Source organism: Streptomyces pimonensis (assembly GCF_041380215.1).
Taxonomy (GTDB): Bacteria; Actinomycetota; Actinomycetes; order Streptomycetales; family Streptomycetaceae; genus Streptomyces; species Streptomyces pimonensis.
Genome location: NZ_JAHWZY010000016.1, coordinates 111,446 through 166,115, shown reverse-complemented (window position 1 = coordinate 166,115; position 54,670 = coordinate 111,446). Strand labels below are relative to the sequence as shown.

At 74.2% G+C, this 54,670-nt stretch carries 53 protein-coding genes, 4 pseudogenes and 1 riboswitch (2 of these 58 cut by a window edge); of the genes and pseudogenes, 23 read left to right on the top strand and 34 right to left on the bottom strand.

Translation table 11 applies throughout. From position 1 onward, the window contains the following. The 3 genes and pseudogenes from KYY02_RS18255 to KYY02_RS18245 all read left to right on the top strand — a co-directional run. Positions 1-357, top strand: a pseudogene (locus tag KYY02_RS18255) (DNA alkylation repair protein); its annotated part reaches 247 nt to the left of the window's first position; the annotation flags it as partial. Continuing rightward, a pseudogene (locus tag KYY02_RS18250) lies at positions 345-650 on the top strand (EF-Tu C-terminal domain-related protein); the annotation flags it as partial. The pseudogenes KYY02_RS18255 and KYY02_RS18250, both read left to right, overlap by 13 nt. A gap of 73 nt (positions 651-723) precedes the next feature. Continuing rightward, positions 724-1,569, top strand: a complete 846-nt coding sequence (locus KYY02_RS18245) for a spermidine synthase (RefSeq protein WP_371239075.1) — start codon at positions 724-726, stop codon at positions 1,567-1,569. A 37-nt stretch (positions 1,570-1,606) separates the two neighbouring features. Here KYY02_RS18245 and KYY02_RS18240 read toward each other — a convergent pair whose 3' ends face one another. The 3 genes from KYY02_RS18240 to KYY02_RS18230 all read right to left on the bottom strand — a co-directional run bounded on the left by KYY02_RS18240 (position 1,607) and on the right by KYY02_RS18230 (position 4,858). Further along, positions 1,607-2,941, bottom strand: coding sequence for an MFS transporter (locus KYY02_RS18240; protein ID WP_371239073.1), 1,335 nt, complete (start codon positions 2,939-2,941; stop codon positions 1,607-1,609). Between the two features lie 24 nt (positions 2,942-2,965). Further along, the gene (locus KYY02_RS18235) at positions 2,966-3,976 is read right to left on the bottom strand and encodes a DUF8017 domain-containing protein (RefSeq protein WP_371239071.1); all 1,011 of its coding nucleotides are present in this window, start codon (positions 3,974-3,976) and stop codon (positions 2,966-2,968) included. 351 nt (positions 3,977-4,327) lie between these two features. After that, positions 4,328-4,858 (bottom strand): gamma carbonic anhydrase family protein, encoded by a 531-nt coding sequence (locus KYY02_RS18230; RefSeq protein ID WP_371239069.1) that lies wholly within the window; start codon positions 4,856-4,858, stop codon positions 4,328-4,330. Positions 4,859-4,972: 114 nt separating this feature from the next. On the opposite strand from KYY02_RS18230, the gene KYY02_RS18225 reads away from it, so the two are divergent. The 3 genes from KYY02_RS18225 (at position 4,973) to KYY02_RS18215 (ending at position 7,030) form a co-directional block, all read left to right on the top strand. Next, the gene (locus KYY02_RS18225) at positions 4,973-5,770 is read left to right on the top strand and encodes an acyltransferase (protein ID WP_371239067.1); all 798 of its coding nucleotides are present in this window, start codon (positions 4,973-4,975) and stop codon (positions 5,768-5,770) included. Between the two features lie 106 nt (positions 5,771-5,876). Beyond that, positions 5,877-6,449, top strand: a complete 573-nt coding sequence (locus KYY02_RS18220) for a helix-turn-helix domain-containing protein (RefSeq protein ID WP_371239065.1) — start codon at positions 5,877-5,879, stop codon at positions 6,447-6,449. Positions 6,450-6,472: 23 nt separating this feature from the next. Beyond that, the gene (locus KYY02_RS18215) at positions 6,473-7,030 is read left to right on the top strand and encodes a YbaK/EbsC family protein (protein WP_371239063.1); all 558 of its coding nucleotides are present in this window, start codon (positions 6,473-6,475) and stop codon (positions 7,028-7,030) included. A 2-nt stretch (positions 7,031-7,032) separates the two neighbouring features. On the opposite strand, the gene KYY02_RS18210 is transcribed toward KYY02_RS18215, so the two are convergent. Beyond that, positions 7,033-8,079: a cation diffusion facilitator family transporter gene (locus KYY02_RS18210; protein ID WP_371239061.1), complete on the bottom strand. Its 1,047-nt coding sequence runs from the start codon at positions 8,077-8,079 to the stop codon at positions 7,033-7,035. Positions 8,080-8,140: 61 nt separating this feature from the next. Between KYY02_RS18210 and KYY02_RS18205 the strand changes: the two genes are divergently transcribed. Then, positions 8,141-8,500 carry an ArsR/SmtB family transcription factor gene (locus tag KYY02_RS18205; protein ID WP_371239059.1) on the top strand — a complete coding sequence of 120 codons (360 nt, stop codon included), beginning with the start codon at positions 8,141-8,143 and terminating at the stop codon, positions 8,498-8,500. An 84-nt stretch (positions 8,501-8,584) separates the two neighbouring features. Here KYY02_RS18205 and KYY02_RS18200 read toward each other — a convergent pair whose 3' ends face one another. Further along, entirely contained in the window at positions 8,585-8,992 is a 408-nt protein-coding gene (locus tag KYY02_RS18200) for a CoA-binding protein (protein WP_371239057.1), read from the bottom strand. Between the two features lie 202 nt (positions 8,993-9,194). On the opposite strand from KYY02_RS18200, the gene KYY02_RS18195 reads away from it, so the two are divergent. From KYY02_RS18195 to KYY02_RS18175, 5 genes and pseudogenes are all read left to right on the top strand, one after another. Then, positions 9,195-9,920 (top strand): cysteine--tRNA ligase, encoded by a 726-nt coding sequence (locus tag KYY02_RS18195; RefSeq protein ID WP_371239055.1) that lies wholly within the window; start codon positions 9,195-9,197, stop codon positions 9,918-9,920. Next, positions 9,917-10,452: pseudogene (locus KYY02_RS18190) on the top strand (SixA phosphatase family protein); the annotation flags it as partial. The gene KYY02_RS18195 and the pseudogene KYY02_RS18190, both read left to right, overlap by 4 nt. Positions 10,453-10,486: 34 nt before the next feature. Beyond that, complete coding sequence (locus KYY02_RS18185; protein WP_371239053.1) at positions 10,487-11,113, top strand: YigZ family protein; 627 nt, start codon at positions 10,487-10,489, stop codon at positions 11,111-11,113. 107 nt (positions 11,114-11,220) lie between these two features. Beyond that, positions 11,221-12,384: an exonuclease SbcCD subunit D gene (locus KYY02_RS18180; RefSeq protein ID WP_371239087.1), complete on the top strand. Its 1,164-nt coding sequence runs from the start codon at positions 11,221-11,223 to the stop codon at positions 12,382-12,384. Further along, on the top strand, positions 12,381-15,374 hold the full coding sequence (locus KYY02_RS18175; protein WP_371239051.1) for an AAA family ATPase: 2,994 nt from the start codon (positions 12,381-12,383) through the stop codon (positions 15,372-15,374). Before KYY02_RS18180 ends, KYY02_RS18175 begins: the two co-directional genes overlap by 4 nt. A 7-nt stretch (positions 15,375-15,381) precedes the next feature. Here KYY02_RS18175 and KYY02_RS18170 read toward each other — a convergent pair whose 3' ends face one another. Next, on the bottom strand, positions 15,382-15,828 hold the full coding sequence (locus KYY02_RS18170) for an Lrp/AsnC family transcriptional regulator (RefSeq protein WP_371239049.1): 447 nt from the start codon (positions 15,826-15,828) through the stop codon (positions 15,382-15,384). A 93-nt stretch (positions 15,829-15,921) separates the two neighbouring features. On the opposite strand from KYY02_RS18170, the gene KYY02_RS18165 reads away from it, so the two are divergent. Beyond that, positions 15,922-16,395, top strand: a complete 474-nt coding sequence (locus KYY02_RS18165; RefSeq protein WP_371239047.1) for a rhodanese-like domain-containing protein — start codon at positions 15,922-15,924, stop codon at positions 16,393-16,395. A gap of 4 nt (positions 16,396-16,399) precedes the next feature. Further along, positions 16,400-16,742 (top strand): annotated as a pseudogene (locus KYY02_RS18160) (SDR family oxidoreductase); the annotation flags it as partial. A gap of 16 nt (positions 16,743-16,758) precedes the next feature. On the opposite strand, the gene KYY02_RS18155 reads toward KYY02_RS18160, so the two are convergent. After that, positions 16,759-18,447 (bottom strand): DUF885 domain-containing protein, encoded by a 1,689-nt coding sequence (locus tag KYY02_RS18155; RefSeq protein ID WP_371239045.1) that lies wholly within the window; start codon positions 18,445-18,447, stop codon positions 16,759-16,761. Positions 18,448-18,479: 32 nt separating this feature from the next. Next, the gene (locus tag KYY02_RS18150; protein ID WP_371239043.1) at positions 18,480-18,971 is read right to left on the bottom strand and encodes an Lrp/AsnC family transcriptional regulator; all 492 of its coding nucleotides are present in this window, start codon (positions 18,969-18,971) and stop codon (positions 18,480-18,482) included. 42 nt (positions 18,972-19,013) lie between these two features. Between KYY02_RS18150 and KYY02_RS18145 the strand changes: the two genes are divergently transcribed. Further along, positions 19,014-20,219, top strand: coding sequence for a trans-sulfuration enzyme family protein (locus KYY02_RS18145; protein ID WP_371239041.1), 1,206 nt, complete (start codon positions 19,014-19,016; stop codon positions 20,217-20,219). A gap of 158 nt (positions 20,220-20,377) precedes the next feature. On the opposite strand, the gene KYY02_RS18140 is transcribed toward KYY02_RS18145, so the two are convergent. The 4 genes from KYY02_RS18140 to KYY02_RS18125 form a co-directional block, all read right to left on the bottom strand. Beyond that, positions 20,378-21,637, bottom strand: a complete 1,260-nt coding sequence (locus KYY02_RS18140) for a GNAT family N-acetyltransferase (RefSeq protein ID WP_371239039.1) — start codon at positions 21,635-21,637, stop codon at positions 20,378-20,380. 97 nt (positions 21,638-21,734) lie between these two features. Beyond that, positions 21,735-23,321 carry an alkaline phosphatase D family protein gene (locus tag KYY02_RS18135; protein ID WP_371239037.1) on the bottom strand — a complete coding sequence of 529 codons (1,587 nt, stop codon included), beginning with the start codon at positions 23,319-23,321 and terminating at the stop codon, positions 21,735-21,737. 102 nt (positions 23,322-23,423) lie between these two features. Beyond that, on the bottom strand, positions 23,424-24,854 hold the full coding sequence (gene pdxR / locus KYY02_RS18130; RefSeq protein WP_371239035.1) for a MocR-like pyridoxine biosynthesis transcription factor PdxR: 1,431 nt from the start codon (positions 24,852-24,854) through the stop codon (positions 23,424-23,426). 56 nt (positions 24,855-24,910) lie between these two features. Then, on the bottom strand, positions 24,911-25,741 hold the full coding sequence (locus tag KYY02_RS18125; protein WP_371239033.1) for an alpha/beta fold hydrolase: 831 nt from the start codon (positions 25,739-25,741) through the stop codon (positions 24,911-24,913). Between the two features lie 345 nt (positions 25,742-26,086). On the opposite strand from KYY02_RS18125, the gene KYY02_RS18120 reads away from it, so the two are divergent. Beyond that, a complete protein-coding gene (locus KYY02_RS18120; protein WP_371239031.1) occupies positions 26,087-26,848 on the top strand; it encodes a GntR family transcriptional regulator in 762 nt (253 codons plus the stop codon). Positions 26,849-27,076: 228 nt separating this feature from the next. Here the strand turns inward: KYY02_RS18120 and KYY02_RS18115 are convergent, their stop codons facing one another. The 3 genes from KYY02_RS18115 to KYY02_RS18105 form a co-directional block, all read right to left on the bottom strand. Continuing rightward, complete coding sequence (locus KYY02_RS18115) at positions 27,077-28,234, bottom strand: ROK family transcriptional regulator (protein ID WP_371239029.1); 1,158 nt, start codon at positions 28,232-28,234, stop codon at positions 27,077-27,079. A 95-nt stretch (positions 28,235-28,329) separates the two neighbouring features. Further along, entirely contained in the window at positions 28,330-28,992 is a 663-nt protein-coding gene (locus tag KYY02_RS18110; RefSeq protein ID WP_371239027.1) for a response regulator transcription factor, read from the bottom strand. Positions 28,993-29,006: 14 nt separating this feature from the next. After that, on the bottom strand, positions 29,007-30,164 hold the full coding sequence (locus KYY02_RS18105; protein ID WP_371239025.1) for a sensor histidine kinase: 1,158 nt from the start codon (positions 30,162-30,164) through the stop codon (positions 29,007-29,009). 108 nt (positions 30,165-30,272) lie between these two features. Here KYY02_RS18105 and KYY02_RS18100 point away from each other — a divergent pair, with 108 nt between their 5' ends. Together KYY02_RS18100 and KYY02_RS18095 are read left to right on the top strand one after the other, a co-directional pair. Next, on the top strand, positions 30,273-31,193 hold the full coding sequence (locus KYY02_RS18100; RefSeq protein ID WP_371239023.1) for an ABC transporter ATP-binding protein: 921 nt from the start codon (positions 30,273-30,275) through the stop codon (positions 31,191-31,193). Positions 31,194-31,195: 2 nt separating this feature from the next. Further along, positions 31,196-31,921: an ABC transporter permease gene (locus KYY02_RS18095; protein ID WP_371239021.1), complete on the top strand. Its 726-nt coding sequence runs from the start codon at positions 31,196-31,198 to the stop codon at positions 31,919-31,921. Positions 31,922-32,420: 499 nt separating this feature from the next. Here the strand turns inward: KYY02_RS18095 and mug are convergent, their stop codons facing one another. The 6 genes from mug to KYY02_RS18065 form a co-directional block, all read right to left on the bottom strand. After that, on the bottom strand, positions 32,421-32,969 hold the full coding sequence (gene mug, locus KYY02_RS18090; RefSeq protein WP_371239085.1) for a G/U mismatch-specific DNA glycosylase: 549 nt from the start codon (positions 32,967-32,969) through the stop codon (positions 32,421-32,423). Continuing rightward, on the bottom strand, positions 32,966-34,408 hold the full coding sequence (purB, locus tag KYY02_RS18085) for an adenylosuccinate lyase (RefSeq protein WP_371239019.1): 1,443 nt from the start codon (positions 34,406-34,408) through the stop codon (positions 32,966-32,968). The genes mug and purB overlap by 4 nt, the downstream gene beginning before the upstream one ends. Positions 34,409-34,480: 72 nt before the next feature. Continuing rightward, positions 34,481-35,257, bottom strand: coding sequence for an SGNH/GDSL hydrolase family protein (locus KYY02_RS18080; protein ID WP_371239017.1), 777 nt, complete (start codon positions 35,255-35,257; stop codon positions 34,481-34,483). A gap of 57 nt (positions 35,258-35,314) precedes the next feature. Further along, entirely contained in the window at positions 35,315-36,328 is a 1,014-nt protein-coding gene (locus KYY02_RS18075) for a hemolysin family protein (RefSeq protein WP_371239015.1), read from the bottom strand. Then, positions 36,325-37,692: a hemolysin family protein gene (locus KYY02_RS18070; RefSeq protein WP_371239013.1), complete on the bottom strand. Its 1,368-nt coding sequence runs from the start codon at positions 37,690-37,692 to the stop codon at positions 36,325-36,327. The genes KYY02_RS18075 and KYY02_RS18070 overlap by 4 nt, the downstream gene beginning before the upstream one ends. A 157-nt stretch (positions 37,693-37,849) precedes the next feature. Then, a complete protein-coding gene (locus KYY02_RS18065; RefSeq protein WP_371239011.1) occupies positions 37,850-38,275 on the bottom strand; it encodes a GNAT family N-acetyltransferase in 426 nt (141 codons plus the stop codon). A gap of 186 nt (positions 38,276-38,461) precedes the next feature. Here KYY02_RS18065 and KYY02_RS18060 point away from each other — a divergent pair, with 186 nt between their 5' ends. Continuing rightward, complete coding sequence (locus KYY02_RS18060; RefSeq protein WP_371239009.1) at positions 38,462-38,800, top strand: fic family toxin-antitoxin system, toxin component; 339 nt, start codon at positions 38,462-38,464, stop codon at positions 38,798-38,800. On the opposite strand, the gene KYY02_RS18055 is transcribed toward KYY02_RS18060, so the two are convergent. From KYY02_RS18055 to bioB, 4 genes are all read right to left on the bottom strand, one after another. Then, a complete protein-coding gene (locus KYY02_RS18055) occupies positions 38,801-39,502 on the bottom strand; it encodes a class I SAM-dependent methyltransferase (protein WP_371239007.1) in 702 nt (233 codons plus the stop codon). It lies immediately after the preceding gene. Positions 39,503-39,571: 69 nt separating this feature from the next. After that, the gene (gene bioD / locus KYY02_RS18050; protein ID WP_371239005.1) at positions 39,572-40,288 is read right to left on the bottom strand and encodes a dethiobiotin synthase; all 717 of its coding nucleotides are present in this window, start codon (positions 40,286-40,288) and stop codon (positions 39,572-39,574) included. Position 40,289: 1 nt separating this feature from the next. Then, a complete protein-coding gene (locus KYY02_RS18045) occupies positions 40,290-41,570 on the bottom strand; it encodes an adenosylmethionine--8-amino-7-oxononanoate transaminase (RefSeq protein WP_371239003.1) in 1,281 nt (426 codons plus the stop codon). Continuing rightward, the gene (bioB, locus tag KYY02_RS18040; protein WP_371239001.1) at positions 41,563-42,714 is read right to left on the bottom strand and encodes a biotin synthase BioB; all 1,152 of its coding nucleotides are present in this window, start codon (positions 42,712-42,714) and stop codon (positions 41,563-41,565) included. Before bioB ends, KYY02_RS18045 begins: the two co-directional genes overlap by 8 nt. Positions 42,715-42,861: 147 nt before the next feature. Between bioB and KYY02_RS18035 the strand changes: the two genes are divergently transcribed. Next, positions 42,862-43,989: an 8-amino-7-oxononanoate synthase gene (locus tag KYY02_RS18035; RefSeq protein WP_371238999.1), complete on the top strand. Its 1,128-nt coding sequence runs from the start codon at positions 42,862-42,864 to the stop codon at positions 43,987-43,989. Positions 43,990-44,042: 53 nt separating this feature from the next. Here KYY02_RS18035 and KYY02_RS18030 read toward each other — a convergent pair whose 3' ends face one another. Together KYY02_RS18030 and KYY02_RS18025 are read right to left on the bottom strand one after the other, a co-directional pair. Further along, positions 44,043-44,267 carry a DUF397 domain-containing protein gene (locus tag KYY02_RS18030; RefSeq protein ID WP_371238997.1) on the bottom strand — a complete coding sequence of 75 codons (225 nt, stop codon included), beginning with the start codon at positions 44,265-44,267 and terminating at the stop codon, positions 44,043-44,045. Positions 44,268-44,276: 9 nt separating this feature from the next. Continuing rightward, the gene (locus tag KYY02_RS18025; protein WP_371238995.1) at positions 44,277-45,143 is read right to left on the bottom strand and encodes a helix-turn-helix domain-containing protein; all 867 of its coding nucleotides are present in this window, start codon (positions 45,141-45,143) and stop codon (positions 44,277-44,279) included. A gap of 211 nt (positions 45,144-45,354) precedes the next feature. Here KYY02_RS18025 and KYY02_RS18020 point away from each other — a divergent pair, with 211 nt between their 5' ends. Further along, positions 45,355-45,816, top strand: a complete 462-nt coding sequence (locus tag KYY02_RS18020; protein ID WP_371238993.1) for an ATP-binding protein — start codon at positions 45,355-45,357, stop codon at positions 45,814-45,816. Positions 45,817-45,853: 37 nt separating this feature from the next. Here KYY02_RS18020 and KYY02_RS18015 read toward each other — a convergent pair whose 3' ends face one another. The 3 genes from KYY02_RS18015 to KYY02_RS18005 all read right to left on the bottom strand — a co-directional run bounded on the left by KYY02_RS18015 (position 45,854) and on the right by KYY02_RS18005 (position 47,818). Next, complete coding sequence (locus tag KYY02_RS18015; protein WP_371238992.1) at positions 45,854-46,327, bottom strand: C40 family peptidase; 474 nt, start codon at positions 46,325-46,327, stop codon at positions 45,854-45,856. A gap of 3 nt (positions 46,328-46,330) precedes the next feature. Then, a riboswitch (cyclic di-AMP (ydaO/yuaA leader) is annotated at positions 46,331-46,520 on the bottom strand. Between the two features lie 346 nt (positions 46,521-46,866). After that, positions 46,867-47,175 (bottom strand): hypothetical protein, encoded by a 309-nt coding sequence (locus KYY02_RS18010; protein ID WP_371238991.1) that lies wholly within the window; start codon positions 47,173-47,175, stop codon positions 46,867-46,869. Between the two features lie 7 nt (positions 47,176-47,182). Continuing rightward, positions 47,183-47,818 (bottom strand): ATP-dependent Clp protease proteolytic subunit, encoded by a 636-nt coding sequence (locus KYY02_RS18005; RefSeq protein ID WP_371238990.1) that lies wholly within the window; start codon positions 47,816-47,818, stop codon positions 47,183-47,185. A 68-nt stretch (positions 47,819-47,886) separates the two neighbouring features. Between KYY02_RS18005 and KYY02_RS18000 the strand changes: the two genes are divergently transcribed. Further along, entirely contained in the window at positions 47,887-48,174 is a 288-nt protein-coding gene (locus KYY02_RS18000; protein WP_371238989.1) for a type II toxin-antitoxin system Phd/YefM family antitoxin, read from the top strand. 247 nt (positions 48,175-48,421) lie between these two features. Here KYY02_RS18000 and KYY02_RS17995 read toward each other — a convergent pair whose 3' ends face one another. Then, positions 48,422-49,147, bottom strand: coding sequence for a lysophospholipid acyltransferase family protein (locus tag KYY02_RS17995; RefSeq protein WP_371238988.1), 726 nt, complete (start codon positions 49,145-49,147; stop codon positions 48,422-48,424). A 187-nt stretch (positions 49,148-49,334) separates the two neighbouring features. On the opposite strand from KYY02_RS17995, the gene KYY02_RS17990 reads away from it, so the two are divergent. Further along, positions 49,335-49,790 carry an RpiB/LacA/LacB family sugar-phosphate isomerase gene (locus KYY02_RS17990; RefSeq protein ID WP_371238987.1) on the top strand — a complete coding sequence of 152 codons (456 nt, stop codon included), beginning with the start codon at positions 49,335-49,337 and terminating at the stop codon, positions 49,788-49,790. Positions 49,791-49,808: 18 nt separating this feature from the next. On the opposite strand, the gene KYY02_RS17985 is transcribed toward KYY02_RS17990, so the two are convergent. From KYY02_RS17985 to rocD, 3 genes are all read right to left on the bottom strand, one after another. Continuing rightward, positions 49,809-51,026, bottom strand: coding sequence for a PP2C family protein-serine/threonine phosphatase (locus tag KYY02_RS17985; protein ID WP_371238986.1), 1,218 nt, complete (start codon positions 51,024-51,026; stop codon positions 49,809-49,811). An 11-nt stretch (positions 51,027-51,037) separates the two neighbouring features. Continuing rightward, the gene (locus KYY02_RS17980) at positions 51,038-53,485 is read right to left on the bottom strand and encodes a SpoIIE family protein phosphatase (protein WP_371238985.1); all 2,448 of its coding nucleotides are present in this window, start codon (positions 53,483-53,485) and stop codon (positions 51,038-51,040) included. A 123-nt stretch (positions 53,486-53,608) separates the two neighbouring features. Further along, a protein-coding gene (rocD, locus tag KYY02_RS17975; RefSeq protein WP_371238984.1) for an ornithine--oxo-acid transaminase crosses the window boundary here: on the bottom strand, positions 53,609-54,670 show its 3' portion. Its footprint extends 165 nt past the window's final position; the window shows 1,062 of its 1,227 coding nt (coding positions 166-1,227); its start codon lies off the right edge, out of view; its stop codon occupies positions 53,609-53,611.

Sequence of the window (54,670 nt, the reverse complement as noted above, 5' to 3'; positions counted from 1 at the left end):
CCCTGCGCTGCTGGGAGCTGTCCGAGCGCGGGTACCAGTACTTCGCCGTGGACCACCTGCGCCGCCACGTGCGCCACTGCTCCCGCGGCTTCCTGCCCGTGGCCCGGCACCTCGTCACCACGGTCCCCCGGTGGGACACCGTCGGTCTCCTCGCCCCGCACGTCGTCGGGGCGCTGGTCGCGGCCGACCGGGGCCTCACCGCCGAGGTGGACGAGTGGATCGGCGCCGACGACCGGTGGCTCGCCCGCGCCGCCCTGCTCCACCGGCTGCGCTTCAGGGAACGCACCGACACCGCGCGCCTCTTCGACTACTGCCTGTGCCGGTCCGGCCATCCGGACTTCTCCGTGGTGGCCGCGCCGGGCAGCGTGGTGCCGGGCCGGCGCTTCGCCGCGCGGGTGTACGTGCTGTCGGTCCGCGAGGGCGGCCGTACGACACCGGTGTCGACCGGGTACCGGCCGCAGTTCCACCTCCGCACGGCGGACGTCGTGGGCGACGTCGACCTCGGTGAGGCGGTGGTGGCACGGCCCGGGGACACGGTCACCATGACCGTGGAGCTGGGGCGCGAGGCGCCGCTGGAGGCCGGGCTCGGGTTCGCCGTCCGTGAGGGCGGGCGCACGGTCGGCGCCGGCACGGTGACGGCGGTCGGCTGAACGGCGGCCGGCCGCCCGTTCCCGCACAGGGGGCGGGCGGGCGGCCGTACGGGCGACGGCACACAATGGGGCGGTGAGCGAGCCCCTTCCCGTCACCCGCGTCGTCGACCACGGCACCGCCAAGCTGATGCCCGACGTGGACCGGGAGCGGGCCTGGCTGCTGACCGTCGACGGGGCGCCGCAGTCGTACGTGGACCTGGACGACCCGGCGCACCTGGAGTTCGAGTACGCGCGGCGGCTCGGGCACGTCCTCGACACGGCGGCGGAACCGGGGCGTCCCCTGGACGTCCTGCACCTCGGCGGCGGGGCGCTCACCCTGCCCCGCTACCTGGCCGCCACCCGCCCCGGCTCCCGGCAGCACGTCGTGGAGTTCGACCGGGGGCTGCTGGAGCTGGTCGCCGAACACCTGCCCCTCCCCGCCGACGCCGACGTCACCCTGCACGCGGCGGACGCCCGCGCCTGGCTGGAGGCGGCTCCTGACGACAGCGCGGACGTCCTGGTCGCCGATGTCTTCGGCGGCTCGCGGGTCCCGGCGCACCTGACCTCCGTCGCCTACGCGCAGGAGGCCGCACGCGTCCTGCGGCCCGGCGGGGTCTACCTCGCCAACCTCGCGGACGCGGCCCCGTTCGCCTTCCTCCGTTCCCAGATCGCCACCCTGGGGACGCGGTTCGAGGAGCTGGCACTCATCGCCGAGCCGGGAGTGCTGCGCGGCCGCCGTTTCGGCAACGCGGTCGTGGCCGCCGCCCGGCAGCCCCTGGACGTCGCCGCCCTGGCCCGCGTCACCGCCGCCGACGCCTTCCCCGCGAGGGTGGAGCACGGCGCGGCCCTGCGGGACTTCATGCGCGGTGCGCGTCCGGTGCGCGACGAGGACGCCGTGCCGTCGCCCGAGCCCCCCGCGGGGGCGTTCGGCATCGGCTGAGGCACCGTCCGGGCCGGCAGGCGGCGCGGACCGCGGTTCAGTCCTGCGGCGATCTCCCGGGTTCTCCGGCGGGGCTCCCGGCATCGGCCGGTGCGGCGGACGCGCCGGCGACCCGGCGGGTCCGCCGGCGCAGGTTCCGTACGTCCGGGACGCACAGCACCGCCGCCGTGACGACCACGACCAGCGCCGCGCACCCCCACAGTGCCTCCGGGCGGCCGAACGCCGTCTCCGCCGGGCCCGCCAGGGCCATCGCCGCCGGCACCAGCGCGACCGAGCCGAACCAGTCGTACGCCGAGACCCGGGACAGCTTCTCCTCCGGTATCTCCTGGTGCAGCGCGGTCATCCAGGAGACGCCGAACACCTCCAGCGACACTCCGGTCACGAACATCACCGCGCACAGCACGGTGACCGGCGCCGGCACGGCGAGCGCGGCGGAGGGCAGCGCCAGCGGGAACACGCACAGGGTGCCGACGAACAGCAGACGGCGCGGCTGCCAGCGGGTCATCAGCAGCGCACCCACCACCGTGCCCCCGCCGAAGAACGCCAGCGCCACGCCCCACGGGCCGGCGCCGCCCAGATGGTCCCGGGCGACCAGCGGCCCGTAGACCGCGTCGGCCGCGCCGACGACCGCGTTGGCGACGGAGAACTGGACGACGACACCCCAGAGCCAGGGCCGGCCGATGAACTCCCGCCAGCCCTCCTTCAGATCGGCGAGCATGCCGCCGCCCGGGGTGCGCGGCGGTACGTGCCGCACATCGAGGAACGCCCGCAGCGCCGCCGCGACCGCGAAGGCCGCCGCGTCCGCCGCCAGCACCCAGCCGGGCCCGATCGCGGCGACCATGGCACCGCCCAGCGCGGCCCCGCCGAGGGTCGCTCCGTGCATCGCCATCCGGAACACCGCGAACGCCCGGCCGGCCTGCTCACCCTCGACCGAGGACAGCAGCATGCCCTCGGCGGCCGGGTTGAAGAACGCCTGACCGGTGCCGCCGAGCGCGCTGAGCAGCATCATCTGCCACAGGTGTGCCTCGCCGGCCAGGACCAGCGCCGCGAACGCGGCCTGCGAGAGACAGTTCAGCGCGTTGGCCGCGACCATCACCCGGTGCCGCGGCAGCCGGTCCGCGACAGCGCCGCCGATCAGCAGGAACAGCACCAGCGGCAGAGTGCGGGCGGCGGCCACCAGGCCCACGTCGCCGCCGTCGCCGCCCGTGCCCAGCACGGCGAACGCGGCGGCGATCAGCGCGCCGTGACTGCCCAGGTTGGTCACCACGGCGGCGGTGGTCAGCAGGGAGTAGTTGCGGCCGGCCCAGGCGGGGCGGCGGGAGACGGCGGTCGGCACCCCGTGACTATCGCCGGGCCGGGGCCGACTTGCCAAATGGGCCGTCTCCCTGCCGATCCGCTACGACCCCGTCGGGGCGTCCTCCGTGAGGCGCACCGTGCTGAGGATCTTCTGCACGGTCGCCTCCGGGATCTCGTCCCTGACGCCCCTGGCGCCGTACAGGTTCCAGGTGACGAAGTCCCCGGCACCGTTCCTGAAGGCGAACGTGATCGCCTTGCCGTCGCTGTCGCACTTGCCGTTCTGCGGGGTGTTCTCCGAGTACGCCGTGGCCACGCTGCCCCTGAGGCCGGACGCGGTGGTGTACGCCTTCGGCTTCCCGTACTTGAGGCTCTTCTTGTCGGGCTGGGTGTACCCGCCGTAGATCCACCACGGCACCCGGGTCTCGGCCGCCATGTCCGTGTCCTTGGCACCGTTCTCACCGCGGGTACCGGCGGTGGCGAGGGCGGTGTCCTCCTCGCGGCCGTCCTTGTTCTCGTCGCTCGTGCACCACTTGGACTTCAGATACGCGGGGGCGGTGACGGTGGTGCGGTCCAGCTCACCGTCCTCCTTCTCCCATTCGAAGCCCACGCTGGTGTCGGGCGTCTCGATCTCCCAGTCGGCCGGGACGTCGAACTTGGTGCCGAAGCGGGTGTTGACGACGACCTGCCAGCCCGGGACGGTGGCCTTCTCCGCCTCGCCGCCGCGCGGGTCGTCGTCCGTGGCGGAGGCGCTCGGTGGCGCGGAGGTGTCCTGGGACACGGTCGCGGTCGGCCTGGCGTCCTTCTTGCCGTCGGCCTCGTCGTCCTTGTCGCCGCCGAGCACCAGGAACCCGGTGACACCGGCGGTCACGACGACGGCCGTCGCCGCCACGATCGCCACCAGCTTCGTCCTGTTCCCGCCGCCTCCGCCCTGCGGCGGCTGAAGCCCGCCCGCCACGGTCGGCGCCCCCCACCCCGGCTGCTGCTGGTACGGGTTCGGCTGCTGGTAGCCGGGCTGCTGGTACGGGTTCGGCTGTTGGTACCCCGGCTGCTGGTACGGGTTGTCCGACTGCGGGTTCTGCTCGCCCCCGGGCGGCTGCTGTCCTGGCCACATGGGCAGCAACCCTAGCCGCGTCAGGGACACGATGAGGTCACCGCTCCTTGACAGGGGCGTAGCGAACCGGATGCCGCGCGGCATGACGACTCGATGCCGCCGACGAGTAACCCGTCCTTCGTGAGCGCGGACCGGACGACCATCGGCGAGATCCTCGCCGCCACGGCGCCCATGGTCCCGGACCCTCGGCCTCCGGTTCCTGGAGGCCGCGCCCGAGCGGGCCGTGGTGGCCCTGTCGGACCGGGCCGACCACCGCTGAAGCGCCCCTGAAGGACGCGGCGCCGTGCCGAGATGCGGTTCCGCCGCGTGGGCGCGAGGGGCCGCGGCCGACCCGCAGGCCGCCCGGGGCCGTCACGCCCCGTGCTGCTCCCGGTGGGCCTTCGCCAGCTCCGCGTACATCGTGCCGTTGAGAGTGAGCCCCTCGCGCTCCTCGGAGGTCAGCTCCCGCCTCACCTTCGCGGGAACCCCCGCGACGAGCGAGCCCGGGGGCACCTCCATCCCCTGTGGCACCAACGCCTGAGCGGCGACCAGCGACCCCGCGCCGATCACGGCGCCGTTCAGCACCGTCGCCCCCATGCCGATCAGACAGTCGTCCTCGACGGTCGCCCCGTGCACCACGGCGTTGTGCCCGATCGACACCCGTTCGCCCACGCTGACCGGAAACCCCGGATCGGCGTGCAGCGTGCAGTTGTCCTGCACGTTGCTGCTCGCCCCGACAAAGATCCGCTCCACGTCACCGCGCAGCACCGCCCCGTACCAGACGCTCGCGCCCGCGTGCAGCGTCACGTCCCCGATCACCGAGGCCGTGGGCGCCACGAAGGCGCTCTTGTCGACCTTCGGCTCCCTGCCTCCGACACCCGTGATCAGCGCGCGGTGCGTCATCGCCCTCTCCTCCGCCGACGTCGTGGACACCACGCACCGTACGCCGACCCGGTGGGGTGAAGATCACAGGGGCGCCGGCCGGTCGGCGAGCCGACCGCCGACTACGGTGAGCGGGTGCCGAAGCGCAAGAACACGTTCTCGTCCTGGCCGCGCCGCCTCGCTCAGCGCGCGGTCCACGCGGGCTGGTCCTGGGTGCAGCGCACGGGTTCGGTGACCGCCGAGCACCCCGGCCGCTTCCGCTTCGGGGCGATGGGAGCAGGCACCAGGCTCGCCTTCCCGCTCGGCACGGTCTTCGGCGAGCCCTGGATCCGGATCGGCGCACACTGCATCGTCGGCGAGCAGGTCACCCTCACCGCCGGCCTGATGCCCGGCCTCGACCTCGGCCCCGAGCCGATCCTGCGCATCGGCGACGGGGTCGTGCTGGGCCGCGGCAGCCACGTCATCGCCGACACGACGGTCACCATCGGCAGCGACTGCTACGTCGGGCCGTACGTCTACGTCACCTCCACCAACCACTCCTACGACGATCCGCACGAGCCCATCGGCAAGCAGTGGCCGCGGATGGAGCCGGTGGAGATCGGCCCCGGCTGCTGGATCGGCACCGGCGCGGTGATCCTGCCGGGGGCGCGCGTCGGACGGAACGTGGTGGTGGCCGCGGGCGCGGTGGTCCGGGGCACGGTGCCCGACCACGCCGTGGTCGCGGGCGCCCCGGCCCGTGTCGTACGCCGCTGGACCCCCGCTGACGGCTGGCAGCCGCCGCTGCGCACCCCGGCGCCCGTGCCGATCCCGGAGGGCGTCACCCCGGAGCAGCTGCGGGCGCTGTCGGAACTGGACGAGGAGAGCGCCGCGCGGCTCGTGGAACCGGGCGAGGCGGACGGGGCGCGGATCGTCGAGCTGGAACCCGGGGGCTGAGCGGCCGATCCCCGCCGCAGTACAGTGCGGTGGACGACCGGGTTCACCCCACGGGAGCCGGACGCGGAACCCCGTCGCCCATGCTGCCGGACGAATTGGACGGAACGTGTCGGACCTCGACCTGCTGACCCAGTCCCTGGCGCGCAACGTCAAGCGCTGGCGCACCGAGCGCGGCTTCACCCTGGACACGCTCGCGGCGCGGGCGGGCGTCAGCCGCGGCATGCTCATCCAGATCGAACAGGCCCGCACCAACCCGAGCATCGGCACGGTCGTCAAGGTCGGTGACGCGCTCGGCGTCAGCGTCCCCACCCTGCTCGACTACGAGCGGGGCCCGAAGGTCCGGATCGTCCCCGCCGGCCGGGCCGTACGGCTCTGGCACACCGAGGGCGGCAGCTACAGCCGGCTGCTCGCCGGCACCGAGGCGCCCGGTCCGCTGGAGATGTGGGACTGGCGGCTCATGCCGGGCGAGAGCAGCGACTCCGACCCGCACCCCGCCGGCACGGTCGAACTCGTCCACGTCACGTCCGGGGAACTGACCCTCACCGTCGAGGGGGCGGAGCACCGGGTGCCGACCGGCGCCAGCGCCTCCTTCGAGGCCGACGCGCCGCACACGTACGGCAACCGGGGCGACGCCCCGATGGAGATGATCATGACCGTCTCGGTGCCGCCCGTCCGCTGAGGCGCCCCTGTTACGGTGCGGCCATGCGCGCACCCATCGGAGACTTCGACCACGCCACGCCCGCCCCCGAATGCCTCGACGAGCTGATCGCCCCGGTCGCCGCCGCCGTCCGCGCCTGGAGCGGCAGCGTCCCCGCCGACCAGGTGCTCTACGTCGACACCGACCCGCGCTGGGCGGACACCGCCGTCTTCGTCGAACACTACGGCCGGGGCCTGCTGGAGCGGTCGGCGAACTGCGTGGTGGTGGCGGGCAAGCGGGGCGGCGGGACCACACTGGCCGCGTGCGTCGTCCTGTCCACCACCAGGCTCGACGTCAACGGGCTCGTACGGCGTCGTCTCGGCGCCCGCAAGGCGTCCTTCGCCCCGATGGACACGGCCACGGGGGAGACCGGCATGGAGCACGGCGGCATCACGCCGGTCGGGCTGCCCGGTGACTGGCCGGTACTGGTGGACGCGGCCGTCGTGGACCTGCCGTACGTGCTCGTCGGCAGCGGTCGGCGGCGCGGCAAGCTGCTGGTCCCGGGCAAGGCGTTCGTGGAGCTGCCCGGAGCGGTCGTACTGGAGGGGCTGGGCGCGGCCTGAACTCACCTCGCCGCGTGGTGGGCCAGGAGAAGGTGCGGGTCCGCCGCGCCGGGCACCGGCTCCGGGTCGGCGTGGACCAGGGCCGCGGCCAGCCGGGGGACGGCGTGCAGCAGCGCGTGCTCGGCCTCCACGGCGACGCGATGGGCCTCGCGCACCGTCGCCTCGCCGTCCACCACGACCGCCACCTCGGCGCGCAGCCGGTGGCCGATCCAGCGCAGCCGCAGCTCACCCACCCCGCGCACACCCGGTACGCGGGTCAGCGCCCGCTCGGCCCGGTCCACCAGGGCCGGGTCGACGGCGTCCATCACCCGCCGGAACACCTCCCGCGCGGCGTCCCGCAGCACCAGGGCGATCGCCGCCGTGATCGCCAGTCCCACCACCGGGTCCGCGTACCGCCGTCCCAGGGCCGCGCCGCCGGCGCCCAGCAGCACCGCCAGCGACGTGAACCCGTCCGCACGGGCGTGCAGCCCGTCCGCGACCAGCGCGGCCGAGCCGATGGACCGTCCGACCCGGATGCGGTACCGGGCCACCCACTCGTTGCCGGCGAACCCGACCAGCGCCGCGACGGCGACCACCGGGACGTGCCGGACCGGGCGCGGGTCCAGCAGCCGGTCCAGCGCCGTCCAGCCGGCGAAGACCGCGGACGCGGCGATCGTCAGCACGATCACGATGCCCGCCAGATCCTCCGCGCGCCCGTAGCCGTAGGTGAAACGGCGGGTGGCGGCGCGCCGCCCCAGGACGAAGGCGATGCCCAGCGGTACGGCGGTGAGCGCGTCCGCGGCGTTGTGGACCGTGTCGCCGAGCAGCGCCACCGAGCCCGACACGGCCACCACGACCGCCTGCGCCAGCGCCGTCACGCCCAGCACCGCCAGCGAGACCCACAGGGCGCGCATGCCCCTCGCCGAGGACTCCAGCGCGGAGTCGAGCTTGTCGGCCGTCTCGTGGGAGTGGGGGGTGAGCAGATGGATGAGGCGGTGCGGCGGCGAAGCCCGGTGGTGCTCGTGCCGGTGGCCGTGCGCGTGTCCGTGCTCGTGGTGGCGGTCGCTCACGAGCGTCCCCTTCCGGTGCGCGAGGTGGACGCGACGGCGCCCACGCCGCCATTGTGTGCGCATGAGCGCACGCATGCACCTGTCATCCGCGCAGGACGCGCACCCGCGCGCACCCGTCGAGGAGCACTTCGCGCTCGCGGCGGAGCTGCTCGCCCTGCTCGGCGACCGTACCCGGCTGACCCTGCTGCACGCCCTGACCGGCGGCGAGGCCGATGTCACCACGCTCACCGAGGTCTGTGGCGCGGCACGGCCCGCGGTCAGCCAGCACCTGGCGCGGCTGCGGCTCGCGGGGCTGGTGGACACCCGCAAGGAGGGACGCCGGGTGATCTACTCCCTGCGCGACGGCCATCTGCGGCGGCTGGTGGACGAGGCGCTGAACGTGGCGGACCACCGGATCGGCGACCGGCCGCCGCACGACTGACGGGACCGCGGCCTCGGTACCGGAGGAGGCCGAGGCGGGAGAACCCTCGCCCACCGCGCCGTCACGGCGCCCGGGGGACAGGCCCTAACCGAGCCGGGGTATCTCGATCGCCGGGCAGCGGTCCATCACCATGTCCAGGCCCGCCGCGCGGGTCCGCTCGCAGGCCGCCCCGTCGACCACACCGAGCTGGAACCACACCGCCTTGGCGCCCCTGGCCACCGCCTCGTCCGCGACGGCCCCCGCCAGGTCGCTGTTGACGAACACGTCCACGACGTCCACCTCGAAGGGGATGTCCGCGAGGGAGGCGTAACCCCGCTCGCCGTGCACGGTCTCGGCCTTCGGGTGCACCGGCACCACGCGCTTGCCGAAGCGCTGGAGCACCTCGGCCACACCGTAGGCCGCGCGATGCCGGTTCGACGACAGGCCCACCACGGCCCAGGTGTCACCGAGCCCGGTGAGGATCTTGCGGACCGTCGCCTCGTCGCCGTGCACCGTCGGCCTCCCGAAGTCGTGAAAGAACTGTCGGTCCGCACAACGAGGCGGGCCGCGCGGTGATTCCCGGCAGGGGCCCGCTCACCCCGGGGGCGGTGACTGTACCGGCAGCCGGGCCGCCCGGCGCCGGGAACCGCACACGGCGACCCGAAAAGCGGCCCGGACACCTGCGCACGCCCGCTCCCGCGCCTACGCTCGCCTCGTGCTGCGCATCACCGACGCCCGAACCGGCGAACCCGTGGAGGCCGCCCCCGCCCGGCGGGGCCTGACCCGGGTCGAGGCCCACCCGCAGGGCTCCGACCCGACGGACCTGCGTGTGCTGCTCGTCGCCGACCTGCTCGTACGGGCCCTGGAGCTCGGCGGCACGCCGGTGTGGGCGCTGCTCGCCGGCGAGCGCCGGCAGGCGGAACTGCGCGCGGCGGGCGCCGCCCTCGGGGTCCGGCCCTTCGAGGACGGCGGGGACGCCGGCACCGGCCTGGGCGAGGCCCAGGTGCTGCACGTGGTGGGCGAGGGCGGCACGGCACCCGACGGGGTGCGCGTCGCCGTGGCCCCCGTGCACGGGGAGGCGCCCGCCCCGGCGGACGGCGCCGACCCCGCCGCCCTGCGCCTGGTCCTGCTCGCCCGCCCCAGGAGCGAGCCGGTGACGGTCGGCCCGGCCGCCCTGGGCGCCGCCGCCGACACCCTCGACCGCTGGCGCCGCGCGGTCGCCGACTGGGCGCGACGGCCCTCGCGGCCGGTCCCCGACACGGTGCGCGCCGATCTGCGCACCGCGTGGGAGGACGATCTGGACACGGCCGGCGTGCTGGAGGTCCTCCACGCGGCGGAGACGGACCCCGGCCTGGTGGACGGCGCCCGCTTCGAGACGTACGCCTACGCCGACCGGCTGCTCGGCCTCGACCTCACCCGCGGCCTGGGATCCCCGACGTGATCGAGCGAACCGGTCCGGGACCGCTGCGCCGCCTGGTCGTCCTGCGCCACGCCGAGTCCGCCCGGCCGGAGGGCGTCACCGACCACGAGCGTCCCCTCGGCCCGCGCGGTCGCCGGGACGCCACCGCCGCCGGACGCGCGCTCGCCGGGGCCGCCTGCCTGCCCGGCCTCGCGCTGTGCTCCACCGCCGTCCGGGCCCGCCGCACCTGGGAGCCGGCCGCCGCGCAGTGGGGCACACCCCCGCCGGTCCGCCACGACCCCGCCTCTACCATGCCGACGTCCCCGAGCTGCTGGACGTGGTGCACGAGACGCCGGCCGAGGTCGGGACGCTGTTGCTGGCCGGACACAGCCCGGGACCGGAGGACCTCGTCCTGCCCCCGGCCGGCGACGGCCCGGACGACACCCTGGACCGTGTCCGCGCCAAGTTCCCCACCTCCGCGATCGCCGTACCGTCCCGGCGCGGCGCCGCCTGGCGGGACCTCGTTCCGGGCGCCGCCCTCCTGACGTCGCTGACCGTGCCCCGGGGCGGGCGCCGGCAGTCCGCGCGGGGACGCATAGGCTGGCCGGATGCAGGACGAGTACCGCACCGTCGCCCGCGCGGGCGTGCACGAGACCGAGATCAACCGCTCGCGCTTCCTGTGCGCCCTCGCCCCGGCGGCCACCGAGCGGGAGGCGCAGGACTTCGTCGCAGCCGTCCGCAGGGAGCACGCCGACGCCACCCACAACTGCTGGGCGTACGTCGTCGGCGCCGACGCCTCCACCCAGAAGGCCAGCGACGACGGCGAACCCGGCGGCACCGCCGGCGTCCCCATGCTCCAGATGCTGCTCCGCCGCGACATGCGGTACGTCGTCGCCGTCGTCACCCGCTACTACGGCGGTGTCAAGCTCGGCGCCGGCGGCCTCATCCGTGCCTACGGCGGCGCCGTTGGCGAGGCGCTGGACACCCTCGGCACGATCACCCGGCGCCGTTTCCGGCTGGCCACGGTGACCGTCGGCCACCAGCGGGCCGGCAGACTCCAGAACGACCTGCGCGCCACCGGGCGCGAGGTGCGGGACGTGCGCTACGGCGAGGAGGTCGCGATCGAGATCGGCCTCCCGGACGCCGACGTGCCCGCCTTCCGCGCCTGGCTCGCCGACGCGACCGCGGGGACGGCCGGGTTCGAGCTGGGCGGGGAGGCGTACGGCGACGCGTGAGCGGCCCGCCACGGACGGATGACGGGCGCACGGGAAGCGGGTCACGACGGAGCGATACGGGAGTAACCGCCCGTGCCGTCGGACTCTCCGGTTACGCTGCGGGGATCATGAGACTGCTGCACACCTCCGACTGGCACCTCGGCCGGTCCTTCCACCGGGTCGGCATGCTCGGTGCCCAGGCCGGGTTCATCGGCCACCTCGTCAGCACCGTGCGTGAGCGCGAGGTGGACGCGGTGGTCGTGTCGGGAGACGTGTACGACCGGGCCGTGCCGCCGCTCTCCGCGGTCGAGCTGTTCGACGACGCCCTGCACCGGCTCGCCGGTCTGGGCGTGCCGACGGTGATGATCTCCGGCAACCACGACTCGGCCCGCCGGCTCGGCGTCGGCGCCGGGCTCATGGAGCGCGCCGGCATCCACCTGAGGACCGAACCGTCCGCGTGCGGCACACCCGTGGTGCTGTCCGACGAGCACGGCGACGTCGCCTTCTACGGGCTGCCGTACCTCGAACCCGCGCTGGTGAAGGACACCTTCGGGGTGGAGAGGGCCGGCCACGAGACGGTGCTGGCCGCCGCCATGGACCGGGTCCGCGCGGACCTCGCAGCCCGCGCGCCCGGCACCCGCTCGGTCGTCCTCGCGCACGCCTTCGTCACCGGCGGCGAACCCAGCGACAGCGAGCGGGACATCACCGTCGGCGGGGTGTCCGCCGTGCCCGCCGGGGTGTTCGACGGCGTCGACTACGTGGCGCTGGGACATCTGCACGGCTGCCAGACCCTCACCGAGCGGGTGCGCTACTCCGGCTCCCCGCTGCCGTACTCCTTCTCCGAGGCCGCACACCGCAAGAGCATGTGGCTCGTCGACCTGGCCGCCGACGGAGCGGTCACCGCCGAGCGCGTCGACTGCCCGGTGCCGCGCGCGCTGGCCAGGATCCGCGGCACCCTGGAGGAACTGCTCGCCGACCCCGCGCTGGCGCGGCACGAGGAGGCGTGGGTCGAGGCGACCCTCACCGACCCGGTGCGCCCCGCCGACCCCATGGCCCGGCTCGCCGAGCGCTTCCCGCACACCCTCAGCCTCGTCTTCGACCCGGACCGCGCGGCGGACGGCCCCGCGGTCTCCTACGCCCGCCGTCTCGCCGGCCGCGACGACCAGCAGATCGCCGAGGACTTCGTGGCCCATGTGCGCGGCGCCGGTCCGGACGCGCACGAACGGGCGGTCCTGCGGGACGCCTTCGACGCCGTCCGCGCGGACGACGCGGTGCGGGAGGTGGCGCGGTGAGGCTGCACCGGCTGGGCATGACGGCCTTCGGGCCCTTCGGGAGCACCCAGAGCGTCGACTTCGGCGAACTGTCCGCCGCGGGGCTCTTCCTGCTGCACGGCCCCACCGGCGCCGGCAAGACCTCCGTCCTGGACGCCGTCTGCTACGCGCTGTACGGCTCCGTCCCCGGGGCCCGGCAGAGCGGTCAGGGCACGACCCTGCGCAGCGACCACGCCGCCCCGGGCGTGCGCACCGAGGTCACCCTCGAACTCACCGTCGCCGGACGTCGGCTGGAGATCACCCGGCAGCCGCCCTGGGAGCGTCCCAAGAAGCGCGGCACCGGCACCACCCTGGACAAGGCCCAGAGCCGGCTGCGCGAACGCGACGCCGCCTCGGGCGCCTGGAAGGACCTCAGCCGCTCGCACCAGGAGATCGGCGAGGAGATCACCCAGCTCCTCGGCATGAGCCGGGAGCAGTTCTGCCAGGTCGTGCTGCTTCCCCAGGGCGACTTCGCGCGCTTCCTGCGCGCCGACGCCGAAGCCCGCGGCAAGCTGCTCGGCCGCCTCTTCGACACCCGCCGCTTCGCCGACGTGGAGAAGCGCCTCGCCGAACGCCGGCGGGCCGCCGAGTCCCGGGTGCGCGAGGGCGACGCCGACCTGCTCGCCGACGCGCACCGGATGCAGCAGGCCGCGGGCGGCTCCATGGAGCTGCCCGAGCTGGCGCCCGGCGAACCGGGACTGGCCGAGGCCGTGCTGGGCGCCGCCGCCGTCGCCCGCAGCACCGCGCGGGAACAGCTCACGGCCGCCCGCTGCCGCCTCGCCACCGCCGAGGCCGCCCTCGCCGACGCCGACCGCGTCCTGGACGTCGTACGCGAACGGGACCGGCTGCAAAGGCGGTTCGCCGAGGCGAGGGAGAGAGCGGTCCGGCTCCAGGAGCGGTCCGGCGCCCACCACGAGGAGCGGACCCGCCTGGAGCGGGCCCGCAAGGCCGAGACCGTCGCCCCCGCCCTGGACCTGCGGGACTCCGCCGAGGCCGAGCACCGGCGGGCGGCCGGCGCCGAACTGCGCGCGCGTGCCCTGCTCCCGCCGTTCCTCGCGGACGCGGGCGCGGCCGGACTCGCGGCCGCCGCCCGCCGGGCCGCCGAGGAACTGGGCGGGCTGGAGTCGGCCCGCCGCGCCGAGCGGCGGCTGACGGAACTCCTCGGCGAGCGCGCCGACCTGGACCGGCAGGAACGCGCCGACGAGGAGGCGCGGGAGGACGCGGAGACCTGGCTCGCGGACTGGGAGCGGACCCGCGCGGGTCTGCAGGCCGGCGTCGAGTCCGCGCAGCAGGCCGCGACGCGGGCCGGTGAACTCGCCGTGCGGCGCGACCCCGCGCGGCAGCGGTTGAACGCCGCGCGGCTGCGCGACCGGCTGACCGGGGACATGGAGACGGCCGGGGAACAGGCCCGCACCGCCCGGGAACAGGCGCTCGCGGCGAAGCAGCACTGGCTCGACCTCAAGGAACAGCGCCTGAACGGCATCGCCGCCGAACTGGCAGGCAACCTCACCGACGGCGAGCCCTGCGCGGTCTGCGGCGCCACCGAACACCCTGCCCCCGCCCGCAAGGTCGACGGGCACGTCGACCGTGAGACGGAGGAACGCGCCCTCGCCGACCACCAGCGCGCCGAGGACCGCCGCACCGAGGCCGAGCAGCGGCTCGGCTCCGTCCGGGAGGCGCTGGCCGCCGCGAGCGCGGAGGCCGGGGACACCGCCACCGAACGGCTCGCCCGCGAGGCCGAGGAGCTGGAGCAGCAGTACGCACAGGCCCGGGACGCCGCCTCCGCACTGCACGCAGCCCAGGAGCGGCTGCGCCGCGCCGAGCGGGAGCACGAACTGCGCATCACCGCCCAACGGGAGGCGGCCGTCCGGGCCGCCTCCCGGGTGGGGCACCGCGAGCGGCTGGAGCGGGAACACGCCGCACTGGCGGAGGAGTTGACGCGGGCGCGAGGGGACGCCACCAGCGTGGCCGCGCGCGCCGCGCAGCTGGAGCGGAACGTCGCACTCCTCACGGACGCCGCCGACGCCGCCCGCACCGCCGAGGACACGGCCCAGCGGCTCAAGGAGGCCGACGCCCGGCTCGCCGACGCCGCCTTCCGGGCGGGATTCGACACCCCACGGGCCGCCGCCGACGCCCTCCTCGACGACACCGCCCACCGCGCGCTGCAACGGCGCCTGGACGAACGGCAGCACGAGGAGGCCGCCGTACGGGCCGTCCTGGCCGAACCGGAGACCGCGGCCGCCGCCCGGCAGCCGCCCGCCGACCTCGCCACCGCACAGCGGGCCGCCGAGGACGCGGACCGCAGGGTGCGCGAGGCGGCCTCCGCGCGGGACGCCGCCGACCGGCGCTGCGCCGAACTCGACCGGCTCTCCGCGCGGGCCGCCGCCTCGGTGCGCCGGCTGGGGCCGTTGCGCGAGGAGTACGACCGGGTGGCCCGCATGGCCGGACTCACCGCGGGCACCTCGGCGGACAACGAACGCAGGATGCGCCTGGAGTCGTACGTCCTCGCCGCCCGCCTGGAACAGGTCGCCGCCGCCGCGACCGTACGGCTGCACCGCATGTCGTCCGGCCGGTACACCCTCGTCCACTCCGACGACCGCTCCGGCCGCGGCCGCAGCGGACTCGGACTGCACGTCGTCGACGCCTGGACCGGGCGGGAGCGCGACACCGCGACCCTCTCGGGCGGCGAGACCTTCTTCGCCTCGCTCGCCCTGGCGCTGGGTCTCGCGGACGTCGTCACCGACGAGGCGGGCGGGGTCCGACTGGACACCCTCTTCATCGACGAGGGCTTCGGCAGCCTGGACGACCAGACCCTCGACGAGGTCCTGGACGTCCTGGACTCCCTGCGCGAACGCGACCGCAGCGTGGGCATCGTCAGTCACGTGGGCGATCTGCGCCGGCGGATACACGCCCAGCTGGAGGTGGTGAAGGGCCGCGCCGGTTCGCAGCTGCGCCAGCACGGGACCCGCTGAGGCCGGCTCACCGTCCCAGCGCGCGGCGCGGCAGCGGCGAGGAGTAGACGACGCTGGTGGTCACCGGGCCGAGCGCGCCGATCCGGCCCGCCACCTCCTCCAGGTGCCGCATCGAGCGGGCGGCGACCTTGATGACGAAACAGTCCTCGCCCGTCACGTGGTGCGCCTCCAGGATCTCGGGCATCACGGCGACGAGGTCGTGGAAGGGCTTGTAGTTGCCGGTGGGGTAGCGCAGCCGCACGAAGGCCAGGATCGGCAGTCCGATCCGTTCCGGGTCCACCACCGCCGCGTAGCCCTGGACGACGCCGGCCTCCTCCATCCGGCGCACCCGCTCGGTGACCGCGCTCGCGGACATCGAGACGGCACGGGCGAGTTCGGCGAAACTGGCCCGTCCGTCCCGCTGGAGGACGTCGAGGATGCGCCAGTCGGTGGCGTCCGGGGAATACGCGGTCATACCCGAGAAGTAGCAGGGGAATCCCGGCCGATCAAGACGAGGGCCGGGGTTCTCGGCTTCAGGTCCGGATCCCGCGGCCGTAGTTTCTCTCCCATGACCACCACCGTGAACTCCGTCCTGCGCGTCGCCCCTGCCTCCCCGGCCGACGCCGCCGCCCACTTCCGCGCGAGCCTCGCCTTCCACACCGACGTCTCCGACGTGGCCGCCGCCCTCGCGGCCGGCGGCGACCCCGGGTTCGTCCTGGTCGACTCGCGTTCCGCCGAGGCCTGGGACCAGGGGCACGTGCCCGGCGCGGTGCACCTTCCCGCCGCGCTCGTCCCCGAGCGGGCCGCGGAGCTCCTGGACCCGTCCGTTCCGGTCGTGACGTACTGCTGGGGCCCCGGCTGCGACGGCGCCGCCCGCGCCGCGCTCGCCCTCGCCGAACTCGGCCACCGGGTCAAGGAGATGCTCGGCGGATTCGAGTACTGGGTGCGTGAGGGCTTCGAGTTCGAGACCCGGCGGGGCCGTGAGCGCCGCGCCCCCGACCCGCTGACCGCGCCCGTGGGCGCCGGCGACTGCGGATGCTGAACCCCCGGGCGGACGCGTGGTGACGATGACCTCCGGGCAGGGCATCGCCGGCGGTATGCCGGGCGAGATCGCCTGCGTCCTTTGGAAGGGCGCCCTCGCCTCGACCACCCGTTCCCTGGCGACCGCCCTGGCCGAGCACGCGGTCACCGGGAGAACCGTCGACCCCGGCCCGGTGGACACGGACCACCTGACCGGCGACGCCCACGACGCCGTCGCGGCCCTCTTCCCCGCGGGCCGCTGGGGCATGCCCGACGGCCCCGTCCGTCTCGTCGCGTGCCCGGGCACGCGACGAGACGGACGGGCTCACCGGTCAGGTCGTCGACTCCGAGGGCGGCTTCCGGTGCTGACGGGCGCCGGCCCGGCTCACAGCGCCGACAGCTCGTCCACCAGATCGTCCAGGCCCAGCGAACCCTGGGACAGCGCGGCCATGTGCCAGGCCTTGAGATCGAAGGCGTCACCGTGCCGCTCACGGGCGTTCTCCCGGCCCAGCAGCCACGCCCGCTCGCCGAGCTTGTAGCCGATCGCCTGGCCCGGGATCGTCAGATAGCGGGTGAGCTCGCTCTCCACGAAGTCCGCCGGGCGGCTGCTGTGCGCCCCGAAGAACTCCTCGGCCAGTTCCGGCGTCCAGTGCTCGCCCGGGTGGAACGGCGAGTCCGCCGGGATCTGAAGCTCCAGGTGCATGCCGATGTCGACGATGACCCGGGCCGCCCGCATCATCTGCGCGTCCAGGTAGCCCAGCCGCTCCTCCGCGTCCGTGAGGAAACCGAGTTCGTCCATCAGCCGTTCCGCGTACAGCGCCCAGCCCTCGGCGTTGGCGCTGACCATGCCCACGGAGGCCTGGTAGCGGGAGAGGTCCTCGGCCACGTGCACCCACTGCGCCAGCTGGAGGTGATGGCCGGGCACGCCCTCGTGGTACCAGGTCGACACCAGGTCGTAGACCGGGAAGCGGGTCAGGCCCATCGTGGGGAGCCAGGTGCAGCCGGGCCGGGAGAAGTCCTCCGACGGAGGCGTGTAGTACGGTGCCGCCGCGCTGCCCGCCGGGGCGATCCGCGACTCCACCTTCCGCACCCGCTCGGCGAGGTCGAAGTGGGTGCCGTCCAGGGAGTCGATCGCCCGGTCCATCACGCCCTGGAGCCACCGGCGGACCTCGTCGACGCCCTCGATGTGCCGGCCGTGCTCGTCCAGGTGCGCCAGCGCCACCCACGGCGTCGCGGCGCCGGGCAGGACCTTCTCGGCCTCCGTCCTCATCTCGCCGAGCAGCCGGTGGTACTCGGACCAGCCGTACGCGTACGCCTCGTCCAGGTCGAGATCGGTGCCGTTGTAGTAGCGGGCCCAGCGGGCGTACCGCTCCCGGCCCACCGTGTTCGGCGCGCCCTCGACGGCCGGCGCGTACACGTCGCGCATCCAGTCCCGCAGCTCCACGACGGCCGCGGTCGCCGCGCGGGCGCCCTCGTCCAGCTCCGTGCGCAGCGCGTCCGGTCCCGCCGCGGCGAAGTCCTCGAACCAGCCCCGGCCCTCGCCGGTGTCCGCCCACTCGTCGAGCTGTCCGGTGAACGTCTTCGTCGGGCGCGGAGCCGCGTACAGCCTGCGCTCCAGGCCGAGGGCGAGGGACTCCCGGTAGCCCGCCAGCGCGGCCGGGACCGCGCGCAGCCGCTCGGCGATCGCCGCCCAGTCCTCCTCCGTCCCGGCCGGCGTCACGGTGAACACCTCGCGCACCGCATGCGCGACCGTGCCCAGGTTGCCGACCGCGCGCAGACCCTCGTCGGCCTCGTGCACGGCGAGTTCCGCGGTGAGCCGCTCGCGCAGCAGGCGGGCGCAGCGGCGTTCGATGTCGCTGTCCGCGCCCGGCCGCCGCTCGGCCTCGTCGAGCCGTGCGAGCGTGGCCCGCTGGAGCCCGGCGAGCGCCTCCTGTCCGGCGGGCGAGAGATCGGGCAGACGGGAGGAGCTCTCCCTCACTCCGAGGAACGTTCCGGTGACCGGGTCGAGGGCGATGAGCTCGTCGACGTAGGCGTCGGCGACCTGACGGGGAAGCGCGCTGTTGGTCTGAGACATGCGGACCATCCTGGTACGCGGCCCGTCGCACGTCATCCGGTTTGAGCTGTGGGCGAAGGCGGCAGCACGGGACCGCAGTCCCACCGCTGGAAGATCAGCCGGGTCTCCACACGGGCCACCTCCCGCCGCGCGGTGAACTCGTCGAGCACCAGCCGTTGCAGGTCCGCCATGTCCGCGACCGCGACGTGCACCAGATAGTCGTCGGGGCCGGTCAGATGGAACACGGTCAGCGACTCCGGCAGCGCCCGGACCCGTTCCACGAACGGTCCCACCAGCTCCCGTCGGTGCGGTCTGACCTGCACCGACAGCAGAGCCTGGAGCCCGCGCCCCAGCTTGGCGGGATCCAGTTCCAGCCGGTGCCCGAGGATCACGCCGGAGCGGCGCAGCCGGGTCACCCGGTCCAGACAGGTCGACGGCGCGACCCCGACCTGTGCGGCGAGGTCCCGGTACGTCGTCCGGGCGTCGTTCTGCAACAGACGCAGCAGGCGGAGATCCACCGGATCCAGTACGACAGATTCGGCCATCGGCCGAACGTAGCACGGGGTACGGCCCCCGGAACCCGCTCGATGTTCACCCTTCCCTCCATGGACTTGGGCATGGACACGCGACGCACCACACGCGCACTCGCCACCGAGGCCGTGCACGCAGGCCGCGACGACCTCGCAGGCCTGGGACTGCACGCCCCGCCGATCGACCTGTCGACCACCTACCCCTCGTACGACAGCCGCGCCGAGGCGGCCCGCATCGACGCCTTCGCCTCCACCGGAGCCGAACCGGAGGGTTCCCCCGTCTACGGGCGGCTCGGCAACCCGACCGTCGCCCGCTTCGAGACCGCCCTGGCACGGCTCGAAGGCACCGGATCGGCGGTCGCGTTCGCCAGTGGCATGGCCGCGCTCAGCGCCGTCCTGCTGGTCCGCGGCTCGATGGGACTGCGGCACGCCGTCGCCGTACGCCCCCTGTACGGGTGCAGCGATCATCTGCTGACCGCCGGACTGCTCGGCTCCGAGGTGACCTGGACCGACCCGGCCGGGGTCGCCGACGCGCTGCGTCCCGACACCGGCCTGGTGCTCGTGGAGACCCCGGCCAACCCCACGCTCGCCGAGATCGACCTGCGGGCCGTCGCCCACGCCTGCGGCTCCGTGCCGCTGCTCGTCGACAACACCTTCGCCACCCCGGTCCTCCAGCGCCCGGCCGAGCACGGGGCGCGGCTGGTGCTGCACAGCGCCACCAAGTACCTCGGCGGGCACGGGGACGTGCTGGCGGGCGTGGTGGCCTGCGACGAGGAGTTCGCCGGGCGACTGCGCCAGGTGCGGTTCGCCACGGGCGGTGTGCTGCACCCGCTGGCCGGCTACCTGCTGCTGCGCGGTCTGGCGACCCTGCCGGTACGGGTGCGGGCCGCGTCCGCGGGCGCCGCCGAACTCGCCGGCCGGCTCGCCGTCGATCCGCGCGTGGCCCGGGTCCACTACCCGGGCATCGGCGGGGCGATGGTCTCCTTCGAGGTGCACGGGGACCCGCACGAGGTGATCGCCGGCGTACGTCTGATCACCCCGGCCGTCAGCCTGGGCAGCGTGGACTCCCTCATCCAGCACCCGGCCTCCATCAGTCACCGCATCGTCGACGCCGACGACCGCAGGGAGGCCGGGGTGAGCGACCGGCTGCTGAGGCTCTCGGTCGGCCTGGAGGACGTCGAGGACCTGTGGGCCGATCTGGACGCGGCCCTGGGGGAGCGGGCCGGGACGCCCGAACGCCCGGAGGGGTCGGCTCGGGGCTGAGGCCGGGCGCACGGGGAACGGCCCGGCGGCGCGACCTGCCGGGCCGTTCCCCGGATGACCGCGCGCCGTCCGGCGCGCTGTGGCCCTCGCACCGCAACCGCGCGGTGGGCACGGCCCCGTGCCGGGTGCGGCGTCGGCGGGTGTCCGCGCGCGACGGGCTACGACCGGCCGATCCGCTCGCCGTGCTCCCGCTCCCCGGGTACACGGGGGCCCGCCACGGCGTCCAGGCGGGCCGTGATGACCAGCGTGCCCTCCTCGATCTGGTAGTCGAGCGGCAGCCCCAGACCGCGCATCGCGGCGACCATGCCGGTGTTGGACGCCTGGGTCACGGCGTACACCTGGGCGCAGCCGTCCTCGGCCGCCATCGCCACCAGCCGGGTGAGCAGCTCGGCGCCGATGCCCCGGCGCTGCCAGGCGTCCTCCACGATCAGCGCGACCTCGGTCTCGTCGCCGTCCCACAGCAGGTGACCGAGGCCGACGACGCGGCCCGAGGCGGTCTGCGCGGCGAGCGTGCGGCCGAAGCGCGGGCTGAGCAGGTGGTTCAGATAGCGGTCCGCGTCGCCGACCGGCCCGTGGTACCGCATGCGCAGGGTCTCGGTGGAGCACCGCTCGTGCATCGCCCGCGCGGCCGCCAGATCGCCGGTGTCCGCGCGGCGCACGGAGACAGTGCCGCCTTCCGGCAGCGTGAGGACGTCACGGCCGCGCGGGATGCGCGGACCGAGCCGGGCGTCCAGTTCCACCAGCGCGCGGGCGCGGGCGAACTCGGTGGGGGTGAACGGCAGATACGGCCGTTCCACGGTGATCACCCCGCCCTCCGGGGCGCGCAGCCGGATCACGGTGTCCTCCAACAGGCCCTCTTCGGGGACCCGTCGGCCGCCCATGGAGGTGGCGGGCCGGGAGCGGATCGTGCACCGGCCCAGCAACTGGCGCAGTGCGAGCGGTAGTTCGGCCGCGTCCTGGGCGGTGCGGGCGGCCAGCCCCAGGACCCGGGTCGGCGCGTCCACCAGATCGTGGGCGTCGGCCCGCTCGGTCCAGGTGTCCGTGCCCCCGGCGAGCGACACGGCGGCGAGGAGGTCCGTCCCCTCCGGGGCGCGCAGCAGGAACTCGTCGACGGTGTCCTCGCCCAGCGGGTGGGTCTGCAGGCTCAGGATGTCGACCCGCAGCTCGGCCAGCGCCGTGCAGAGCGCGGCCAGCGCGCCCGGTTCGTCCTTCACCGTCGTCCGCATCCGCCACAGCACGCTGCCGCCGGCCGCGGCGGAGGGCGGCCGGGCACCGCCGGTATCGTGCGCCGGCGGTGCGTGGCCGTGGCGCCGTGCCCACCACGCGTGGAAGGCGGCCGTGCACCGCGCGGTGAGTTCGGCGGGGTGCCACCGGCGGTGCACGGGCCCGCCGTTCCGGGTGTTCGTCACGTCGGACATGTCTCGACTCATACAGTCACTGTGAAGGAATCGTGTTTCGTGATCACAAACGCACTGTGACTGATGGGTAAAGCCCGCTTCTGTCCGTTTTGTTGATTTACTGACCGACCAGGCCCGGTCGCAGTGTCTTCGTGAACAGCACGGTGCCGTCCTGCTCCCGCATCCGCACCGTCAGCTCACCGCTGCCGCCGTCGATGTCGACCTCGCCGAAGAACTGGTAGCCCTCGGCGGGCGAGACGTTCGAGGCGCTCGGTGCCTTCACCCACACCCGCTCCGGGCCGAAGGTGCCGTCGAGCGCACTGGCCGGGAAGGCGCCCGCGTTCAGCGGACCGGAGACGAACTCCCAGAACGGCTCGAAGTCGTCGAACGCGGCCCGTGAGGGCTGGTAGTGCTGCGCCGAGGTGTGGTGCACGTCGGCCGTCAGCCACACCGTGCCGGTGATCCGCCGGTGCTTGACGAACCGCAGCAGCTCCGCGATCTGCAGCTCCCGACCCAGCGGTGCCCCCGGGTCGCCCTGGGCCACCGCCTCGACGTGCCGCGCGCCCTCGGTCGTGTCGGGCACGACGAGACCGATCGGCATGTCGGCGGCGATCACCTTCCACACCGCCCGCGACCGAGCCAGCTCCCGCTTCAGCCACTCCAGTTGCTCCCGTCCGAGGATGCCCTGCGGGTCCACGGTCTGGTCGCCGGAGGAGTTGGCGTTGCGGTACGTCCGCATGTCCAGCACGAACACGTCGAGCAGCGGACCCTGCCGCAGCACCCGGTACACCCGGCCCTCCCGGGCGCCCGGCCGCAGCGTGGACATCGGGAAGTACTCGCCGAACGCGCGCCGCGCCCGGGCCGCCAGCACGTCGACGCTCTTCTCCGCGTACCGGGAGTCCGTCTCCGCGATCCGCTGGCCCGGGTACCAGTTGTTGCGCACCTCGTGGTCGTCCCACTGCACGATGGACGGCACCCGGGCGTTGAACCGGCGCAGGTTCTCGTCGAGCAGGTTGTAGCGGAAGTTGCCCCGGAACTCGGCCAGGGTCTCGGCGACCTTGGCCTTCTCCTCGGTGGTGACGTTCCGCCAGACACCGCCGCCCGGCAGGGCGGCGGTCGCGGAGACGGGGCCGTCGGCATAGACGGTGTCGCCGCTGAACAGGAAGAAGTCGGGGTCGAGGCGCGCCATCGCGTCGAAGATGCGGTAGCCACCGATGTCGGGGTTGATGCCCCAGCCCTGGCCCGCCAGGTCCCCCGACCACAGGAACCGCACGCCGTCCCGGCGCCGGGTGGAGACCGTGCGGAACGTGCCGGTGACCGGCTCACCGGTGCGGCGCGGGTCGTCGGGGTCGGCGAGCAGCACCCGGTAGTGGATCTGCTGCCCGGACGGCAGCCCGCGCAGCCGGGTCGTGCCGGTGAAGTCGGTGTCCGCGCCGAGCAGCGGACCACGCCACCGGCGCGGGCGACGGAACGACTCGGTCGCCGACGTCTCGACGATCATCCGCGCCGGACGGTCGGAGCGCACCCACACCAGTCCCGAGTCGCTTGTGACGTCGCCGGTCTGCACGCCCCACCCGGCCCGCGGACGCCCCGACCGGGCGAAGGCGGGCGCCGCGAGCGCGGTGGTGGGCAGGGCCAGGGCCGCCGAGGCCGCGAGCGAGCCGCGCAGCACGGCGCGACGGCCGGGGAGCGGACGGTGTGACATGGATGCGCCTCCAGGGACGGGATCCGGCCAGTGTGTGCGACCACACCTACGCGGGCGGCGCGGCGTGCGCGCGAACCCCGGGTGAACAACTCGCTCGGGCGGCTACCGGGCGGCGGCCCTCGCCATCAGGCGCACACCCTCGTGGATCCGCGCGGGCGCCACGTGCGCGTAGCCCAGCACGAGCCGTACGCCCTCCTCCGGTGTCCCGGCGTGCGCGTAGTCCGCGAGCGGGCGCACCGCCACACCGGCCTCCGCCACGCGTGCGAGGAAACGCTCCCGCGGCCCGTAGCGCTCCGGCAGCGCGACGATGACGTGCAGCCCCGCCGCGATCCCCGACACCCCGGCGCCCGGGAAGTGCTCCCCGAGGGCGGCGACCAGGGCGTCACGCCGCTCGCGGTAGGCGCGCTGGCAGCGGCGCAGCTGACGGTCGTAGTCGCCGCGTTCCAGGAACCGGGCGAACAGCGCCTGGTCCAGGGCGGGATGACCGAGATCCATGGTGCGCTTGCGCTCCACCACCTCCTCGGCCCACCCCCGTGGAACCAGCAGCCAGCCGAGCCGCAGCCCCGGGGCGAGGGACTTGCTGACCGAGCCGGTGTAGGCCACGTGCTCGGGGTCGAGCCCCTGGAGAGCGCCGACGGGTGCCCGGTCGTAGCGGAAGTCGCCGTCGTAGTCGTCCTCCAGGACGATCCCGTCCACGGACCGCGCCCAGTCGAGCAGTTCGGTCCGGCGCCGTGCGGAGTACGCGATGCCGGTGGGGAACTGGTGCGCCGGCGTCACGACGGCCGCCCGCGCCCCCGAGGCCCGCAGCGGCTCCATCGCGAGCCCCTCGCCGTCCACCGGCACGGGGACGGCGGTGACCCCGGCGGCGGCGTACAGGGACTCGTGCTGCGGGCTGCCGGGGTCCTCCACGGCGACGGCGCGCACCCCGCGCGCGTGGAGGGCGGACCCGAGCAGCGCCGACGCCTGCGCCACCCCGGAGACCACCACGATCCGCTCGGGATCGGCCACCACGCCCCGGCGCCGTGCGAGCAGCCCGGCCAGTGCCGTGCGCAGCCGGGGCAGCCCGCGCGGATCGGGGTAGCCCAGCTCCTGGTGCGGAAGGTCCGCGAGCACACCGCGCTGCGCCGCCGCCCACGCCGCGCGGGGGAACAGCGACAGGTCGGGTGTCCCGGGGACGAAGTCCGCGCGGGTGCCGGGGGTGCGCGGGGCGAGGTCCCGGGCGTGCGGGCGGGCGGCCCGCACCGCCGCCCCCACCCACGTCCCGGAGCCCCGGCCGGAGCGCAGGTAGCCCTCCGCCGTCAGCTGCTCGTACGCCTCCGTGATCAGCCCGCGCGACACGCCGAGATCGGCTGCCAGGTCACGGCTGGAGGGCAGCCGGGTCCCCGGCGCGAGCCGCCCCGACCGCACCGCCTCGCGCAGCGCGGCCTGCAGCGAACGGCCGCGCGCGCGTGCCGGTGCGGAGACGGCGGGCAGCAGCAACTCCCAGGCGGGGGCGGAGGCGGGCCCGTCGGGGCCGGTCTGCGGTGACGTCATGACAGGGTCACCCTAGGCGTTCACGGGCCGCGGGACGCCTCCGTGCGGCCCCGCCCTCAGCGGCTGCCGTCGAGGATGACGCGCGCGACCAGCGCCGGGTCGTCGTTCATCGGGACGTGACCGCAGCCGGGCAGCCGGACCAGCCGGGCCCGGGGGATGATCCGCTTGGCGCGGATGCCCTGCCGGGGGATCAGGATCCGGTCCCGGGCGCCCCAGGCGACGGTCACGGGGATGCCGGGCACGTCGTCGGTGAACCGTACGGCGCTGCCCGCGCGGAGGGTCTCGGTGAAGCTTCCGGCCCCGGCGAGGGCGAGCGTCTCGGCGACCACGGCCTCGGGGGACCGGCGTCCGGGGCGGGCGTAGATGGTGCCGGTCAGCGCCGCCCGGCCGGCCGCGGAGCGGGCGAGGCGCTCGACCAGCGGGAGCGGCATCCGCTCCGCGACGCGCCGCATGCCGATCAGCACGCCGAAGGCGTACCGCCGCTCCGCCCGGGTCCAGAAACCCGCGGGGGACAGGGCGGTGACGGACCGCACGAGCCGTTCACGGCCGAGCTCCAGGGCCAGCAGGCCGCCGAGCGAGTTGCCCGCGACGTGCGGCCGGCCGAGCTCCAGCTCCTCGCACAGGGCGCCCAGGGCGGCGTTCATGGTCGGCAGGTCGTGGGCGAGGCCGTCGGGCAGCGGCGGGGAGGCGCCGAAGCCCGGCAGGTCCACGGCGATCACCTCGCGCTCGGTCGCCAGGACGTCCACCACCGGGTCCCAGGCCTGGCGGTGGTGGCCGATGCCGTGCAGCAGGAGCAGCGGTTCGCCGCGGCCCGCGCGCGCGTAGGACAGGGTCACGGTCTGCGGGCCGAGGGGAGAGGTGACCTCGAAGGAGACGGTCGCGGACATGGGGGTGCTCCTCGTCTGGGACTCGTGGGAACGGACGTCGCCCGACGCCGTGGACAGCTTGTCAGCAATGACTACCGGCGGGTAGCCCCCGGTCGGCGCCGGCCGTCGGCCGACGGGCGCGTGCGGAGGGTGTACGTCATCCGCGGCCCTGGCAAGCCGCGTTCGCTCGCCGCGCCCGGTGGAAGCCCCCGCACCGCGACCCCGGCACGCCCCCGGGGCCCGTCGTCGTACCCGATTGGTCTTGACCAAGGGTGAGGGGCGCTTTATGGTCGCAGACAAGTGAAACAACCTTTAATAAACAAGGGCGCTAAAACGCGGCCGGACACGGCGATCGTGGAGGACAGGGTGGGGACCACGCAGCTGGGAACGGTGCCGGAACCGAAGTACTGGCACCTCAGGACCGTGCTCAGTGAGGCGCTGGACTCGGAGTTCTCGGTGGGCGAGATCCTGCCCAACGAGCGCGACCTCGCCGCCCGCTTCGGCGTCGCCCGCGCCACGCTCCGGCAGGCCCTGGAACAACTCGAGCTCGAAGGCAGGCTGCAGCGCCGCCGCGGCGTGGGCACCACGGTCGCCCCGCCGCGCATGGGCGTGTCCGTCGGCACGGCACAGCAGGCCTGGCCCGGCGGGCCGCACGACGCCTGGCAGGCCCTCGACTGCGCGCTCGAGGTGCCGCCCGCCGCCGTCGCCGAGACGCTGGTGACCGGCCGCGACGAGTCCGTGCACGTCGTGCGGCGCTCCCGCGTCTCCCACGGCCAGCCCGTCGCCGCCGAACTCCTCTACATCCCCGCGGACTCGGTACCGGACCTGTCCGGCATCGACGCGCCGTCCGGCGCCGCACGCGCGCGTGCGGTGCTGCGGGAACTGCAGCGCCTGGAGCTGGAGCGGCAGGAGAACGCGGTGGAGCTCGGCTCCGCCCGCGCGGACGACGCGCGCGAACTGGACCGTCTGCCCGGTGCGCCCGTCCTCGTCGTCACCACCCGCTTCGTCGCCCGTGGCCGCACCGCCGCGCTCTCCGTGGCCACGTACCGCGCGGACACCTGCCGTCTGACCTTCGGCGACTCCGGCGGCGTCGAGATCCACCACGGACCGGAACGCCACGCGTCCTGACGGTGCGGCGGCCCGCCGGTGCGGTGACGGCTCGCTGCCGGTCGGCCGACAGCTGAAGGCGTGAGGGCGCGCTGTACGCCTCCGCCGTCACCGTGGTGCTGTCTCGCCGGGCGCCTTCCGTCGGTGCGTTCGCCGTTCCGCAGGCCGACCGGGTGCCGAGGCGTCGGTGCGGGCGCCGTTCGCTCCGGCCGGGGTCCGGGTACCCACCGGGGCCGGAGCGCGCGGCCGTCAGCGGCGGGCCGTCACCGTGCCCTCCACCGCGAAGAGTTGCTCCTCCACGTGGTCGAGGGCGAGGCGGACCGCGCCGGTGGCGACCGCCGCCTCGCCGAGGCGGGACAGGGCGACCTTCGGCGGACGCAGGCAGTAGCGGGCCAGTTCGCGGCGCAGCGGCTCCAGGACGCCGTCCAGGCCGGCCGCCCAGCCGCCGATCACGACCAGCTCCGGGTCGAGGGCCAGCACCAGTGCCGCCACGTCGTGGACGAGCCGGCGGATGAACCGGTCCATGGCCGCCAGCGCCCGCTGGTCGCCCTCGCGGGCCTGGGCGAAGACGTCCGCGACGGCCTGCTCGTCGAGCGGGTGCAGCGGCTCGTCCGTGGTGGACAGCAGGGTTTCGGGGGTCGCTTCCCGGCCCAGCAGGTGCAGCGCACCGATCTCGCCGGCCGCCCCGCCGTACCCCCGGTGCAGCCGCCCGCCGATCAGCGAGCCGGCGCCCGGACTCAGCCCGGCCAGCACGAACACCACGTCGTCGGTTCCCCGGGCGGCGCCCTTCCAGTGCTCGGCGACGACGGCCGCGTTCGCGTCGTTCTCCACCAGCACCGGACACCTGAAGGACCGGCTCAGCCGCTCGCCGAGGCCGAGCCCCGTCCAGCCGGGCAGCGCCGTGCCCAGCCGCACGGTGCCGTCCGCCTCCACGATTCCCGGCGTGCCCACGCCCACGGCGCGCAGCGAGCCGCGCGGGACACCGGCCCGCCGCAGCAGCTCCGCGACGGCTGTGCGCAGCCGCTCCAGCCGCTCGTCGGCGTCGACGGTCTCGTCGACGTCCCGGGCCTGTGCGCCGATCACCCGGCCGTCCAGATCGGCCAGCAGCGCGGCCACCCGGTGCGCGCCGATCTCCAGGCCGAGCAGATGCCCGGCCTCCGCCCGGAACCGGAACCGCCGCGCCGGCCGTCCCTGCCGTCGCGCGGCCCCTTCCCCGGCCGCCGTCTCCACGACGAGACCCGCCTCGATGAGTCCCTCCACGACGCCCTCGACGGTCGGCCGGGACAGTCCCGTCACCCGGGTCACCTCGGTCAGCGTCGCGCAGTCCGTCGCCCGCAACGCGTGCAGTACGACCGCGGAGTTGATCCTTCGCAGCAGCGAGGGGGCCCCGCCGGTCAGCCGACCCACCGTCCGTCCTCCCAGCTCGTGCGCGTGTTGGGCGGATCGTACTCGGCGCGGCGGACCCCGGCGACCTCCGGGCGCGGCAGCTTTGGGTACGCGGTTCAGCCCGGCGCCACGAAGCCCGACTCGTAGGCGGCGATCACCGCCTGGGTCCGGTCCCGCGCCCCCAGCTTCGCCAGCACGGCGCTCACATGGGACTTCACGGTCTCCGTCCCCACCACCAGCCGCGCCGCTATCTCCGCGTTCGTCAGGCCCCGCGCCATCAGCCGCAGCACCTCCCTCTCGCGCTCGGTCAGCCGCGCCCGCTCCAGCACGGCGCGCGCCGCGCGGTTTCCGCCTCCGTTCCCGTACTCGGCGGCGAGCCGCCGCACCGACGCGGGGAACAGCAGCGACTCGCCCTCGGCGACCAGCCGCACCGCGTGCACGATCTCCGCGGGCCGCGCCCGCTTCAGCAGGAACCCGTCGGCGCCCGCACGCAGCGCCCCGTACACGTACTCGTCGTTCTCGAACGTCGTCACGACGAGGATCTTCGGCGGCGCGTCGACCGACCGCAGCAGCGCGCGCGTGGCATCGATCCCGTCCAGCAGCGGCATGCGTACGTCCATGGCGACCACGTCCGGCCGCAGTCGCCGCACCAGTGGGATCACCGCCGCACCGTCGGCCGCCTCCCCGACCACCTCGATGTCCGGCTGTGCCTCCAACACGGCCCGCAGACCCGTGCGTACGAGGGGTTCGTCGTCGACGAGCAGAACGGTCACCGGCATCCGGCCAGCGTAGATCAGCGCAACGGCAGCTCGACGCGCACCCGCCAGTCGCCCTCGTCGGGGCCCGTCCACGCCCGGCCGCCCAGCAGCGCCGCGCGCTCGCGTATGCCGCGCAGGCCGCTGCCCCGGCCGGGTAGCGCCTCGGCCAGCGGGTTGCGGATCTCCAGCAGCAGCGTCCCGTCGGCGACACGCACCCCGACCCGTACGGGAACCGCCCCCGCGTGCCGCAGCGCGTTGGTCAGTGACTCCTGCAGGATGCGGTAGCCCTCGCGGGACACCGGACCCGGCACGGTGTCCAGGGGGCCGGCCACCTCGGCGTCGACCTTCGCCCCGGACGCGCGGGCGGACTCCAGCAGACGGCCGGCCTCAGCCAGTGTCGGCCGGCTGCCGACGGACTTCTCGGGCTCACGCAGGACGCCCAGGACCCGCTCCAGGTCCTCCAGCGCCGCCCGGCCAGTCTCCTCGATGGCGTCCAGCGCCCGGTCGGTGAAGGCCGGATCGCCCGCCGCCCGCGCGGCACCGGCCTGCACCACCGCGACGGTGAGGGCGTGGCCGATCGAGTCGTGCAACTCATGGGCGATGCGGTTGCGTTCCAGCAGTTGGTCGGTGCGGGCCTCCAAAGCGGCCAGTCGCTCGGCGGGGGAGGGCCCGAGCAGCCACAGGGCCAGGGCGGTGATCAGCTCGCCCGCCACGACGACCACGGCGCCGAGGACCAGCAGCGGAAGGGGGACGAGCAGCGCGTACCACCAGTGCTGCCCCGGAACCTGCACGAACGTCGCGGGATCCGCCGCACCGCCCCCGGCCGTGTTCGCCAGGTCCACGGCGAGCATGGGCAGGTGGATGGTCAGAAAGGAGACGCCACCGCCGAGGAACAGCCGGCACTGGAGCCACACCACGGTCCGCCCGCGGTGGGCCCAAGTGGCGGACGGCGCCGGCACGATCTCCGTGTCGCGCGCGCCGTACCGCCGCCCGAGGAGCAGCCCGGCGGCCTGCACCCCCTCCACCGTCCGCATCGCCGGCACCAGTCCGGCGAGCGCGAGCAGCACCGCGGCCAGGTACATCCGGGTGTTGTCGATGAGGTACCACATGACCGGCCACACGACGGCCATGAACAGATGCAGCCACCGTGTGTACGTCACCGCCCGCCGGAACGGGCGCAGCATGCGGATCATTCCGTCATCGTGCCAGCGCCCACTGACAACCCGTCTCCCCCGCACGGGGGAGACGATCCCCCAGGCCGGGGGAGGCCCCGGCCCGGCCGGACGGCCAGGCTGTGGCACATGACCAGCATCGACGTCCAGGACCTCACCAAGGAGTACGGCACCCGGCGAGCCGTCGACCACCTCACCTTCCGCGTCCGGCCCGGCGGCGTCACCGGATTCCTCGGCCCCAACGGCGCCGGCAAGTCCACCACCATGCGCCTGGTGCTCGGCCTCGACCACCCCACGTCCGGCTCCGCCACCATCGGCGGCCGCGCCTACGCCACCCTGAGTGAACCCCTGCGCCAGGTGGGCGCCCTGCTGGACGCCCAGGCCGCCCACGGCTCCCGCACCGGCCGCGACCATCTGCGCGTCCTGGCGGCGAGCCACCGCATCCCGGACCGCCGGGTCGACGAGGTGCTGGAGGAGACCGGCCTGGGCCCGGCGGGGCGCCGCCGGGTGCGGACGTACTCCCTGGGCATGCGTCAGCGACTGGGCATCGCCGCCGCGCTGCTCGGCGACCCGGAGGTGGTCATGCTCGACGAACCGTCCAACGGCCTCGACCCCGAAGGCATCGTGTGGATCCGTACCCTGCTGCGCCGGCTCGCGGACGAGGGACGGACCGTCCTGGTATCCAGCCATCTGATGAACGAGACCGCCTCCTTCGCCGACCACCTCGTCGTCCTCGGACGGGGCCGGCTCCTCGCCGACACCCCGATGCGGGAGTTCATCGACGCGCGCGTGCGCCCCGCCGTCCGCATCCGGACCTCCGACCCCACCGGCCTCAAAAGCGTCCTCGCCGGGCACGGTCACGGCGCCGTGGAACACCCGGACGGCCACTGGACCGTGCCGGACGCGCGCGTGGACGACGTCGGACGCCTCGCTTCCGCCGCCGGGGTGCCGATCCTCGAACTCACCGCGGACGAGGGCACGCTGGAACAGGCCTATCTGGACCTGACCGCCGCCGAGACCGAGTTCGCCGCGCAGCCCCAGGAGGCCTGACCATGCGGTTCGCACCCGTACTCCACTCCGAGTTGCTGAAGATCCGCACGGTCCGCTCGCTCCCGGGAGCACTGCTCGCGCTCTTCGCGGTGACCGCGGCGTTCTCCGGGATCGCCGGAGTGGATGGCACGTCGGACCCGGAGCTCGACCCGCTGTTCACGGCCCTGTCCGGTGTCGTTCCGGGTCAGATCGCCGCCGTCTCCTTCGGCGCCATGGCCGTATCGGCGGAGTACCACAACGCGGCTCTGCGGCTCTCCTTGGCCGCGGTCCCACAACGCGGACGCTGGTTCGCCGCGAAGGCCACGGCGATCGCCGTACCCACGCTGGTCGTGAGCCTGTTGGCCTCTCTGGCCGCCCTCCTCGTGGCACGCGCGGGGCTCGGCCAGGCGGCGAGCGGCCTCACCCCGGCCGAGCAGATCCGCGGTGTCGTGGGCTGCGGCGTCTACCTCACGCTGATGGCCCTGTTCGCCGCGGGCCTCGCGACCCTGCTGCGCAGTGGGGTGGCCACGCTGTCCGTGCTGATCCCGTTCATCCTCGTCGTGTCCTTCGTGATCGGCGACGCGGCCGGCACCGTCGTCGACTTCCTGCCCGACCGGGCCGGACAGGTGGTCCTGTACGAGACCCACGACGGAACGCTCGGCCCCTGGGCGGGACTGGCGGTGACCGCGCTGTGGACGGCTGCCGCCCTGGGGGCCGGGGTGTGGAGCCTGCGCCGCCGGGACGCCTGACCGGAAGCCGGCCGACGCCCCGCCGGCCGCCGGCGGTGGCGGGTCCACTGGACCCGACGGACACAGCCCGGCACATCGCCCTCATCGACGAGCTGTGCTTCCGCCCCTTCCCGGCGGAGCACGGCCCGCCGGACGTCGGCTTCGGGGGACCGGGCCACCACGTCGCCGTGCTGGAGGCCGATGACGGGCCGGGCGGCGATCCCGTGCGGCGGGCGGCGGCGGGCCGGTTCGAGGAGCACCACGACGCCGTGTACGAGGTGCGGCCCCCCGCTGGGGGACACCGATCCCCGGAACGCGCGGGCGGTCCCGCCGCACACGGGGCGGGAGAGGGCGCCCGAGCCGTGGGCCTGGCTCGGCGCCCGCGCCGGCGCGACCCGGCTGTGGCAGGTGCGGGGCACCGGACGCCGGGTCGCCGTGGCGGTCGCCGACCGGGACCCGGCCGACGGGATCCGGCTGCCGACGGTGGTCGCGGAAACCGCTCCGCCCCGGGCCCCGGCCGTCACTCCTCGGCCGCGGCCTCCCGCAGCCGGCCGAACTCCTCCGCCAGCGTCGCCGGCGTCCAGTGCGCGTTCAGCCCGCTCGGATTGGGCAGCACCCACACGCGGGTGCCGCCGATGGTCCGCTCCTGGGGCCCGACCCGCGCCTTCCGGTCGTCGAACGCCGCGCGGTACGCGGTGATTCCCAGCACGGCCAGCCACCGCGGCCGCAGCCGGGCCACTTTCAGGGCGAGCAGCCGACCGCCCTCCCGGTACTCCTCTGCGCCCAGCTCGTCGGCCCGCGCGGTCGCCCGCGCCACGACATTGGTGATGCCGAGTCCGTACGACAGCAGCTCCCGCTGCTCGGACGGCAGCAGCAGCCGGGGCGTGAAACCGGAGCGGTGCAGGGCCGGCCAGAAGCGGTTGCCGGGGCGGGCGAAGTGGTGACCGGTCGCGGCCGTCATCAGACCGGGGTTGATGCCGCAGAACAGCACGCGCAGGCCGTCCGCGACCACATCCGGTACGAGGCGGTCGCGGGCGGCCTCCAGCTCCTCCTGGGTGAAGCGTGTCAGAGGATCGCCCCGGGGGTGTACCCGGCGGCCGCCGGGTGCTGCTTGACGATCTCGTCGACGCGGCCGACGACGGTGGCGACCTGGTCGCCCGCGGCACCGGTGAAGGACAGCTTGTCCGCCATCAGCGCCTCCAGCTCGGCACGGCCGAGCGGCAGCCGCTCGTCGGCGGCGAGCTTGTCGAGGAGGTCGTTGCGCTCGGCACCCTGCTCCCGCATGGCGAGGGCGGTGGCGACGGCGTTCTCCTTGATCGCCTCGTGCGCGACCTCGCGGCCGACGCCCGCGCGCACGGCGCCCATCAGCACCTTGGTGGTGGCGAGGAACGGCAGGTAGCGGTCCAGCTCCCGGGCCACGACCGCCGGGAAGGCGCCGAACTCGTCGAGCACCGTCAGGAACGTCTCCAACAGGCCGTCGAGCGCGAAGAACGCGTCCGGCAGCGCGACCCGGCGCACCACCGAGCAGGACACGTCGCCCTCGTTCCACTGGTCGCCCGCCAGCTCGCCGGTCATCGAGGCGTAACCGCGCAGGATCACCATCAGGCCGTTGACGCGCTCGCAGGAGCGGGTGTTCATCTTGTGCGGCATCGCGGACGAGCCGACCTGGCCCGGCTTGAAGCCCTCGGTGACCAGCTCGTGCCCGGCCATCAGCCGGATCGTCCTCGCCAGCGACGACGGCGCGGCGGCCAGCTGCACCAGCGCGGTGACGACCTCGTAGTCGAGCGAGCGCGGGTAGACCTGACCGACGCTCGTGAACGCCTGGGAGAAGCCCAGGTGCCCGGCGACCCGCCGCTCCAGCTCCGCCAGCTTGCCCGCGTCGCCGCCGAGCAGGTCCAGCATGTCCTGCGCGGTGCCGACCGGGCCCTTGACACCGCGCAACGGGTAGCGGCCCAGCAGCTCCTCCACCCGGCCGTACGCGACGAGCAGCTCGTCGGCGGCGGTGGCGAACCGCTTGCCGAGGGTGGTGGCCTGCGCGGCCACGTTGTGCGAGCGGCCGGCCATGACCAGCTCGCCGTACTCACCGGCCAGCTTGCCCAGGCGGGCCAGCACGGCCACCGTACGGTCGCGCACCAGCTCCAGCGAGAGCCGGATCTGCAGCTGCTCGACGTTCTCGGTGAGGTCGCGGGAGGTCATCCCCTTGTGCACGTGCTCGTGCCCGGCGAGGTCGTTGAACTCCTCGATCCGCGCCTTCACGTCGTGCCGGGTGACCTTCTCGCGTTCGGCGATCGAGGCCAGGTCGACGGTGTCGAGGACCCGCTCGTAGTCGGCGATCGCGGTGTCGGGCACCTCGATCCCGAGGTCCTTCTGGGCCCGCAGCACGGCGAGCCAGAGCCGCCGCTCCAGTTTCACCTTCCGCTCGGGCGACCAGAGCGTGGCGAGCTCGGCGGAGGCGTAGCGTCCGGCGAGGACGTTGGGGATACGGGGCTTGGCGGGCGCAGCAGTCACGTGCACGGAGTCTACTGTCGATTCCTGCAGGCCCGCGCCACCGGGTGACCTGGAGGAAACCACAGGGAGACGCTACCGGCCCTCGTAGGGCAGCAGCTCGGGCCGCTTCGGCGGCAGCCCGTCGCCGGAGGAACGGCCGGTGAGCCGGCGGCCGATCCACGGCAGCAGGTGCTGCCGGGCGAACCGGGCGTCCTCGACCCGCCGGGCCACCCAGCGTGGGGGGAGCGTCGCCTCCGGGGGCAGGTGCCACTCGGGGTCCTCCGGCGGGTGCCCGAGCGTCTGCCACACCGCCTCGGCGACCCTGCGGTGCCCGTCCGCGGTCAGGTGCAGCCGGTCCACGTCCCACAGCCGGGGGTCGGCGAGCGACGGCGCGCCGTACAGGTCGACGACCAGCGCGCCGTGCTTCCGGGCGAGTTCGTCGACGCACTCGAACAGCGCCTCCATGCGCGGGCGGAAGCGCTCCAGGACCGGCCCCTGGCGGCCGGGGCTGTGCATCAGCACCAGCTGCCCGCAGTGCGGCGCCAGCCGCTCCACGGCCTCGGTCAGCAGGTCCCGCACCCTCCCCATGTCGCACTTGGGCCGCAGGGTGTCGTTGAGCCCGCCGACCAGGGTGACGACGTCGGCCCGCATGGCGGCGGCGGCCTCGACCTGCTCGTCGACGATCTGCTGGATCAGCTTGCCGCGCACCGCGAGGTTGGCGTACCGGAAACCGGGGCGTGCGGCCGCCATCCGTGCGGCGAGGAGATCGGCCCAGCCCCGGTAGGTGCCGTCGGGAAGGAGGTCCGACATGCCTTCGGTGAAGGAGTCGCCGAGGGCGACGAGGCTGTTGTAGGTGGGATTCGTGTGCATGGCGACACAGATGGTATCCCGCGGCACATACCCAGCGGTCGGTCGCCCTCCCCGCGCTCAGGCCCGCTGCCCGAACAGCTCCTGCAGCACGTCCTCCATGGTCACCAGTCCGGCCAGCCGCCCGTCGGTCCCGAGGACGGCCGCCAGATGCGTACGGCTGCTCCGCATGGCGGTGAGGACGTCGTCCATCGGTGTGCTCTCCCGCACCCGTGCGATGGGCCGCATGTCGTCCAGCCGGAACGGCAGGTCCCGCGGCGAGGCGTCCAGGGCGTCCTTCACGTGCAGGTAGCCGACGATCCGCCGCTGCTCGTCCACCACCGGGAAGCGGGAGAACCCGGACTCCGCCGACAGCCGCTCCAGCCCCTCCGGGGTGACCCCCACGCTTGCGTAGACCACGCGTTCCAGTGGCATCACCACGTCCCGCACGGGCCGCCGGCCCAGCTCCAGCGCGTCGTGCAGCCGCTCGAGCGCACGGTCGTCGATGAGGCCCGCCTCGCCCGAGTCCCTCACGATCTCGGCCAGTTCGGAGTCCGAGAAGGACGCGACGACCTCGTCCCGCGTCTCGACCCGCATCAGCTTCAGCAGCGCGTTGGCGAACGCGTTGACCGTGAAGATCACCGGGCGCAGTACGCGGGACAGCGCCACCAGCGGCGGACCCAGCAACAGGGCGCTGCGCACCGGCTCGGCGAGCGCGATGTTCTTCGGCACCATCTCGCCGAGCAGCATGTGCAGGTAGGTCGCGAGCGCCAGCGCGATCACGAACGACACCGCGTGCCCCGCGCTCTGCGGCACGCCCACCGCGTGGAACGCCGGTTCGAGCAGGTGTGCGATGGCCGGCTCGGCGACGACGCCGAGGACCAGCGTGCACAGCGTGATGCCGAGCTGCGCGGCCGCCATCAGCGCGGAGACGTGCTCCAGACCCCACAGCACGCTCTTCGCGCGCCGGTCGCCGCCGTCCGCGTACGGCTCGATCTGGCTGCGGCGGACCGAGATCAGCGCGAACTCCGCGCCGACGAAGAAGGCGTTGACGACCAGGGTCGCCAGACCGATCAGCAGCTGTACGACGGTCATCGCCGTGCCCCCCTGTCCTTCGTGGTCCCGGCCGTCCGCCGGTCCGTCGCGTGCCGGTCGTCGAGGGGCGCGTGCAGCAGGACGCGCGCCGCACGGCGGCCGGTGGCGTCGACCACGTCCAGGCGCCAGCCGGCGACCTCGAAGGTGTCGCCGACGGCCGGGATCCGGCCCAGCCCGGCCGCCACGAGTCCGGCGAGGGTCTCGTACGGCCCCTCCGGCGCGCGCAGGCCGACCCGGGCGAGCTGGTCCACCCGCGCGGAGCCGTCGGCCGAGAACAGGGTGTGCCCGTTCGCGTCGGTGCCGGCGCGGGCCAGGTCGGGGGTCTCGTGCGGGTCGTGCTCGTCGCGGACCTCGCCGACGACCTCCTCGACGATGTCCTCCAGCGTGGCCACGCCGGCCGTGCCGCCGTACTCGTCGATCACCACGGCCATGGTGCGCCGCCCGGAGAGCCGGTCGAGGAGCCGGTCGACGGTGAGCGTTCCGGGGACCAGCAGGGATTCGCGCATCACCTCCGACACGGGCACCCGGGCCCGGCGTTCGGCGGGCAGCGCCAGCACGTCCTTGACGTGCGCGGTGCCGACGACCGCGTCGAGGGTGTCGCGGTAGACGGGGAACCGGGACAGTCCGGTCGCCCGGGTCGCGTTCGCCACGTCCTCACAGGTGGCGTGCACCTCCAGTGCGACGACCCGGACGCGCGGTGTCATCACGTTCGCGGCGGTGAGGTCGGCGAGGTTCAGCGTGCGGACGAAGAGCTCGGCGGTGTCCGGCTCCAGGGCACCCTCCCGGGCGGAGTGCCGGGCGAGCGCCGCGAGCTCCTGCGGCCCGCGCGCGGACTCCAGTTCCTCGGCGGGTTCCACGCCGATGCGGCGCGCTATGCGGTTGGCCATGTTGTTCAGGTGCGTGATGAACGGGCGGAAGGCGGCGCTGAACCAGCGTTGTGCGTTGCCCACCCGTCTGGCGACGGCCAGCGGCGAGGAGATCGCCCAGTTCTTGGGCACCAGCTCGCCGACCACCATCAGGAACACCGTCGACAGGGCCGTGCCGATCACCAGGGCGAGGGAGCGCGCCACCGAACCGGAGACGCCGATGTCCTCCAGCGGGCCGGTGATCAGCGCGACGATCGAGGGCTCGGCCAGCATGCCGACCACCAGGTTGGTGACCGTGATGCCGAGCTGTGCGCCGGAGAGCTGGAAGGTCAGGTTCCGTACGGCTTCGAGGGCGCCCGCGGCCCCCCGCTCACCGCGTTCGGCGGCCCGCTCCAGATCGGCCCGCTCGACCGTGGTGAGGGAGAACTCGGCCGCGACGAACGCGCCGCAGGCGAGCGAGAGCAGGATCGCCGTCAGAAGGAGGAGCACTTCGGTCATCGGGTCACCTCCGTCCCATGGTCGGACAGGACGGGAACGGATGCGCGGTGTCGTGGACCGGAGGACTCGTCCATGGGCGGACGCACACAACCTTTCATGAGGACCGAGTGACCGCCCGAGGCAAAGGGGCCGCCCAAAGGGTGCCGCCGGCCGTGGATCACCCGGTGAGGGGCTTCACCCAGCGCCGCCGGCGTTCCTCCCGCGCGTACCCCGCGGCGCCCCATGCATGATGGGCCGTCCCGTTGTCCTGGAGCACCATCGCGTCCGCGCGGCGCCCGCCGAGCCGTGCGAACCGCTCCTCCGCCACGGCCAGCAGCGCGGAGCCGATGCCCCGGCGGCGGCGGTCCGGGCGCACCGCCAGCCGGTAGAGGTGGCACCGCCACCCGTCGAAGCCCGCGATCACCGTGCCGACCAGCTCGCCGTCGCTCTCCGCGAGGATCAGCGCTTCGGGGTCGCGGGCGACCAGCCGCTCCACGCCCTCCCGGTCGTCACTGATGCTCGGGCCCTCGGCGGCCACCTTCCAGAAGGCCAGCACGGTGTCGAGATCCTCGGGCCCGGCGGCCCGTACACGCAGCTCACTCATGCCGCGATCCCAGCACGTGCGAGCCCGTACGGCAGGGAGTTCCACGATCCGGACGCCCGGCCGCGCACACCGCCCCGCCCGCCCGGAGCGTCTTCGCCGAGGAGTTCGGCAAGGAACGCGAAGGCACGGGCGAAGACCGCCGCTGAGCCGTCGGACGGCCTGCGCATCGACCTCGCGTGGCTGCTCATGCCCGCCGAGCGGCAGACCCCGAAAGACCCCCAGATCACCGACGGGGGCGCCCTCGTCGCCGCCGTCGCACGCCGCGAGGCCGAGATCTTCGACGTACCCGTCCACGACGGCCCGCACGTCCGCGTCGCGTCGCTGCTCCGGCTGCTGATCCGGGTCCCCGCGCTGGAGCGCTCCAACGCCCTGTTCGCCTCCGCCGTCGCGTACGCCTGCCTCGTCGCCAGTGGCCTGAAGGTCGTCACCTCGCCGGAACAGGCGCGCGACCTGGCCCGGCTCGTCGACGACGGCGAGGTGACGGTGGACGACATCGCGGCCGGGCTGCGCCGTTGGTGCGGCTGATCAGCTCCCGGTGGCCGCCGCGTCGACCGGCGGCCGCCACGCGGTACCCGTGACGCAGTACGAGGTGGGCAGCGCCGGCCCCCTGTCCGGCATCAGCACCCGCCGGTACGGGCCGAGCTCGAACCCCGCCTCCCGCAGCGCGCCGACCGGATCCCGCGCCACATGGCAGCCACCGGTCAGCGGCGGCCACACCGTCCGGTCCAGCGCCCGCTGGGCGAGGCGCATGACCCGGCCGCCGCCCCGGCCGTGTTCGAAGAACCTCACCTCGCCGCCCGGCCGCAGCACCCGCCTCAGCTCCGCCAGCGCCCGCGGCACGTCCCGGACGCTGCACAGCACCAGCGAGAGCACCGCCGCGTCGAACGCCTCGCTCCTGACCGGCAGCGCCTCCGCCACACCCGGCACCACATCCACCGGCACCCGGGCGCGCAGGGCGGCCTCCACAGCCAGCGCCCGCAGCTCCCGCTCCGGTTCGACGGCGACGATCTCCGAGACGGCGCCCGGACAGTGCGCGAAGTTCAGACCGTTGCCCGCGCCCACCTCGATCACCCGGCCGGACAGTCCGCCGAGCAGTCGGCGCCGCACCCCGGCCACCCCCGTGCGGGTCTCGGCGGCGACGCTGAGCCGGGCGTAGCACCGCGCGAACAGTGGATGGTGCACGGCATCCCACTGCCCCCTCGTGGACCGGCCGGACCGCGGCTGCATGAGGACCTCCCTCAGGACGGGCCTACGCCGATTCTCCCCCGAACAGCTGATCCACACCCCTGCCGGCCGTCAGGGCGCCTCGCGCATCCGGAACGTCTCCGCGTCCCAGGTCCCCTCCAGCCGGGGCGCCAGCCAGCGCGGCGCCGAGGCCCGGAACCCGGCGGGGTCCAGCGCGCCCGCCCCGGCCGGTACGGCGCCCAGCAGGGGGGCGCCAGCCACGTCCGGCAGGTCCAGCAGGTTGCACCGCGAGGCCAGGTCGGGCCCGGCGGGCCAGCTACCGATCACCACACCCGCCAGGTCCAGCCCCCGCCCGCGCAGTTCACGGGCCGTCAGCTCCGTGACGTTCAGGGTGCCGAGCCCGGCCGACGCCACCACCAGCACCGGCGCGGCCAGCAGCGCCGCCGCGTCCGCCAGCGTCCCGCCGGCCGCGTCGAACCGCACGAGCAGTCCGCCCGCGCCCTCCACCAGCACCAGATCGTGCTCCGTGGCCAGTTTGGCGGCCCGCTCCGCGACCTCGTTCGGACGCACCGGCGCCCGGCCGGCCCGTCGGGCCGCCGTGGCCGGCGCCAGCGGATCCGGGTACCGGGCCAGCTCGTCCGTCGTCACCGCACCGGCGAGCCGCGCGACCTCCTCGGCGTCCCCGGTCTCCTCCGGCCGCACACCCGTCTGCGCCGCCTTCAGCACGGCCACCGACCGGCCCGCCGCCAGCGCCGTCGCGGCGAGGGCGGCCGTCACCACCGTCTTGCCGACCTCGGTGCCCGTGCCCGTGATCACCAACACCGTCATGTCATCCCTCCTTCGCCGCCGCGCACACCGCGCGGGCGATGCGCGCCACGTCCGCGTCGTCCGTGACGTACGGCGGCATGGTGTAGATCAGATCGCGGAAGGGCCGCAGCCACACGCCCTCCCGCACGGCGGCCTCCGTGGCCGCCCGCACGTCGACGGCGTGGTCGAGCTGGACGACCCCGATGGCGCCGAGCACCCGCACGTCCCGCACCCCGGGCAGCCCGGCCGCCGGCGCCAGCCCTTCCCGCAGACCCGCCTCGATCCGCTCGACCTCCGCGAGCCAGTCCTGGCCGAGCAGCAGCTCGACGGAGGCGCAGGCCACGGCCGCCGCCAGCGGATTGCCCATGAACGTCGGACCGTGCGCCAGCACCGGCACCTCACCGCGCGAGATCCCTCGCGCCACCCGCGCGGTGCACAGTGTCGCCGCCATGGTCAGATAACCGCCGGTCAGCGCCTTGCCCACACACATCACATCCGGCGTCACCGCCGCGTGCCCCGCCGCGAACAGCGTGCCAGTGCGCCCGAACCCGGTCGCGATCTCGTCGAACACCAGCAGCACGTCGTGCGCGTCGCACGCCTCGCGCAGCACCCGCAGATACGCGGGGGAGTGGAACCGCATCCCGCCCGCGCCCTGCACCACCGGCTCCACGATCACCGCGGCCAGCTCGCCGGCGTGTCGTTCGACCGTGGACCGCAGGTGCTCCGCGTACGCCTCCTCGTACCCGGCCGGCGGCGCGTCCGCGAAGACCTGGCGCGGCAGCACCCCGGACCACAGCTCGTGCATCCCGCCCTCGGGATCGCACACCGACATCGGCTGCCAGGTGTCGCCGTGGTAGCCGCCCCGCCAGGTCAGCAGCCGCCGTTTCTCCGGCCGGCCCAGCGAACGCCAGTACTGCAGGCACATCTTCACCGCGACCTCGACCGACACCGACCCGGAGTCGGCGAGGAACACGTGCTCGAGACCGTCCGGCGACACGTCGACGAGGAGTTTCGCCAGCCGCACGGCGGGCTCGTGGGTGAGCCCGCCGAACATCACGTGGCTCATCCGCTCCAGCTGCCCGCGCGCGGCCTCGTTGAGCACCGGGTGGTTGTAGCCGTGGATCGCCGACCACCAGGACGACATCCCGTCGACCAGTTCGCCCGAGCCGTCGGCGAGCCGCAGCCGCACCCCGCTCGCCGACTCCACGACGAGTGGTTCCTGACGGCCCGGCATGGGCCCGTACGGATGCCAGACGTGCCGCCGGTCGAGCTCCAGCAGCTCGGCGACGGACCGCTCAGGCATTGGGCGCGAGGTCCGTTCCGGCGCCCCGGCGGCGTACCGCGACCAGGTCCGTGCGGGGCTCCTCGGGCGCACTCCCGCAGGATTCCGCGGTCGCCGGACCGCACACGGCGGCACCCTCGTGCGAGCCGCAGCCGCCGACCGCGCGGTGCCCGGGCAGCGTCACCTCGCCGGCGCCCTCCACCTCGAACCCGGCGTCCGCGATCATCTCCAGGTCGGCCTTGCCGGCCTGGCCCTCGCTGGTGAGGTAGTCGCCGAGGAAGATCGAGTTGGCCAGGTGCAGCGCGAGCGGCTGCATCGTGCGCAGGTGCACCTCACGGCCGCCGGCGATCCGCACCTCGACGTCCGGGCAGACGAACCGCACCATCGCGAGGATCCTGAGGCACCGCTGCGGGGTCAGGTTCCACTCCTTGGCGAGCGGCGTCCCCTCGAACGGGATCAGGAAGTTGACCGGCACCGAGTCCGGGTCCAGCTCGCGCAGCGAGAAGACCACGTCGGCCAGGTCCTCGTCGGACTCGCCCATACCGGCGATCAGCCCGGAGCAGGCGGACAGACCGGCCGCGTGCGCCTTCCGTACGGTGTTCACCCGGTCGGCGTACGTGTGCGTGGACGTGATGTCCCCGTACGTCGACTCGGACGTGTTGAGGTTGTGGTTGTAGGCGTCCGCGCCCGCCTCCCGCAGCCGCTCCGCCTGGCCGTCGGAGAGCAGGCCGAGGCAGGCGCACACCTCGACGCCCTCGTGCCGCTCCTTGATGGCCTTGATGGTGTCGGAGACCCGGTCCACGTCACGGTCGGTCGGGCCCCGGCCGCTGGCCACCAGGCACACCCGCTTGGCGCCGCCCGCGAGTCCGGCGGCGGCCGCCTGCGACGCCTGCTCCGGCTTGAGCCAGGTGTACTTCAGGATGTCGGCCTTGGAGCCGAGCCGCTGGGAGCAGTAGGAGCAGTCCTCCGGGCACAGGCCGGACTTGAGGTTGACGAGATAGTTGAGCTTCACCCGTCGGCCGAACCAGTGCCGCCGCACCTTCCCGGCCGCGGCCACCACATCGAGCAGGTCGTCGTCGGACGTCGCGAGGACGGCCAGAGCTTCCCCGCGGGTCGGCGTCTCGCGCCGAAGCCCCTTGTCCACCAGCGTGTTCAGCAGGTCCATGGAAGCTGATCCTGTCCTACCCGACCGGCCCGGGCCAAGGAGGGTTCGTACAACGGGGGCACTTCGAGGTGTGGGTATCGCCACACGGTGGTCCGTCCGGCCGCCCGCTAATGTCTGTGCACTGCCTACAAAATCCCCGGAGGGACCATGGCGTTCGGCTGGATCGACGAGCAGGCGGAACTGCGCCGCCGGGCCGGGCTCGTACGCGCCCTGCGCCCCCGGGCCGCCGACACTCCCCTGCTCGATCTGGCGAGCAACGACTACCTCGGCCTGGCCCGGCACCCGGAGGTCACCGAGGGTGCCGCACGGGCCGCGCGGACCTGGGGCGGCGGGTCGACGGGCTCCCGGCTCGTCACCGGCACCACCGAACTCCACGCCGAGCTGGAACGCGAACTGGCCGGTTTCTGCGGCTTCGAGGCGGCCCTGGTCTTCTCCTCCGGTTACGCGGCCAACCTCGCCGCCGTCACCGCGCTGGCCCCGCACGGCTCCAGAATCGTCTCCGACGCGGGCAACCACGCCTCGCTGATCGACGGCTGCCGGCTGGCCCGCGGTACGACACGGGTCGCGGCGCACGCCGATCCCGACGCCGTGCGCAAGGCGCTGGACGGGCACCGTGGGCCCGCGGTGGCGGTGTCCGACACGGTCTTCTCGGTGGACGGCGACGCCGCCCCGCTCACCGGGCTCGCCGCGGCGTGCCGGGAGCACGGCGCGGGTCTGGTGCTCGACGACGCGCACGGCCTCGGCGTGCTCGGCGACGGCGGGCGCGGGGCCCCGTACGCGGCGGGACTGGCGGGCGCCGACGACGTCGTCGTGACGGTGACGCTGTCCAAGTCGCTCGGCAGTCAGGGCGGGGCGGTGCTCGGCCCGGCCCGGGTGATCGAGCACCTGGTCAACACGGCCCGGACGTTCGTCTTCGACACGGGACTCGCCCCCGCCGCGGTGGGAGCGGCCCTGACGGCCCTTCGGCTGCTGCGACGTGAACCGGGGCGCGCGGCGCGGGCGGGCGAGGCGGCGCGGGAACTGCACTGCCGGCTGACGGCCGCGGGTCTGGAAGCGGTGCGTCCGGACGCCGCGGTCGTCTCCGTGCGTGCTCCTTCCCCGGAGCAGGCCGTGCGGTGGGCGGCCGACTGCCGGGCGGCCGGCCTGGCCGTGGGCTGCTTCCGTCCTCCTTCCGTGCCCGATGGCGTCTCACGGCTCAGACTGACCGCCCGCGCGGACCTGTCCGGGGCGGAGATCGAACGCGCTGTACGGGTGATCGGCGAGACGCGGCCATGAGTCGGCGGGGCACGGCCGTGCGTCGCCCGATGACGGGCCGACCGGTCGGGTCGTCAGCCGACCGCGGTCACGAACTCCGTCCAGCTGGCGGGGGAGAAGAGCAGCGCGGGCCCGTCAGGGTCCTTGGAGTCGCGCACGGCGAGCAGTCCGGCCAGGGGGCCGGCGGCCGGCCTGGCCGTCTCGACGCAGTTGTTCGCGCCCGTGCTGTAGCTGCTGCGCAGCCACCCCGCATCGTGTGCTGCGAGGCTGGAAGGGACGGTCCGAGGCGGTGCGGGCATCGTGCCTCCTTACGCGCCGGCGGCTGCGCCGGCGATGAAATCCAACGAATCCTCGGGTGAAAGGGCGTGGATCGAGAGGGCTTCGAAGGCCTCCGAGTACACCCGGAGGTCTTCTTTCCGCTCCAGATGGAGGCTACTCGTCAGGTGGTCGAGAACAACCACGTCCAGATCAGAAGTGCGCGAAAAAGAAAAGATTACGAAAGGACCGGTCATGCCGATGTGCGCGCCGGCACCGAACGGCAGGACCTGCAACCGCACTTGGGGGAGGCGGGCAGCCTCGGCCAGCCGGTTCAGCTGACGGGCCATCACGCCGGGGCCGCCGACCTCCCGGCGCAGCACGGCCTCGTCCAGGACCGCGCTCAGTTCCAGCGGCGGCGTCGCCCGCAGCACGTCCTGCCGGGCCAGCCGCACCTCCACCAGCGTGTCCAGACGCTCCTGCGACGCGCCCTCCAGCGCCGCCTCCGTCACCGCGCGCGCGTACTCCGGTGTCTGCAGCAGCCCCGGGATCACCGTGGTCTCCAGGGTGCGCATCGCGCTCGCCTGCGACTCCAGGCTGATGAAGTCCCGGTAGGTCGGCGGCAGCACACCGCGGTAGGCGTGCCACCAGTGGTGCCGCCCGTCCCCGTCCCCGTCGCCGGAGCCCGACAGCACCAGCAGCAACTCCCGCAGCTGCGGGTCGGCCACGCCGTAGACGTCGAGCAGCAACCGCACGTCGGGCGGTCTCACCCCGCTGGTGCCCGTCTCGATCCGGCTCACCTTCGACTGGTGCCAGCCGGCCAGCCGGGCCGCCTCGCCGCTGGTGAGTCCCGCCGAGGTGCGCAGCGCGCGCAGTTCGGCGCCCAGTTTCCGGCGGCGCACCGCGGGGCCGTGCTGCATGGGGTTCTCCTTACTCCTTCCGGGCCGCCCGGATACGGTCTCCCGTCGCAGAGTTCACCGCTTTGAGCGACAGATATATGCATATCCTGGTGGATCGCCGCCCTGCGCCGTGCGGTGATGGCAGTCTGGCGGCGAAGCACCAGTGCGGGACCGTACTCGAACCATCCGCTTCGTGTCGGACTGCGGCCCGTGGGAAAGGGACGACGTCGCCATGGCAGACCATCTGGAAGCATCCGTCACTCTGCCGAGCGATCCCGCCTCGGTCTCGGCCGCCCGCGCCCATGTGGTGGGCACGCTGGAGGAATGGGGCATGCCGGCGGGCGCGGAACTGTGCGACACCGTCCGGCTGATCGTCTCCGAACTCGCCACCAACGCGGTGCAGCACACGTTCGGGCAGTCGCCCACGTTCACCGTGGACGTCGTCCTGGTCCGTGACGAACGGGTGTACGTCGGCGTCACGGACAGCCACCCGCGGTTTCCCAGGCGGCTGCCCGCGGCGGTCCAGCAGGACAACGGCCGCGGGCTGGTCATCATCCGCTGGCTGGCCGTGGAATGCGGCGGAAGGCTCAGGATCCGCCCCACCCGGGAGGGCGGCAAGACCGTATCGGTGGAACTCCCGTGGACCGTCCGGGCCGCCGAAGCGGTCACGGCGGCCGGGCAGCAGGAGCAGTAGCCGGGCGGCGGCGCCCCGGGGCGCCGCCGCCCCGGGGTCACTTCACCCGTCCGTACCAGACGTTGGAGGTCCAGATCTTCTGCAGGCGCACCACGTCCCCGGTCTTCGGGGCGTGCCAGATCTTGCCCTTACCCGCGTAGATGCCGACGTGGTAGACGTAGCTGCCCGAATGGAAGAACACCAGGTCTCCCGCCCTGCGGCTCTTGGCGGAGATGTGGCGCGTCTTGTTGTACTGCTGGGCGGCGGTGCGCGGCAGCTTCTTGCCCGCCTTCTTGAACGAGTACAGCGTCAGGCCCGAGCAGTCGAACCTGTACGGCCCCGTGGCGCCCCACTTGTAGGGCGAGCCCTTCTTGGAGGCGGCGATGTTCAGCGCCTTGGTGGCCGTGCTCGCCGCGGCCGCCTCCGAGGCGGCTCCGGGGACCACGAGGGAGCCGCCCACGGCGGCCAGGGTGAGGGCCGAGGCCGTGCCGGCCCGGGCCATGAGAGACGGGACACGATTGAGCGCAGTCATGCGCAACCCTTCGTCAGCCGCCTGTGAAGGATGACCTGTCGGATTCGGGCTGGCGAAGTTGCCCGGCCGCACGTGTGCGGCTTCACCCCAAGGACTGCTCGGAACTGACGTTCCGGCGGCCCGTCGTGCTTGGGTCCTCCACTCCTGCCGATCCACTCCTGTCGACCGGTCATCCGGGCGGCGGCAGGACTCGGCGTCCGCCCGGATCGCCCCGCCGCGGTGGCGGGGTCTTGTCGTCAGTCAGGGATCTTGGCTCATGACGCGACCGAAATCCCAACGGAACGTGGGGTTTGTGTTGTTACTCACCACTCATCCGTTCGGGTGGACGCCTCTCCGTTCGGACCTCCGCCGGAGCCCGGGGGAGCCGTGGACCAGGGACGAAAAGGGCCGTTCCGGTGGTGCGGTACGCGCGCTGCGCAACTCCGGGGGCGTGAAAACAGCAGATTCGTCTACGCCGGACGGAGGTACGCCGTTTGGTCCGTTTCGGTCCCGGCCGGGGCGCACCGCCGGCCGGGGCCGCCGCCCGGGGGCCGCGGGCGTCACCTGTCGGGGGGCGACGGCAGCGCGACCCGGGCCGTACGCCGTTCGCCGTCCAGCACCCGCAGGGCCCGGGCCAGCGTGCCGGAGTGCAGTTCGCGCTCGCCGCGCCGGTGCATCAGGGTCAGCGCGTCGCGCAGCGCGACGGCCCTGCCGACCAACGCCTGGGCGGCACGCAGTCCGCGGTAGGTGTCGCCGCCCAGGGCCGGGTTGATCCGGCCGAGCAGGTCGACGGCCTCGAGGTAACGGTCGATCAGCTCGGCCTCCGCGCGGGTCAGCGCGGGCAGTGGCGGCAGCTCCGGTGGCAGCATCCGCGGCTCACCTTCCGCCGGAGGCGGGGGACGCGCTCCTGCGGCCGGGCACGATCCGGTCCGCCAGGCCGTACTCCACCGCCGCCCTCGCGTCGAGGACCGTGTCCCGCTCGGTGTCCGCCCGGACCTGCTCCGCGGTGCGGCCGGTGTGCCGGGCCAGGATCTCCTCCGTCCGCGACCGGACGCGGACCGCCTCCTCGGCCCGGATCGCCAGATCGGCGACCTGCCCCTCGACCCGCTCCGGGAGGGAGGGCTGGCGGAGCACCAGACGGGAGCCGGGCAGCAGCAGTCGCTTGCCCGGGGTGCCGGCGGCCAGCAGCAGCGCGGCGGCGCCCTCCGCCCGGCCCAGGCAGATCGTCTCCACGTCGCAGGAGACGTGGCGCAGCGTGTCGTAGATCGCCGACATGGCGTGGAAGGAGCCGCCGGGGGAGTTGACGTAGAGCGAGATGTCCCGGTCGGGGCGGTGGTGCTCCAGGTACATGAACTGCGCCGTCACGTCGCTCGCGGAGGTCTCGTCGATCCGTGTCCCGAGGATGACGATCCGCTCCTCGAGCAGCTTGGCGTAGGGGTCCGTCGTCCGGTTCCCGGACACCGTGCGTTCGGTGGGTCCGGGCAGGACGTGACGGGCGGACGGTCGGGTCATAGGAGCCCCTCCTGTCTGGTCAGTCTTGTAAAAAATGTACAGGACGTACGTGACGTTATGATGGATTCATGACCTACGAGATTCCGGTCACCCAGGCCAGGGCTGAACTCGCCGACCTCATCAACCGCGTGGTGTACGGCGGTGAGCGCGTCGTCGTGACCCGGCACGGAAAGCCTCTCGTCGCCCTTGTCTCCGCCGATGACCTGCGACGACTCGAAGAACTCAGGGAGGTGCGGGAGCCGGTCGAGGAGCAGGTGACCAGCACGGTGGCAGGCGTCCGCGAGGTCGCGTCCGCTCCTCGCGAACAGCAGCGCTTCGGCATCGCGGCGGAGCACCGGGGGACGGCCACCTCGTAGACCCGGCGAGCAGGGCCGCGCACCCCCTCCGCCGCGGCGGAGGGAGGAACACGGTCCTTCTCGTGCCGCGGGCGGCGCCGCGGCCCGGGCGTCGGCCGGCCGACGGGAGCGGGGCTCGGCCCGGGCGTCGGCTCGGCTCTCCCCGTGCGCTCCTGCGGCGCGCCGCCGGTCAGTACGGCCCCCGGGCCGAGCACCGCCCACCGGGTCGGCGAGTTCCGGCCGCCCCTCACCCGTGTGCGCGGAGGGATCAGCTCAGCGGCATACGCGGGAAGCGGCGCTTGTCCCCCGCCTCGCGCTCGGTGTCCTCCGCCTTGGCGACGGCCGCGTACCGGTCGACGTACTCCTGCCCGGACAGGCTGAGGACGGCGTACATGATCTCGTCGGTGACGGCGCGCAGCACCGCCTTCTCGTTCTCCATCCCCGCGTAGCGCGAGAAGTCCAGCGGCTTGCCGAAACGGATCGCCACCGGGTGGATCCGGGGGATCTTCCTGCCGGGCGGCTGCGCCTCGAAGGTGCCGATCATCGCGCAGGGAATCACCGGGACGCCCGCCTTGAGGGCCATCACCGCGACGCCGACCTTGCCCTTGTAGAGGCGGCCGTCGTGCGATCGGGTGCCCTCCGGGTAGATGCCGAGCAGCTCCCCCTTGCCCAGCACGCCGAGGCCCTCCCGGACGGCGGCCTGCCCGGCCTCCTTGCCGGAGCGGTCGACGGGGATCTGTCCCGCGCAGTGGAAGAAGAACGCCGTCAGCCGGCCCCTGAGCCCGGGGCCGGTGAAGTACTCGGCCTTGGCGAGGAAGGTGATGCGCCGCTTGAGCACGGCCGGCATCAGGAAGTGGTCCGAGAACGACAGGTGGTTGCCCGCGACGATGGCCGCGCCGGACGACGGCACGTGCTCCAGGCCCTCTATCCGGGGCCGGAAGACCAGGCGCAGCAGCGGACCCAGCAGCACGTACTTGAGCAGGTGGTAGAACAAGGACACGCTCCTCGGCTCCGGCGGACGGGCGGTGCCCCCGCATCCCGGCAGGCCATCCGGCACGTCGCGGGGTGCCAGTCTAGGTCCGGGCGCCGCGGGCCGGCACCACGTCCGACGCGACGGAACGCACCGCGCCGCAGCGTTGAGCGCCCGTCAGGGGCGCGTCGCGGGGAGTAGGCTCGGACGCATGCGGATCTCCGTCTCCTCCGACATGGACGAGCCCGTGGCCCGGGCCCTCCTCGCCGAACTCCGCGAGCGCGGCCACGAGGTGCGCGCGCACGGCGCCCTGAACCCCGGGGACGACACGCACTGGGCCGTCTGCTCCGCGGCGGCCGCCCGTGAGGTCGCCGTCGGCACGGCCGATCAGGCGGTGGTCTGCTGCTGGACCGGCACCGGCGCCTCGATCGCCGCGAACAAGGTGTCCGGCGTCCGGGCCGCCCTGTGCACGGACGCCTGTACGGCGGACGGCGCGCGCCGCTGGAACGACGCCAACGTGCTGGCGCTCAGCCTGCGGCTGACGTCCGCGCCGCTGCTGACGGAGATCCTCGACGCCTGGTTCGCCGGCGCGCCCAGCGACGACCCGGAGGACCGGCGCAACGTGGAACGCACGGAACGGCTCGACCGGGAGCGCACCGGCTCCTGACGCGCCCGGACCCACCGGTCACAGACGTACCACGACCAGTGCCGTGTCGTCGGTGGCGCCGCCGGGCGGCAGCAGTTCCAGCAGCACGATGTCCGCGAGCGTCTCGGGATCCTGCGTCCGGTGCCGGCGCAGCGCCTCGGCGAGCCGCATCAGCCCCGTGTCGATGTCCTCCCGGCGCCGTTCGACCAGCCCGTCGGTGTAGAGCACCAGGGTCGCCCCCGGCGCGAAACCGGTCGTCGCCTCCGGCCGGGGCACCGGGTCGGGCTGGGCGTCGAGCGGTGGGTCGGTGGCCCGGTCGAGGAACTCCACGCGTCCGCCGCGATGGAGCAGCACGGGCGGCGGATGGCCGGCGCTGCTGTAGGTGATGGTGTGCCGGTCGAAGTCGATGAAGGTCGTCACCGCGGTCGCGGATTCGGCGCCGTCCACCACATGGGCGTAGCGGCCCACCACGTTCAGTGCCTGCGCGGGCCCGTCCGCCACGCGGGAGGCGGCGGTCAGCGCGCTGCGCAGCTGGCCCATCACCCCGGCCGCCGCCAGCCCGTGCCCGACCACGTCGCCCACGGACACGTCGATACGGTGCCCGCCCACCAGGTCGACCAGGTCGTACCAGTCCCCGCAGACGTTGAGTGCGCCCGCCGCCGGCCGGTAGCGCACCGCGGCCCGGTGGTGACCGACCTGCCGGCGGGCGGGCAGCATCGCCTCCTGCAGCGCCAGGGCCACCTCGCGCTCCCGGGCGTGCGCCTGGCGCAGCCGGTTGTTGAGCTCCTGCAGTTCACGGGCGCGCGCGTACAGCTCGGCATCCGGCGTCCGCCCCCGGCCGTCACGGAACCGGATCAGCTCGGTGACCTCCTCGACCCGGTGCACGATCAGCGCGGTCCGCCCGTCGGGGCCGGGCACCGGCGTGTTCACCGGGCTCCAGTAGCGCTCCTCCCAGTGCCCGGAGTGCTCCGGGCTCTCGATGTCGTAACGCTGCACGGCCATGGTGTCGCGCTCCCCCGTGGACAGGACCCGCAGCAGCGAGGCGCGCAGCTGGTGCGCGCCCGTCGACTCCGGGGCGCCCGGGTTGTCCGGGAAGACGTCGAACAGACAGCGGCCCACGAGGTCCTCACGGGCCCGCCCCGACCCGCGGACGAAGGCCTCGTTGACGTCCGCGTACACCAGCTCCGGGGTCAGCAGCGCCACCATGCCGGGCAGGGCCCGGTAGACCGCCGCGTAGTCGATCGGCACCTGCGTCATGGGCCATCGCCTCACTCCGGCGGTGCGGTCAGCGACTGCTCCGCCCAGATGATCTTCCCGCCGGGAACGAACCGGGTGCCCCACCGCTGGGCCAGTTGGGAGACCAGCAGCAACCCGCGCCCGCCCTCGTCCATCGCGCGGGGGTGCCGCAGATGGGGTGCGGTGGCGCCGTCGTCGAGCACCTCGCACACCAGCGCCCGCTCACGGATCAGCCGCAGCCGCACGGGGCCGCCGACGTGCCGTATGGCGTTGGTGACCAGTTCACTGACGATCAGCTCCGTGGTGAAGACCAGGTCGTCCAGTCCCCAGCGGGCCAGCTGCCGGGTGCTGGCCCTGCGGGCCTCGGCCACGACCGCCGGATCCGCGGGCAGGTTCCAGACCGCGATCCGTCCCGGGTCGAGACGTCTGGTGCGCGCCATCAGCAGGGCCACGTCGTCGTACGGCCGGTCCGGGACCAGCATGTCGACCACCGCGCGGCAGCTCGGCTCGAGCGCGGCCGTGGTGCCCTGCAGCGCCTGCCGCAGCCGTTCGCGGTCCGCCTCGTCGGGCGCGGGCTTCCCGCCGGCCAGCAGACCGTCCGTGTGCAGGACGAGCGTGCTGCCCTCGGCCAGGGTCAGCGCCACCGCGTCGAACGGCGGGCCGCCCACACCGAGCGCCGACCCCTGCGGGAGGCCGACGAAGGCGACCGCGCCGTCGGGCGCCACCACGGCGGGCACGGGATGGCCGGCGGCCGCCATCGTGCACCGCCCGTCCACCGGGTCGTAGACGACGTACAGGCAGCTGGACCCGACGGACCGGCCGGGGGAGTCCCCGGACTCCCCGTCGCCCTCGTCCCGCGCCAGCCGGGACGCCAGGTCGTCCAGATGGGCGAGCACCTCCTCGGGCGGCAGATCGATCGCGGCCAGCGTCCGTACGGCGGTGCGCAGCCGCCCCATGGCCGCGGCGGCGTCGATGCCGTGCCCCGGCACCTCGCCGACGACCAGGGCGACACGGGCGCCGGACAGCGGGATCAGGTCGTACCAGTCGCCGCCCAGACCGGTCAGCTCGTCCGCGGGGCGGTAGCAGGCGGACACCTCCACGGCGTCCTGCTCGGGCAGCCGCCGGGGCAGCAGACTGCGCTGCAGGACCAGCGCGGCGTCCCGCTCGCGGGTGTAGCGCCGGGCGTTGTCCACGCAGACGGCGGCGCGGGAGACGAGGTCCTCGGCCAGATGGAGGTCGTCCTCGTCGAAGGGGCTCTGTCGGCGGCGGAAGAACGCGGTGATGCCCAGGGTGACGCCCCGGGCCCGGACCGGGACGACCATCGCGCTCCGCAGGCCGAGCTCCAGGAAGGTGGACTCCCGGCCGTCCGGTGGTGTGGCCCACTCCGGGGCGAGCGGGTCGAGCTGCTCCTGACGCCAGGACCGGCCCGTGGTCAGACAACCCACCGGCGGGGAACCCACCGGGTACGACAGGAGCGCCCCGGTCTCCGTGGCCGTCCGCGGCAGGTCCTTGTGCAGCGACCGCTGGCCCGCCCGGCGCAGCGGCACCCGGTCGGAACCGGTGAGGGGGTCCGGCGGGACCTCGGCGCCGCGCAGCACCGTCTCCAGCAGGTCCACGACGACGAAGTCCGCGAGCTCCGGCACGGCCACGTCCGCCAGTTCCTGCGCGGTGCGCACCACGTCCAGGGTGCGGCCGATGCGTTCGCCGGCCCGGTCGAGCAGGGCGAGGCGCTGCCGGGCGCGGTGTCGTTCGGTGACGTCCACGACGGTGTAGTACACGCCCATCGGACGGCCCCGGTCGTCGTCGAGGCGGGTGAACGACAACATGTGCGCGGTCTCGCGCAGCGGCGCCGAGCGGACCCGGCCGACGTGCTCGTAGTCGAGCACCTGTTCGCCGGTGTCCAGTACGTGCCGCATCCGGGCCTCGACCGCCTCGGCGTCCATCCCCGGCTGGACGTCCGCGAACCGCAGTCCCAGGCGCCGCCCGGCCGGCCCGCCGCCGAACTGTTCGAGCGCGGTGTTGGACCACACGAAGCGCAGCTCCGTGTCCACGATCGCGATGCCGATCGGCGTACCGGCGACCATCTGTTCCAGCACGGCGCGGCTCATGTCCCAGCCGGCCGAGCCGGCCAGCTCCGACAGCAGGACCAGCAGCGACGAACAGCCCCGCGGCTCCACGGCCGGCGTGATCCGCGCCGTCACCGCGACCGGCCGCCCGTCCCGGTGCCGGGCCGTCAGCAGGCCCGCCCAGTCGCCGTCCGACCGGCACCGCTCGACCAGGTCCGGCACCCGCTCGGCGTCCTCGGGAACCAGCAACTCGGCGAACTTGCGGCCCACGGCCTCGGAGGCGCGGTGCCCCAGCAGCCGCTCGGCTCCGCCGGTCCAGCCCGACACCATGCCGTGCGGATCGAGCAGCAGGGGAGCGGCGTCGGCCACATCGAACCCCTGCCGGGCATCGTCCTGCTCCTTGTGTCCGCCCACGGCCGACCTCTCTGTCGCTGAGAGTGGTCTACCCCCTCTTGCCCCCATCTTCACCCTTGGGGCGGTACGGGGCCCTCTGGGGTACGCCGTCCCCTTCCGGACCCGGAAGGGGACGGCGGCGGCTCAGGACTGCCGGGCCAGGACCTTCTCCACGGTGTGCAGGGCGCTCTGCAGCTCCTCCGCCGTGACGGTCAGGGGCGGGGCCAGGCGGATGGTGGAGCCGTGGGTGTCCTTGACCAGGATGCCCTCCCGCATCAGGCGCTCACTGACCTCGCGGCCGGTGCCGAGCGCCGGGTCGACGTCCACACCCGCCCACAGACCGCGGGAGCGGAAGCCGACCACGCCCCTGCCGACGAGCGACTCCAGGCCTTCGCGCAGGATCCCGCCCAGCTCCGCCGCCCGGCGCTGGAACTCGCCCGTCTCCAGCAGCTCCACCACCGCGGTGCCGACCGCCGCGGCCAGCGGATTGCCGCCGAAGGTCGATCCGTGCTCCCCCGGACGGAGCACCTGGAGCACCTCCCGCCGGGCCACCACCGCCGACACCGGGACGATGCCGCCGCCCAGCGCCTTGCCGAGCAGGACGACGTCCGGGACGACCGACTCGTGCTCCACCGCGAGCGTGCGGCCCGTGCGGCCCAGACCCGACTGGATCTCGTCCGCGACGAACAGGCACCCCGCGCGGCGCGTCAGCTCACGCACCCCGGCGAGGTAGCCGTCGTCCGGGACGATCACCCCCGCCTCGCCCTGGACCGGCTCGATCAGCACCGCCGCCGTCGTCTCGTCGACCGCCGCCTCCAGCGCCGCCAGGTCGTTGTACGGCACCACCCGGAAACCCGGGGTGAAGGGCCCGAACCCGGTCCGCGCGACCTCGTCCGTCGAGAAGCTCACGATGGTCGTCGTCCGGCCGTGGAAGTTGTCCGCCGCCACCACGATCGTCGCCCGGTCCGCCGGGACGCCCTTCACGTCGTAGGCCCACTTGCGGGCCACCTTGATCCCGCTCTCCACCGCCTCGGCGCCGGTGTTCATGGGCAGCACCATGTCAAGACCGGTCAGCGCGGCCAGCCGCCGCGCGAACTCGGCGAGCCGGTCGTTGTGGAACGCGCGCGAGGTCAGCGTGAGCCGGTCCAGCTGGCGGTGAGCCGCCTCGGTCAGCGCCGGATGCCGGTGTCCGAAGTTGAGTGCCGA

Coding starts and splice junctions, on each gene's coding strand:
- KYY02_RS18235 (WP_371239071.1), bottom strand. CDS start 3,976: ATGTGGCCAGGACAGCAGCCGCCCGGGGGCGAGCAGAACCCGCAGTCG.
- KYY02_RS18230 (WP_371239069.1), bottom strand. CDS start 4,858: ATGACGCACCGCGCGCTGATCACGGGTGTCGGAGGCAGGGAGCCGAAG.
- KYY02_RS18215 (WP_371239063.1), top strand. CDS start 6,473: ATGCGCGCACCCATCGGAGACTTCGACCACGCCACGCCCGCCCCCGAA.
- KYY02_RS18205 (WP_371239059.1), top strand. CDS start 8,141: ATGAGCGCACGCATGCACCTGTCATCCGCGCAGGACGCGCACCCGCGC.
- KYY02_RS18185 (WP_371239053.1), top strand. CDS start 10,487: ATGCAGGACGAGTACCGCACCGTCGCCCGCGCGGGCGTGCACGAGACC.
- KYY02_RS18180 (WP_371239087.1), top strand. CDS start 11,221: ATGAGACTGCTGCACACCTCCGACTGGCACCTCGGCCGGTCCTTCCAC.
- KYY02_RS18170 (WP_371239049.1), bottom strand. CDS start 15,828: ATGACCGCGTATTCCCCGGACGCCACCGACTGGCGCATCCTCGACGTC.
- KYY02_RS18165 (WP_371239047.1), top strand. CDS start 15,922: ATGACCACCACCGTGAACTCCGTCCTGCGCGTCGCCCCTGCCTCCCCG.
- KYY02_RS18155 (WP_371239045.1), bottom strand. CDS start 18,447: ATGTCTCAGACCAACAGCGCGCTTCCCCGTCAGGTCGCCGACGCCTAC.
- KYY02_RS18150 (WP_371239043.1), bottom strand. CDS start 18,971: ATGGCCGAATCTGTCGTACTGGATCCGGTGGATCTCCGCCTGCTGCGT.
- KYY02_RS18145 (WP_371239041.1), top strand. CDS start 19,014: ATGTTCACCCTTCCCTCCATGGACTTGGGCATGGACACGCGACGCACC.
- KYY02_RS18140 (WP_371239039.1), bottom strand. CDS start 21,637: ATGTCCGACGTGACGAACACCCGGAACGGCGGGCCCGTGCACCGCCGG.
- KYY02_RS18135 (WP_371239037.1), bottom strand. CDS start 23,321: ATGTCACACCGTCCGCTCCCCGGCCGTCGCGCCGTGCTGCGCGGCTCG.
- pdxR (WP_371239035.1), bottom strand. CDS start 24,854: ATGACGTCACCGCAGACCGGCCCCGACGGGCCCGCCTCCGCCCCCGCC.
- KYY02_RS18125 (WP_371239033.1), bottom strand. CDS start 25,741: ATGTCCGCGACCGTCTCCTTCGAGGTCACCTCTCCCCTCGGCCCGCAG.
- KYY02_RS18110 (WP_371239027.1), bottom strand. CDS start 28,992: ATGCCGGTGACCGTTCTGCTCGTCGACGACGAACCCCTCGTACGCACG.
- KYY02_RS18105 (WP_371239025.1), bottom strand. CDS start 30,164: ATGATCCGCATGCTGCGCCCGTTCCGGCGGGCGGTGACGTACACACGG.
- KYY02_RS18100 (WP_371239023.1), top strand. CDS start 30,273: ATGACCAGCATCGACGTCCAGGACCTCACCAAGGAGTACGGCACCCGG.
- KYY02_RS18095 (WP_371239021.1), top strand. CDS start 31,196: ATGCGGTTCGCACCCGTACTCCACTCCGAGTTGCTGAAGATCCGCACG.
- KYY02_RS18080 (WP_371239017.1), bottom strand. CDS start 35,257: ATGCACACGAATCCCACCTACAACAGCCTCGTCGCCCTCGGCGACTCC.
- KYY02_RS18075 (WP_371239015.1), bottom strand. CDS start 36,328: ATGACCGTCGTACAGCTGCTGATCGGTCTGGCGACCCTGGTCGTCAAC.
- KYY02_RS18070 (WP_371239013.1), bottom strand. CDS start 37,692: ATGACCGAAGTGCTCCTCCTTCTGACGGCGATCCTGCTCTCGCTCGCC.
- KYY02_RS18065 (WP_371239011.1), bottom strand. CDS start 38,275: ATGAGTGAGCTGCGTGTACGGGCCGCCGGGCCCGAGGATCTCGACACC.
- KYY02_RS18060 (WP_371239009.1), top strand. CDS start 38,462: ATGCCCGCCGAGCGGCAGACCCCGAAAGACCCCCAGATCACCGACGGG.
- KYY02_RS18055 (WP_371239007.1), bottom strand. CDS start 39,502: ATGCAGCCGCGGTCCGGCCGGTCCACGAGGGGGCAGTGGGATGCCGTG.
- bioD (WP_371239005.1), bottom strand. CDS start 40,288: ATGACGGTGTTGGTGATCACGGGCACGGGCACCGAGGTCGGCAAGACG.
- KYY02_RS18045 (WP_371239003.1), bottom strand. CDS start 41,570: ATGCCTGAGCGGTCCGTCGCCGAGCTGCTGGAGCTCGACCGGCGGCAC.
- bioB (WP_371239001.1), bottom strand. CDS start 42,714: ATGGACCTGCTGAACACGCTGGTGGACAAGGGGCTTCGGCGCGAGACG.
- KYY02_RS18035 (WP_371238999.1), top strand. CDS start 42,862: ATGGCGTTCGGCTGGATCGACGAGCAGGCGGAACTGCGCCGCCGGGCC.
- KYY02_RS18030 (WP_371238997.1), bottom strand. CDS start 44,267: ATGCCCGCACCGCCTCGGACCGTCCCTTCCAGCCTCGCAGCACACGAT.
- KYY02_RS18025 (WP_371238995.1), bottom strand. CDS start 45,143: ATGCAGCACGGCCCCGCGGTGCGCCGCCGGAAACTGGGCGCCGAACTG.
- KYY02_RS18020 (WP_371238993.1), top strand. CDS start 45,355: ATGGCAGACCATCTGGAAGCATCCGTCACTCTGCCGAGCGATCCCGCC.
- KYY02_RS18015 (WP_371238992.1), bottom strand. CDS start 46,327: ATGACTGCGCTCAATCGTGTCCCGTCTCTCATGGCCCGGGCCGGCACG.
- KYY02_RS18010 (WP_371238991.1), bottom strand. CDS start 47,175: ATGCTGCCACCGGAGCTGCCGCCACTGCCCGCGCTGACCCGCGCGGAG.
- KYY02_RS18005 (WP_371238990.1), bottom strand. CDS start 47,818: ATGACCCGACCGTCCGCCCGTCACGTCCTGCCCGGACCCACCGAACGC.
- KYY02_RS18000 (WP_371238989.1), top strand. CDS start 47,887: ATGACCTACGAGATTCCGGTCACCCAGGCCAGGGCTGAACTCGCCGAC.
- KYY02_RS17990 (WP_371238987.1), top strand. CDS start 49,335: ATGCGGATCTCCGTCTCCTCCGACATGGACGAGCCCGTGGCCCGGGCC.
- KYY02_RS17985 (WP_371238986.1), bottom strand. CDS start 51,026: ATGACGCAGGTGCCGATCGACTACGCGGCGGTCTACCGGGCCCTGCCC.